The sequence below is a fragment of the Cupriavidus sp. 01L45 genome, assembly GCF_056399885.1.
Genome location: NZ_JBFTSG010000010.1, coordinates 57672 through 112312 on the forward strand (window position 1 = coordinate 57672; position 54641 = coordinate 112312).

The 54641-nt window shown below is 65.8% G+C and carries 52 protein-coding genes and 4 tRNA genes (1 of these 56 only partly in view); 29 read left to right on the top strand and 27 right to left on the bottom strand.

From position 1 onward, the window contains the following. The first annotated feature begins 72 nt into the window (after window positions 1–72). From pepN to AC1DT6_RS09050, 4 genes are all read left to right on the top strand, one after another. On the top strand, window positions 73–2772 hold the full coding sequence (pepN, locus tag AC1DT6_RS09035) for an aminopeptidase N (RefSeq protein ID WP_477114637.1): 2700 nt from the start codon (window positions 73–75) through the stop codon (window positions 2770–2772). A 127-nt stretch (window positions 2773–2899) separates the two neighbouring features. Beyond that, window positions 2900–3916, top strand: coding sequence for a class 1 fructose-bisphosphatase (locus AC1DT6_RS09040; RefSeq protein ID WP_045238606.1), 1017 nt, complete (start codon window positions 2900–2902; stop codon window positions 3914–3916). Window positions 3917–4261: 345 nt separating this feature from the next. Next, window positions 4262–4337, top strand: a tRNA-Thr gene (locus AC1DT6_RS09045). Between the two features lie 66 nt (window positions 4338–4403). Then, window positions 4404–4586 (top strand): GrpB family protein, encoded by a 183-nt coding sequence (locus AC1DT6_RS09050; RefSeq protein WP_441628160.1) that lies wholly within the window; start codon window positions 4404–4406, stop codon window positions 4584–4586. A 116-nt stretch (window positions 4587–4702) separates the two neighbouring features. Here the strand turns inward: AC1DT6_RS09050 and AC1DT6_RS09055 are convergent, their stop codons facing one another. Further along, window positions 4703–5389 carry an HAD family hydrolase gene (locus AC1DT6_RS09055; RefSeq protein WP_441628162.1) on the bottom strand — a complete coding sequence of 229 codons (687 nt, stop codon included), beginning with the start codon at window positions 5387–5389 and terminating at the stop codon, window positions 4703–4705. 549 nt (window positions 5390–5938) lie between these two features. Here AC1DT6_RS09055 and AC1DT6_RS09060 point away from each other — a divergent pair. Beyond that, on the top strand, window positions 5939–6478 hold the full coding sequence (locus tag AC1DT6_RS09060; protein WP_477102434.1) for a hypothetical protein: 540 nt from the start codon (window positions 5939–5941) through the stop codon (window positions 6476–6478). A 299-nt stretch (window positions 6479–6777) separates the two neighbouring features. Here AC1DT6_RS09060 and AC1DT6_RS09065 read toward each other — a convergent pair whose 3' ends face one another. Beyond that, window positions 6778–8433, bottom strand: a complete 1656-nt coding sequence (locus AC1DT6_RS09065) for a DUF342 domain-containing protein (protein WP_477102435.1) — start codon at window positions 8431–8433, stop codon at window positions 6778–6780. Window positions 8434–8830: 397 nt separating this feature from the next. On the opposite strand from AC1DT6_RS09065, the gene AC1DT6_RS09070 reads away from it, so the two are divergent. Together AC1DT6_RS09070 and AC1DT6_RS09075 are read left to right on the top strand one after the other, a co-directional pair. Further along, on the top strand, window positions 8831–9781 hold the full coding sequence (locus AC1DT6_RS09070; RefSeq protein ID WP_441628168.1) for a bestrophin family protein: 951 nt from the start codon (window positions 8831–8833) through the stop codon (window positions 9779–9781). Window positions 9782–9928: 147 nt separating this feature from the next. Next, window positions 9929–10816 (top strand): class I SAM-dependent methyltransferase, encoded by an 888-nt coding sequence (locus AC1DT6_RS09075; protein ID WP_477114638.1) that lies wholly within the window; start codon window positions 9929–9931, stop codon window positions 10814–10816. 67 nt (window positions 10817–10883) lie between these two features. On the opposite strand, the gene AC1DT6_RS09080 is transcribed toward AC1DT6_RS09075, so the two are convergent. Together AC1DT6_RS09080 and AC1DT6_RS09085 are read right to left on the bottom strand one after the other, a co-directional pair. Next, on the bottom strand, window positions 10884–11450 hold the full coding sequence (locus tag AC1DT6_RS09080) for a DUF1415 domain-containing protein (protein WP_035859476.1): 567 nt from the start codon (window positions 11448–11450) through the stop codon (window positions 10884–10886). 72 nt (window positions 11451–11522) lie between these two features. Further along, window positions 11523–11900 (bottom strand): hypothetical protein, encoded by a 378-nt coding sequence (locus AC1DT6_RS09085; RefSeq protein WP_441628172.1) that lies wholly within the window; start codon window positions 11898–11900, stop codon window positions 11523–11525. A gap of 170 nt (window positions 11901–12070) precedes the next feature. Here AC1DT6_RS09085 and AC1DT6_RS09090 point away from each other — a divergent pair, with 170 nt between their 5' ends. Continuing rightward, window positions 12071–13345, top strand: coding sequence for a TIGR03862 family flavoprotein (locus tag AC1DT6_RS09090; protein ID WP_477102437.1), 1275 nt, complete (start codon window positions 12071–12073; stop codon window positions 13343–13345). Between the two features lie 17 nt (window positions 13346–13362). Here AC1DT6_RS09090 and AC1DT6_RS09095 read toward each other — a convergent pair whose 3' ends face one another. Beyond that, window positions 13363–14985, bottom strand: a complete 1623-nt coding sequence (locus tag AC1DT6_RS09095; RefSeq protein ID WP_441632072.1) for an NAD(P)/FAD-dependent oxidoreductase — start codon at window positions 14983–14985, stop codon at window positions 13363–13365. Window positions 14986–15216: 231 nt separating this feature from the next. On the opposite strand from AC1DT6_RS09095, the gene AC1DT6_RS09100 reads away from it, so the two are divergent. Continuing rightward, on the top strand, window positions 15217–15522 hold the full coding sequence (locus tag AC1DT6_RS09100) for a single-stranded DNA-binding protein (protein WP_045238616.1): 306 nt from the start codon (window positions 15217–15219) through the stop codon (window positions 15520–15522). A 16-nt stretch (window positions 15523–15538) separates the two neighbouring features. On the opposite strand, the gene AC1DT6_RS09105 is transcribed toward AC1DT6_RS09100, so the two are convergent. Both AC1DT6_RS09105 and AC1DT6_RS09110 read right to left on the bottom strand, forming a co-directional pair. Further along, window positions 15539–16522, bottom strand: a complete 984-nt coding sequence (locus AC1DT6_RS09105) for a threo-3-hydroxy-L-aspartate ammonia-lyase (RefSeq protein WP_441632075.1) — start codon at window positions 16520–16522, stop codon at window positions 15539–15541. A gap of 60 nt (window positions 16523–16582) precedes the next feature. After that, window positions 16583–16939: a hypothetical protein gene (locus AC1DT6_RS09110; RefSeq protein ID WP_477102438.1), complete on the bottom strand. Its 357-nt coding sequence runs from the start codon at window positions 16937–16939 to the stop codon at window positions 16583–16585. 174 nt (window positions 16940–17113) lie between these two features. On the opposite strand from AC1DT6_RS09110, the gene AC1DT6_RS09115 reads away from it, so the two are divergent. From AC1DT6_RS09115 to AC1DT6_RS09125, 3 genes are all read left to right on the top strand, one after another. Then, complete coding sequence (locus AC1DT6_RS09115) at window positions 17114–18610, top strand: aminotransferase-like domain-containing protein (RefSeq protein ID WP_477102439.1); 1497 nt, start codon at window positions 17114–17116, stop codon at window positions 18608–18610. A 181-nt stretch (window positions 18611–18791) separates the two neighbouring features. Further along, entirely contained in the window at window positions 18792–19205 is a 414-nt protein-coding gene (locus tag AC1DT6_RS09120; RefSeq protein ID WP_477102440.1) for a hypothetical protein, read from the top strand. 247 nt (window positions 19206–19452) lie between these two features. Beyond that, a complete protein-coding gene (locus tag AC1DT6_RS09125) occupies window positions 19453–20883 on the top strand; it encodes a sensor domain-containing diguanylate cyclase (RefSeq protein ID WP_477102459.1) in 1431 nt (476 codons plus the stop codon). A 93-nt stretch (window positions 20884–20976) separates the two neighbouring features. Here AC1DT6_RS09125 and lpxO read toward each other — a convergent pair whose 3' ends face one another. Beyond that, window positions 20977–21879, bottom strand: a complete 903-nt coding sequence (gene lpxO, locus AC1DT6_RS09130; protein WP_035859469.1) for a lipid A hydroxylase LpxO — start codon at window positions 21877–21879, stop codon at window positions 20977–20979. Between the two features lie 176 nt (window positions 21880–22055). Next, on the bottom strand, window positions 22056–22367 hold the full coding sequence (locus AC1DT6_RS09135) for a hypothetical protein (protein WP_035859468.1): 312 nt from the start codon (window positions 22365–22367) through the stop codon (window positions 22056–22058). A 247-nt stretch (window positions 22368–22614) separates the two neighbouring features. Between AC1DT6_RS09135 and AC1DT6_RS09140 the strand changes: the two genes are divergently transcribed. Further along, window positions 22615–22920, top strand: a complete 306-nt coding sequence (locus AC1DT6_RS09140; RefSeq protein WP_035859467.1) for a hypothetical protein — start codon at window positions 22615–22617, stop codon at window positions 22918–22920. A gap of 178 nt (window positions 22921–23098) precedes the next feature. On the opposite strand, the gene AC1DT6_RS09145 is transcribed toward AC1DT6_RS09140, so the two are convergent. Then, on the bottom strand, window positions 23099–23782 hold the full coding sequence (locus tag AC1DT6_RS09145) for a Fe2+-dependent dioxygenase (protein ID WP_441632085.1): 684 nt from the start codon (window positions 23780–23782) through the stop codon (window positions 23099–23101). Window positions 23783–24048: 266 nt separating this feature from the next. On the opposite strand from AC1DT6_RS09145, the gene AC1DT6_RS09150 reads away from it, so the two are divergent. Next, window positions 24049–24336, top strand: a complete 288-nt coding sequence (locus AC1DT6_RS09150) for a hypothetical protein (protein ID WP_276287725.1) — start codon at window positions 24049–24051, stop codon at window positions 24334–24336. 124 nt (window positions 24337–24460) lie between these two features. Next, entirely contained in the window at window positions 24461–24907 is a 447-nt protein-coding gene (locus AC1DT6_RS09155; RefSeq protein WP_441632087.1) for a hypothetical protein, read from the top strand. A 144-nt stretch (window positions 24908–25051) separates the two neighbouring features. On the opposite strand, the gene AC1DT6_RS09160 is transcribed toward AC1DT6_RS09155, so the two are convergent. From AC1DT6_RS09160 to AC1DT6_RS09180, 5 genes are all read right to left on the bottom strand, one after another. After that, window positions 25052–25127: transfer RNA gene (locus tag AC1DT6_RS09160), tRNA-Met, on the bottom strand. A gap of 166 nt (window positions 25128–25293) precedes the next feature. Beyond that, on the bottom strand, window positions 25294–25533 hold the full coding sequence (locus AC1DT6_RS09165; protein WP_477102441.1) for a hypothetical protein: 240 nt from the start codon (window positions 25531–25533) through the stop codon (window positions 25294–25296). 273 nt (window positions 25534–25806) lie between these two features. After that, window positions 25807–26088 carry a hypothetical protein gene (locus tag AC1DT6_RS09170; protein ID WP_441632091.1) on the bottom strand — a complete coding sequence of 94 codons (282 nt, stop codon included), beginning with the start codon at window positions 26086–26088 and terminating at the stop codon, window positions 25807–25809. Between the two features lie 101 nt (window positions 26089–26189). After that, window positions 26190–26996 (bottom strand): DUF1266 domain-containing protein, encoded by an 807-nt coding sequence (locus AC1DT6_RS09175; RefSeq protein WP_477114639.1) that lies wholly within the window; start codon window positions 26994–26996, stop codon window positions 26190–26192. A 293-nt stretch (window positions 26997–27289) separates the two neighbouring features. Further along, window positions 27290–27366: transfer RNA gene (locus AC1DT6_RS09180), tRNA-Arg, on the bottom strand. Between the two features lie 124 nt (window positions 27367–27490). Here AC1DT6_RS09180 and greB point away from each other — a divergent pair. After that, window positions 27491–28087, top strand: coding sequence for a transcription elongation factor GreB (greB, locus tag AC1DT6_RS09185; protein ID WP_045238628.1), 597 nt, complete (start codon window positions 27491–27493; stop codon window positions 28085–28087). A 21-nt stretch (window positions 28088–28108) separates the two neighbouring features. On the opposite strand, the gene AC1DT6_RS09190 is transcribed toward greB, so the two are convergent. The 4 genes from AC1DT6_RS09190 to AC1DT6_RS09205 all read right to left on the bottom strand — a co-directional run bounded on the left by AC1DT6_RS09190 (window position 28109) and on the right by AC1DT6_RS09205 (window position 32673). Next, complete coding sequence (locus tag AC1DT6_RS09190; protein ID WP_441632135.1) at window positions 28109–30526, bottom strand: RelA/SpoT family protein; 2418 nt, start codon at window positions 30524–30526, stop codon at window positions 28109–28111. Window positions 30527–30784: 258 nt separating this feature from the next. After that, window positions 30785–30988 (bottom strand): DNA-directed RNA polymerase subunit omega, encoded by a 204-nt coding sequence (rpoZ, locus tag AC1DT6_RS09195; protein WP_006578656.1) that lies wholly within the window; start codon window positions 30986–30988, stop codon window positions 30785–30787. 84 nt (window positions 30989–31072) lie between these two features. After that, entirely contained in the window at window positions 31073–31726 is a 654-nt protein-coding gene (gene gmk / locus AC1DT6_RS09200) for a guanylate kinase (RefSeq protein ID WP_045238629.1), read from the bottom strand. Between the two features lie 5 nt (window positions 31727–31731). After that, on the bottom strand, window positions 31732–32673 hold the full coding sequence (locus AC1DT6_RS09205) for a YicC/YloC family endoribonuclease (RefSeq protein ID WP_441632096.1): 942 nt from the start codon (window positions 32671–32673) through the stop codon (window positions 31732–31734). Window positions 32674–32851: 178 nt separating this feature from the next. On the opposite strand from AC1DT6_RS09205, the gene AC1DT6_RS09210 reads away from it, so the two are divergent. The 5 genes from AC1DT6_RS09210 (at window position 32852) to hemW (ending at window position 37749) form a co-directional block, all read left to right on the top strand. Then, complete coding sequence (locus AC1DT6_RS09210) at window positions 32852–33904, top strand: serine/threonine protein kinase (protein WP_441632098.1); 1053 nt, start codon at window positions 32852–32854, stop codon at window positions 33902–33904. Between the two features lie 168 nt (window positions 33905–34072). Then, window positions 34073–34987 (top strand): PP2C family protein-serine/threonine phosphatase, encoded by a 915-nt coding sequence (locus tag AC1DT6_RS09215; protein ID WP_035859458.1) that lies wholly within the window; start codon window positions 34073–34075, stop codon window positions 34985–34987. 173 nt (window positions 34988–35160) lie between these two features. Further along, complete coding sequence (gene rph, locus AC1DT6_RS09220) at window positions 35161–35880, top strand: ribonuclease PH (RefSeq protein ID WP_477102442.1); 720 nt, start codon at window positions 35161–35163, stop codon at window positions 35878–35880. Window positions 35881–35893: 13 nt separating this feature from the next. Next, the gene (gene rdgB, locus AC1DT6_RS09225; protein WP_441632100.1) at window positions 35894–36511 is read left to right on the top strand and encodes an RdgB/HAM1 family non-canonical purine NTP pyrophosphatase; all 618 of its coding nucleotides are present in this window, start codon (window positions 35894–35896) and stop codon (window positions 36509–36511) included. Then, complete coding sequence (gene hemW / locus AC1DT6_RS09230) at window positions 36508–37749, top strand: radical SAM family heme chaperone HemW (RefSeq protein ID WP_477102443.1); 1242 nt, start codon at window positions 36508–36510, stop codon at window positions 37747–37749. The genes rdgB and hemW overlap by 4 nt, the downstream gene beginning before the upstream one ends. An 89-nt stretch (window positions 37750–37838) precedes the next feature. Here the strand turns inward: hemW and AC1DT6_RS09235 are convergent, their stop codons facing one another. After that, entirely contained in the window at window positions 37839–38354 is a 516-nt protein-coding gene (locus tag AC1DT6_RS09235) for an outer membrane lipoprotein (RefSeq protein WP_441632104.1), read from the bottom strand. A gap of 284 nt (window positions 38355–38638) precedes the next feature. Between AC1DT6_RS09235 and AC1DT6_RS09240 the strand changes: the two genes are divergently transcribed. After that, window positions 38639–38728, top strand: a tRNA-Ser gene (locus AC1DT6_RS09240). Window positions 38729–38779: 51 nt separating this feature from the next. Here the strand turns inward: AC1DT6_RS09240 and AC1DT6_RS09245 are convergent. The 3 genes from AC1DT6_RS09245 to gudD all read right to left on the bottom strand — a co-directional run bounded on the left by AC1DT6_RS09245 (window position 38780) and on the right by gudD (window position 41757). Further along, complete coding sequence (locus tag AC1DT6_RS09245; RefSeq protein ID WP_441632106.1) at window positions 38780–39154, bottom strand: hypothetical protein; 375 nt, start codon at window positions 39152–39154, stop codon at window positions 38780–38782. A gap of 146 nt (window positions 39155–39300) precedes the next feature. After that, a complete protein-coding gene (locus AC1DT6_RS09250) occupies window positions 39301–40254 on the bottom strand; it encodes a Bug family tripartite tricarboxylate transporter substrate binding protein (RefSeq protein ID WP_477102460.1) in 954 nt (317 codons plus the stop codon). A 135-nt stretch (window positions 40255–40389) separates the two neighbouring features. Then, window positions 40390–41757, bottom strand: coding sequence for a glucarate dehydratase (gene gudD, locus AC1DT6_RS09255; protein ID WP_477102444.1), 1368 nt, complete (start codon window positions 41755–41757; stop codon window positions 40390–40392). Between the two features lie 221 nt (window positions 41758–41978). Here gudD and AC1DT6_RS09260 point away from each other — a divergent pair, with 221 nt between their 5' ends. Continuing rightward, on the top strand, window positions 41979–42725 hold the full coding sequence (locus AC1DT6_RS09260) for a FadR/GntR family transcriptional regulator (protein ID WP_045238638.1): 747 nt from the start codon (window positions 41979–41981) through the stop codon (window positions 42723–42725). 292 nt (window positions 42726–43017) lie between these two features. Further along, window positions 43018–44595 carry an aldehyde dehydrogenase (NADP(+)) gene (locus AC1DT6_RS09265; protein ID WP_477102445.1) on the top strand — a complete coding sequence of 526 codons (1578 nt, stop codon included), beginning with the start codon at window positions 43018–43020 and terminating at the stop codon, window positions 44593–44595. Between the two features lie 68 nt (window positions 44596–44663). Here AC1DT6_RS09265 and AC1DT6_RS09270 read toward each other — a convergent pair whose 3' ends face one another. From AC1DT6_RS09270 to AC1DT6_RS09285, 4 genes are all read right to left on the bottom strand, one after another. Further along, the gene (locus tag AC1DT6_RS09270) at window positions 44664–45839 is read right to left on the bottom strand and encodes an osmoprotectant ABC transporter ATP-binding protein OsmV (RefSeq protein WP_477102446.1); all 1176 of its coding nucleotides are present in this window, start codon (window positions 45837–45839) and stop codon (window positions 44664–44666) included. Between the two features lie 2 nt (window positions 45840–45841). Then, window positions 45842–46489 (bottom strand): ABC transporter permease, encoded by a 648-nt coding sequence (locus tag AC1DT6_RS09275; protein ID WP_441632114.1) that lies wholly within the window; start codon window positions 46487–46489, stop codon window positions 45842–45844. Window positions 46490–46499: 10 nt separating this feature from the next. Next, complete coding sequence (locus AC1DT6_RS09280) at window positions 46500–47384, bottom strand: glycine betaine ABC transporter substrate-binding protein (protein WP_441632139.1); 885 nt, start codon at window positions 47382–47384, stop codon at window positions 46500–46502. Window positions 47385–47464: 80 nt separating this feature from the next. Further along, a complete protein-coding gene (locus AC1DT6_RS09285) occupies window positions 47465–48181 on the bottom strand; it encodes an ABC transporter permease (protein WP_477102447.1) in 717 nt (238 codons plus the stop codon). 680 nt (window positions 48182–48861) lie between these two features. On the opposite strand from AC1DT6_RS09285, the gene AC1DT6_RS09290 reads away from it, so the two are divergent. The 5 genes from AC1DT6_RS09290 to AC1DT6_RS09310 form a co-directional block, all read left to right on the top strand. Beyond that, on the top strand, window positions 48862–49791 hold the full coding sequence (locus AC1DT6_RS09290; protein ID WP_477102448.1) for a pirin family protein: 930 nt from the start codon (window positions 48862–48864) through the stop codon (window positions 49789–49791). A 408-nt stretch (window positions 49792–50199) separates the two neighbouring features. Next, on the top strand, window positions 50200–51774 hold the full coding sequence (locus AC1DT6_RS09295; protein ID WP_441632120.1) for an ABC transporter ATP-binding protein: 1575 nt from the start codon (window positions 50200–50202) through the stop codon (window positions 51772–51774). Beyond that, window positions 51767–52867: an ABC transporter permease gene (locus AC1DT6_RS09300; RefSeq protein WP_441632122.1), complete on the top strand. Its 1101-nt coding sequence runs from the start codon at window positions 51767–51769 to the stop codon at window positions 52865–52867. The genes AC1DT6_RS09295 and AC1DT6_RS09300 overlap by 8 nt, the downstream gene beginning before the upstream one ends. A 16-nt stretch (window positions 52868–52883) precedes the next feature. After that, window positions 52884–53804, top strand: coding sequence for an ABC transporter permease (locus tag AC1DT6_RS09305; protein ID WP_045238644.1), 921 nt, complete (start codon window positions 52884–52886; stop codon window positions 53802–53804). Window positions 53805–53960: 156 nt separating this feature from the next. Then, window positions 53961–54641 carry the 5' portion of a BMP family ABC transporter substrate-binding protein gene (locus AC1DT6_RS09310; RefSeq protein ID WP_441632125.1) on the top strand. The gene runs 465 nt beyond the window's last position, so only the first 681 of its 1146 coding nucleotides appear in the window; the start codon lies at window positions 53961–53963; the stop codon falls past the right edge of the window.

The window sequence follows — 54641 nt, forward strand, 5'->3', positions numbered from 1 at the left end:
TGCGCCCCTCCCTCCCCCGTGCCCATGGCGACCAAGCCGCCCAAAGTGGCCCACAGAGGACAGGATTCTTCCATGCTGCGCACCGACACGCCCGTTACCGTCCACCGCAAAGACTATACTCCGCCGGCCTTCGCATTTGAGCACGTCGACCTTGTGCTTGAACTCGATCCCGCCCGCACGGTGGTCACCAATACCTTGCGTTTCACCCGCCAGGGACCGGGCCCGCTGGTGCTGGCCGGCGAGGAACTGGAACTGGTCGGCGTCAGCCTCGACGGCAAGCCGCTGGATGGCGCGCGCCAGGAAGCGGACAGCCTGACCCTGCCCGAACTTCCCGCGCAAGGCACGCTGGAAATCGTCACCGCCTGCCAGCCGGCCGCCAATACGTCGCTGTCCGGGCTCTATGTGTCCAACGGCAACTTCTTCACCCAGTGCGAAGYCGAGGGCTTCCGCAAGATCACCTATTACCTGGATCGCCCCGACGTGATGTCGACCTTCCGGGTCACGCTGCGCGCGCAACGCGCGGCCTACCCCGTGCTGCTGTCCAACGGCAACCTGATCGGCGAGCGCGAGCTGCCGGACGGGCGCCACGAAGCCGTCTGGGAAGACCCGTTCAAGAAACCCGCCTACCTGTTCGCGCTGGTGGCCGGCAAACTGGAGTGCATCGAGGAACGCATCGCCTCCGCCTCCGGCAAGGAAAAGCTGCTGCAGGTCTGGGTGGAGCCGCAGGACCTGCCCAAGACGCGGCACGCCATGGATTCGCTGATCCACTCGATCCGCTGGGACGAGCGGCGCTTCGGCCTGGAGCTGGATCTCGACCGCTTCATGATCGTCGCGGTGGGCGACTTCAACATGGGCGCGATGGAGAACAAGGGCCTCAACATCTTCAACACCAAGTACGTGCTGGCCAACGCCCAGACCGCCACCGACACCGACTTCGGCAATATCGAATCGGTGGTCGGGCACGAGTATTTCCACAACTGGACCGGCAACCGCGTGACCTGCCGCGACTGGTTCCAGCTCTCGCTCAAGGAAGGCCTGACGGTATTCCGCGACCAGGAATTCTCGGCCGACATGATGGGCTCCGAATCCGGCCGCGCGGTCAAGCGCATCGAGGACGTGCGCATGCTGCGCCAGGTGCAGTTCCCCGAGGACGCCGGCCCCATGGCGCATCCGGTGCGTCCCGACAGCTACGAGGAAATCAACAACTTCTACACCGTGACGGTGTATGAAAAAGGCGCCGAAGTCGTGCGCATGTACCAGACCCTGCTGGGCCGCGATGGTTTCCGCAAGGGCATGGACCTGTACTTCCGGCGCCATGACGGACAGGCCGTGACCTGCGACGATTTCCGTGCGGCCATGGCCGACGCCAACGGGCGCGACCTGACCCAGTTCGGCCGCTGGTACAGCCAGGCCGGCACACCGGTGGTTGCCGTGCGCACCGCCTGGGATGGCGCCAACGGCAGCCTGACGCTAACGCTGTCGCAAAGCTGCCCCAAGGTGGGCATCGAAACGCATCCCGGCACGCCGGACAAACTGCCTTTCCACATCCCCTTTGCGCTGGGCCTGATCGACGCCGACGGGAAAGACCTGCCGCTGCAGCTCGAAGGCGAAAGCCAGCCCGGCGCCACCACGCGCGTGCTGGACTTCACCGAAGCCGAGCAAAGCTTCCGCTTTGTCAACCTGCCGCGCGGCGCCGAGCCCCCGCTGGCGTCGCTGCTGCGCGACTTCTCCGCGCCGGTCATCGTCGATGCCGACTACAGCGAGGCAGTGCTCACCTTCCTGCTGGCCCACGACAGCGACCCGTTCAACCGCTGGGAAGCGGGCCAGCGCCTGACCACGCGCGCCCTGTTGCAACTGGTGGCGCAGTCCCAGGCCGGCCACGAGCTCAACCTCGACCCGGCACTGGTGGCGGCACTGCGCACCGTGCTCAACGATGCGCAACTCAGCCCCGCCTTCCGCGAACAGACGCTGACGCTGCCGGCCGAGGCCTACCTCGCCGAGCGCATGGGCGTGGCCGATCCGGCCGCCATCCACCGCGCGCGCCAGTTCATGCGCGAAGCGCTGGCGCGTGCGCTGAAGGCCGACTGGCTGGCCGCCTTCGAAGCCAATGCCACGCCCGGCGCCTACAGCCCGGACGCCGTGTCCGCGGGCAAGCGCGCACTGCGCAACCTGGCACTGGGCTACCTGGCCGACAGCGGCGACGCCGCCATGCAGGCGCTGGCCGAGGCGCAGTACCAGGCCGCCGACAATATGACGGACCGCTTCGCCGCGCTGAGCGCGATGGTGAACACCTTCGCGCCGGGGCGCGAAGCCGCGCTGGCGGATTTCTACCAGCGCTTCGAGCAGGACGCGCTGGTGATCGACAAATGGTTCTCGCTGCAAGGCATGCAGCGCGGCACCGTCGGGCCGCAGGCCGCCGGCCACGCAGGCAAGCGCACCATCGAGACCGTGCGCGCGCTGATGCAGCACCCGGCCTTCAACCTGCGCAACCCCAACCGCGCGCGCTCGCTGATCTTCAGCTTCTGCGCGGCCAACCCGGCGCAGTTCCATGCCGAGGACGGCTCGGGCTATGCCTTCTGGGCCGAGCAGGTGCTGGCGCTGGACGCCATCAACCCGCAGGTGGCCTCGCGCCTGGCGCGGGTCATGGACCGCTGGCAGAAATATGCCCTGCCGCTGCGCGACCGCATGCGCGCGGCGCTGGAGCAGGTGGCCGCGGCCAGCGACCTGTCGCGCGACGTCCGCGAGATCGTCAGCAAGGCGCTGGCGGCGTAACGCAGCACAGCGGTTGGTGGCGGATGGCGGGCCCCCGCCCGCCCGCCACCGGCAGGCCGCGGGCCCGCCCCAGTGGCCGGCCGGGCTGGCGCCCATGTAGAATTGCCGCCATTCAAGGAGAATCCCCATGAGTCGCATCAGCCTCACCCGCTACCTGGTCGAGGAGCAGCGCAAGCACAACACGATCGAGCCCGAACTGCGGCTGCTGATCGAAGTGGTGGCGCGCGCCTGCAAGGCCATTTCGAATTCCGTCAGCAAGGGCGCCCTCGCCGGCATCCTCGGCTCCGCCGGCACCGGCAACGTGCAAGGCGAAACCCAGCAAAAGCTGGACGTGATCGCCAACGAAGTCCTGCTCGACGCCAATGAATGGGGCGGCCACCTCGCCGCCATGGCCTCGGAGGAAATGGACAGCTTCTACGAGATCCCGAACCGCTATCCCAAGGGCGAATACCTGCTGCTGTTCGATCCGCTCGACGGCTCGTCCAACATCGACGTGAACGTGTCGATCGGCACCATCTTCTCGGTACTGCACATGCCCAAGCCGGGCCAGACCGTAACCGAGACCGACTTCATGCAGGCCGGCAGCCGCCAGGTCGCCGCCGGCTACGCCGTGTACGGCCCGCAGACCACGCTGGTGCTGACCGTCGGCAACGGCGTGCACATGTTCACGCTGGACCGCGAAGCCGGCAGCTTCGTGCTGACGCAATCCGACGTGATGATCCCGGAAGACACCAAGGAATTCGCGATCAACATGTCCAACATGCGCCACTGGGCCCCGCCCGTGCGCCGCTATATCGACGAATGCCTGGCCGGCGACGAAGGCCCGCGCGGCAAGAACTTCAACATGCGCTGGATCGCCTCGATGGTGGCCGACGTACACCGCATCCTCACGCGCGGTGGCATCTTCATGTACCCGTGGGACAAGCGCGAACCGGAAAAACCCGGCAAGCTGCGCCTGATGTACGAAGCCAACCCCATGGCGATGCTGGTCGAGCAAGCCGGCGGCGCGGCCACCAACGGTGTCGAGCGCATCCTGGACATCCAGCCGGAGAAACTGCACCAGCGCGTGTCGGTGATCCTTGGGTCAAAGAACGAGGTGGAACGCGTCACGCGCTATCACCAGGAAGAGAAGACGGCGGGCTGATTGCCGCCAGCGAGCAGCACGCGTTGAAAGGAACGGGGCCAGTCGCTGGTCCCGTTTTTTTATGCTTTGTCCCTGTCCCGCACGCCAACGGACGACGCGCCCGCATGTGGCCGACATCGTCGCAGACGGTTGGTGCGGTCGGTCGCTGCATCGCGAATAACCTCCGCTGCATCCACCGCGGTGATCGTGCTGGCCTGAGCCAAGAACGCCACCCGAATGGCCGCGGCGCCACCCTGAGGCGGCAACCGCAGTTCGCTCCGAGGATTTTTTTGGCGCAGGGGTTCACAGGAAAAATAAACGCTGCTATTATTGCGGGCTCGTTCGGGTTGTCTTACGAACGATGTGGCCGAAGTAGCTCAGTCGGTAGAGCAGCTCATTCGTAATGAGAAGGTCGGGGGTTCGATTCCTCTCTTCGGCACCAACAGATTCAAGCACCTAGCCCAGCCATCGCGGTTGGGCTTTGTTGTTTCTGGGCTTCATGTAGCCAGTGGTACGGTCTTGGCCGCCATGCAACGATATCGTCCGGCACCTTGCGTTTCGGGATTGCCTTCGCCAGAACGCCGACGTCGCTCGGGCCTACGATCAGGAGAAGGCACGATGCCAGCGGCTGCACCCCAATGACTCGCACGCCTACGGCGATTGCAAGGATCGCCTGGATCAGAGAGGTTGAAACACGGGTGCTCGCGGCGCTGAAGAATCAGTAAAACCGAAGCGCTCACGCCGGCGCGACCAACATACGTACAGGCGCGGCGCCGGGAAGCCAGTGGGCTCGCCCGCGCCCGCCGCTCAGCCCGCCACCAACGCGAGGACCGGAGGCAAGTCGCCAAAGCGGGCTGCGGCTATTGTGGCTTCCTTGCCCGTATCGCGGTGCCCGTAACCCCACCCGGCGAACACCGACGGTATGCCGAGCGCCCTGGCGGCCAGCACATCTACGCGATTGTCGCCAATCATCACAGCACGCTGCTGAAGCAGGCCGGCACGCGCCAGGGCATGTTGAAGGTGCACCGGGCTCGGCTTGCAGCATGGGACTGTATCGGCGCCGCAGACTACGTCGAAGAATGAGAGAACGCCGAGTTCCTCAAGAATGTGGATAGCTGCGGCCTCGATCTTGTTGGTGCATACCACCAGGCGCCACCCCTCTCCAGTCAGTTCAGCCAGTACCTTCCTTACCTCCGGATATAGCCGTGTCTCCGCTACGGGTGCATCCAAATAGCCCTGGATGAACGACGAGGATTCGTCATCCCCGATCTCGGCGCCGCGCAGTTGAAACGCACGCGACGCAAAGACCCTGAGCCCGTCTCCGAGCAGCGTGGTCGCCTCGGCGACTGTCAAAGGCTGGAGGCGTCTTGCCTGCAGGAGCAGATTGATCTGCGCCGCAATATCCGCGGCGGCATCGATGATCGTCCCATCCAGGTCGAAGATCGCAACCCGCGCAGGCAGCTCGTGACGATAGCAGGCAGGCGATTCGGTCATGTGATTCCATTTCCACTCAGATTCCAGCTCCGGCGCGCTCTCGGAACGCCCGGTCTGCCTGGCGAGCCAATTGCACTATCAGGCAAAACATACACGTCGAAGAAAGATTGCGACCAGGCAAATCGATTGAAATTACCTTTGAAAATATTCATTTAATTTCAATCCCGATACTTGTTGCCACATCCTGGCCCATCCGGCGCGCGGAACGCTCCTGCCGGCCGCGACGTTGACAACCGCTTGCCCTCCAATCCCCTCCATAGGCTTAGAGCGTTCGACGGATTGAATCGACCGCGCCGGAGCACCAGACTGGTATCACGATAAGTACAACCACGGACCGCCCGACCGGGTGGCCGCGAAATATGACGAACCGGCCGGCAAGCACGCGGCACGAGTTCGCGTTTGCCACGCAACCGGGGGAACACCATGCATACCGCTGCCACCTAGGGCTACCGGCGCCATGCCGGACTCGCGCAGGATGGCTGGACCCACGCGTCGACTGATGCGCGCCCAGCCCGCCCACAGCCACGAAAAACAAGAAAGGAAGCGGCCATGGATGCCTATCCAGTCCCTGGCGCGGCGGGATATCGCCTTTTTCCGCGCGGACTGCTCATGGTGTTTGCCTTGTGCGCATCAATGTGGAACGTACCCGTGCGCGCGGACGATGCCACGCCGCCGGAGGCCCCGGCGCCCGCCTTCAGCCCGCAGGTCTGGCTGAACGCAGGGTTTCTCTCGTATCACTTCAATCACACGGCGCACTACAACGCGTACAACTGGGGAGTCGGCGCCGATTTCCGCGTGAGCGAGGATTTCACCTTATCCGCCGGCGAGTACCGCAACAGCATGCGCGAGCACTCTACTTACGCGAGTCTCTCCTGGCAGCCCTTGCACCTGGGCCCGCTCCGGATCGGCGCGATGGCCGGCGCGGTGCGCGGGTACCCGGACATCAATCATGGCGGCTGGTCCCCGATGGCCGCGCCGGTCATCAGCATCGAATACGGACGCCTGGGTGCGAACCTGATCTATGTCCCAACCATGCGGGGCAAGGTGGACGGCTGCATTTCGCTGCAGATCAAGATTCGGGTCTGGTAGCACTGTGGAGCCGAAGCCGCAAAAAAGAAGCGCCGCATACAAAAGTATGCAGCGCTATGGAAAGAGGGCCAAGGGGTCGGGCCCTCATCGGGGATACCACCCCGGGGAGGAGCGGTATGTGGCTACTTTAGCGAGTAGCCATGCCCCGACATGCCAGCCCTTTCCTAATCTACAAGGAGAAATTTCTGCAAAATGAGCCGGGAGACTTGCGCGCAACCTGACCAAGTGGTCATGCCCCTGGCGCGGCCAACCGGCTGCCAGCTGCCGGCGGAGCGCAAAACGCCGCCAGGCAGCGGGTTTCAGACCAGCGCGATGCGATCCTCCACCAGCCGGATCTGGCCGCCCGGCTTGTCCTCCATGATCTTCATCGACTTCTGCCCGATGTGCAGGCTGACCCCACCATGGATACGCCGGCTTACTTCGATCACGGCTTCGGGAGACGGGCGCAGCTTTTCGGCCAGTTTGGCCAGCCTGGAGTCGAGTTCGATCGAGTCGCGGGTGAGCTTGAACAGGGTGGCGCGCGCCTTCTCGCGCAGGTCGCCGACGGCTTTCTCGGGATGCTTGGCGAAGAAGCTGACCAGTTGCTGCACCTTGCCCTGCTCGGCTTCCAGCTTCTGGCGCTGGGCCTCGGCCTCGGCCTTCTCGGCTTCGGCATAGGGGTTGGTTCCGACCTGCACGATGGTGGCCGCGCCTGCGGCGCCACCGAGGATGGCGGTACGCACGGCCAGTTGCGCCCGGCAGCGTCCCCCGGTGATATTGCCCTGGCCGCCCTTGGGGCTGCCGGCGACGATGCTGGTCCCGGCCGCGACATCGCTTTGGCGAATGCCGCTTTCCACCTTGACCTCGGTGCCGGCCTCCACCACCGCGCTTTCGATAAAGCGCGCATGCAACGAGCCCTTGCAGCGTACCCGCGCCTCGGTGGCGGCGTTGTCGGCACTCTGGTGAGCGCCTTCGGCCTTGCCGATGATGCCGCCTTTCACCACCACGTTGCCGCCCGCCTCCACATGGGCGGCCTCGATGGTGCCGCTGACGATCACGTCGCCGGTCACGCGCACGGTCATGCCGGTCTTGATGTCGCCGTTGACACGCAGGGTGCCGTCGAACGTGACATTGCCTGAGTGCATGTCCACCGCCTCGACATCGACCACCGGGCTCACGCTGGCGCCTTGCGCCGACAACACCGGCGAGCCGGAAATAGCCGCCAGCAGGACCTCCGGATCCGCAGGATCGGGGGCCACCCCGGTCAGGCCTTCCGCGAACGGCGGATCGGCGGCGGGTACGGCTGCCACGGTCTTGCCGAAGACATCGACGCCATCGGTGCCCTGACGAGCCGGGATACGCCGCATCAGCGGCGTGCCTGGGTTGACCAGCATTAAGGATCCGAGGTCGCGCAGATCGATGCGGCCGCTTTCATCCTCTGCCACCAGCGGCTTGCGCGGCGCCAGCAGGCTCTCGAAGCGAGCCGGCGTGCCGGGCAGCGCGGCGCGTCCCGTGGCGATTTCCAGTCCGTCGCACAGGCCCGCTTCGACCGCGCCGCGCAGCACCTCCCGGTCCGGCTCCGCAACGACGCCGCGCTCGGCCAGCGCGGTGCGGATGTCGTCCCGCGTGACCGCGCGGCCGCCCTGCGGCGGCAGCAGGTTAAGCCGTACGCTCAGGTTGTCGCTGCTGACGCTGAGTTCGAAGTAGCCGTCCGTCAACTGGCCGATCAACGCTTCTACCGGCATGCCCTCCGTGGCACGCTGGCATTGCGCGAGAAAGGCGCCGATCGCGGCCGTGTCCATCCTGGCCTCGGCCCAGCCGCCACCGGCCAGTACCGCTTCCAGCCCCGCGCGGTCCGGCGGCAGCCGGCCCGGTGCAACGGCGAATATTGCGCGCAACTGTCGCGTGCCTTCATCCAGGCTGACCTGCAAGCCTGCGGCTACGCCGGCTACTGTGTCTTGTCCCCGGTTTTCCATTCAGTTCTTCCCTTGATGGATCGTGTCCGGGCGGCGCGRCCCCGTCTTCCGCGCCGCCCGCGGTCCCGGCCCGGGTATCGCCGCGCCCCTGCGCCGCATATCCGGCGCTGGTTATATGGCGAGGCGGCATGCTGCCGATGGCTGGCGCTGCGTACCTGGCGGCACGCCTGGGTTGGCTCGGCCACCGGATGCTCGGGCCTGCCGGGCAGGCCCCTGGGCCGGGTGTCATTTGCGCGCCGAAGGGTCTATGTCCTTTCTGGCGCACACAACACCAACGGCCGTTTCGCGGAAAACTTGAGCCGGGTGACTTGGCCGGCGGACGCTCCACCGCCAGCGGCGGAAAATGTACACTTCCGTCCATCGACGGAATGCCACACCGTAGCAAAGAGGATCACTGATGATCGTGCGAGAACGCCCCTCGGGACTGAAGCTGTTCCTGGTCCTGCGAGGCTCGGTCCTGCCCCGCATCTGGCGCGCGCTGCTGGTGAACTTGGTGGTGGCGGTAGGCGTCACGCTCAGCCACGGTGCGTTTTTCCAGCACAAGATCACCCTCACGGCCATTCCCTTCACGCTGATCGGCTTGCCGCTGGCCATCTTCCTGGGCTTTCGCAATACCGCCGCCTACGACCGTTTCTGGGAAGGCCGCAAGCTGTGGGGAGACCTGGTGGTACGCAGCCAGAACCTGGCTCGGCAATGCCTCGGCCTGATTGCCGAGGCGCCGGGTAGCGCCGCCGCTGCCCCGGCCGGGCTGGACGATGTGCGGGTTCGCATGATCTCGCGCGCCATGGCTTATGCCTACGCGCTGCGCAACCGCCTGCGCGGCAGCAGTGCGGATACCGGGCTGGAGCGATCCTGGCTGCGGCCCGCGGAGCTTGCTGCACTGCAGCGCAGCACCAACGCCCCAGCCGCGCTGATGATGGGCATGGGCGAGGATCTGGGCCTTTGCGTGCGGCAAGGCCGTGTCGATCCTTGCCTTGCCGCCGGCATCGACGACACTTTGTCGCACATGGTGGCCACGGCGGTGGCATGCGATCGCATCCGCAACACGCCCATCCCCTTCTCATACACGCTGCTGCTGCACCGCACCGCATACCTGTATTGCTTCCTGCTGCCGTTCGGGCTGGTCGATACCATCGGCTTTGTCACGCCCATCGTGGTGGCGATCGTGGCATATACCTTCTTCGGCCTCGATGCGCTGGGCGATGAACTGGAAGAGCCGTTCGGCACCAGCCCCAACGACCTGCCGCTCGACGCGCTGTGCCGCGCCATCGAGATCGGCATGAAGGAAGCACTGGGCGAAACCGAGTTGCCGCCGCCGCTCGCGCCGGTGGATTACTGCCTGCACTGACGCGCCATTGCCGGCCGGACCGGCATGCGCCGCTTCCATCACTCGCCCGGCCTGGCGCGACTTTCGGTAAACTCTCGCTGTGCCGGCGCAGCGTCGTCCGGCTTTGGCGCACGCCTCACCGCTTTTCCCAGGTTCGAAACATCCCAGATGGCCCAGAAGTCCCCGGCGTCCAAGACGCCCGCCGCACCGGCGTCCAGCCCCAACGAAATCCGTCCCGGCCAGTCCATCGAGCTGCTCAAGGCGCTGCATATCCTCACGCGCGACGGCAAGATGAACCAGGACAGCCGCCGCAAGCTCAAGCAGGTCTATCACCTGTTCCAGTTCATCGAGCCGCTGCTGCAGGATCTCAAACAGGATCACCCCGACGTGACGCTGGTCGACCACGGCGCCGGCAAGTCCTACCTGGGCTTTATCCTGTACGACCTGTTCTTCAAGGAGCAGCTCGACCAGTCGCACATCTACGGCATCGAGACGCGCGAGGAACTGGTGCGCAGTTCGCAGGAGCTTGCCAGCCGGCTGGGCTTCAAGGGCATGTCGTTCCTGAACCTGTCGGTGGCCGATTCGATCACCTCGCCGCAACTGCCGCCCACCATCGACATCGTCACCGCCCTGCACGCCTGCAATACGGCCACGGACGATGCGATCCGCTTCGCGCTGGAGAAGCGCGCCAAATACATCGTGGTGGTGCCKTGCTGCCAGGCCGAAGTGGCCRGCGTGCTGCGCAGGAACAAGGCAAAGCTGCTGGCCGGCAATCCGCTSACSGAGATCTGGCGCCATCCGCTGCATACGCGCGAGTTCGGCAGCCAGGTCACCAATGTGCTGCGCTGCCTGCAACTGGAGGCGCACGGCTACCAGGTCAGCGTGACCGAGCTGGTGGGCTGGGAGCACTCCATGAAGAACGAGCTGATCATCGCGCAGTACAAGGACCTGCCGCGCCGGCGCCCGGCCGAGCGGCTGCATGAAGTGCTGCGCACGCTGGGACTGGAGGAGATGGAAGAACGCTTTTATACGCAAGAGCCGGCCGCTGCCGGCTGATGCTGCCTTGCGTCATGGCCCCGGCGCTGCCGGGGCTGATCAACGCGCCGCCGCGACGGCGCGTTTTTTATTTCCCGCCGTCTTCGGCCATCAGCTTGCGCCAGCCCTCGTGGCCGAGCCGGCGCATGGTCTGCTCGTTGCGCTCGTAGATTTCCGCCGCATCGGGAAACGCCTCCACGGCCCGCGCGATGCTGTCCTCGCGCAGCAGGTGCAGGATGGGGTAAGGCGCGCGGTTGGTGTAGTTCTCGATGTCGTCCGGCTCGCTGCCGCCGAACACATAGTCCGGATGAAAGCTGGCGATCTGCAGGATGCCCGCCAGCCGCAGGCTCTTGAGCAGGCGCTCGGCGAAGTAGAGGAAATCGTTGTACTCGAGGAAATCGGCCAGCGCATGCGGCACGATCAGCAAGGTGGTGTCGATCTCGGCGGGATCGGCATCGGCGAGCGTGCGCATCTCGGTTTCGAGATCGGCCAGCACGCCCTCGGTATCGGTGGCCTCGCACACCGCATAGCGGATCTGCCGCTTCACGTGCACGGCCTTGGCGAAGGGACACAGGTTGAGGCCGATCACGGCGCGCTCCAGCCATTGCTGGGTGGCGTGCACGACGGACTGGCCGGATGGCGAAGCGAAAGACATGGCGATGACGGACGGCGCTAAACCGTTATTTTAGCGCCCGCTGCCCGCACCGCCGCTACGAGGCGGTGCCGCCTAGCGGCGCGGCGCGTAGATCTGGCGCGCCAGCGTCTCGGCCTGCCGCATGGCCGCATCGCGCTCGGCCGCGCTGAGCTTGCCGCAGACGTACTCCAGATTGGCGCTATCCAGGTCGGTGACATGGCGATCGCCCGACAGCAGGATGACCTTGCGCCACATGCAGGCCTTGACGCGGTCGCGCTCCAGACCGAGGCAACCCGACTGCAGGCAGTAGGACAGGTTGCGCTGGGCCAGGAAGTCGCCCTTCATCGCCTTGTCCTGCAGGCCTTGCGCTGTTTCCTGGGCCTGTGTCACCCCTGCCAGCAGACTCAGCAAGACCAGCACGACAGCCCGCGCGGCGGGAAGCGGGAACGACAGGCGAGACGGCAAGAGCATGGGGGAACGCAGGAAACCAGTAGCACGCGGGAAAGCGCGATCTTAGCAGTTGCACCTCGCAGGCGTTCCGGCACGGGCAAGCTGCCTCGCCCTGCCCTATATAATCCGATCCGCCGCACCATACCTTGCGCCGCATTCCGCGACCGACCGCTTTCCCCCGGATTCAAACCATGTCTGCACCCACCGCCCCCCTCCCAGCCGCCAGCATCGCCGTGATCGGCGGCGGACCCGCGGGCCTGATGGCGGCCGAGGCACTGGCTGGGCGCGGGTTTCGCGTGGACGTGTACGACGCCATGCCATCGGTCGGCCGCAAGTTCCTGATGGCCGGGCGCGGCGGCATGAACCTGACGCATTCCGAAGCCGCGCAGCCTTTCCTGGCGCGCTACGGCAGCCGCAGCGCGCAGATCGCGCCGCTGCTGGCGGGCTTCGATCCGCAAGCGCTGCGCGACTGGGTGCACGGCCTGGGCATCGGTACCTTCGTCGGCAGCTCGGGCCGTGTCTTTCCGACCGACATGAAGGCCGCGCCGATGCTGCGCGCATGGCTGCACCGCCTGCGTGAAGCCGGCGTGCAGTTCCATATGCGGCATCGCTGGCTGGGCTGGGCGGACGCCGGCGGCGACTTCCCCCGCAAGCTGTGCTTCGCCACGCCGGAAGGCGAGCGCGTGGTGCAGGCCAGCGCGGTGGTGCTGGCAATGGGCGGCGGCAGTTGGGCGCGACTGGGATCGGACGGCGCCTGGGTGCCGCTGCTGGCCGCGCGCGGCGTCGGGGTAGCGCCGCTGCGCCCGGCCAACTGCGGTTTCGACGTAGCGTGGAGCGAGCACTTCCACACGCGTTTTGCCGGGCAGCCGGTGAAAGCGGTGGCAATCGGCCTGCGCGACCGGGATGGCATTGAACACTATCGCCAAGGCGAATTCGTCATCACCGCGGGTGGCATCGAGGGCAGCCTGGTGTATGCGCTAAGCGCGCCGATGCGCGACCTGCTCGAAGCCACGGGGGAAGCCGTGATCCACCTCGACCTGGCGCCGGGCCTGAGTGCCGAACGCGTAGCCGACGCGGTACAGCGCCCGCGCGGCGCGCGCTCGCTGTCGAGCCATCTGCAAAGCAAGCTGGGCATCACCGGCGTAAAGGCCGGACTGCTGCGCGAATGCCTGTCGAAGGAAGCGTTTGCCGATCCCGCCCGGCTGGCGGTAGCGCTCAAGGCGCTACCCTTGCGCCTGCTGCGCGCGCGCCCGATCGACGAAGTGATCAGCAGCGCGGGCGGCGTCGAGTTCGAGGCGCTGGACGCCGGTCTGATGCTGCGTGCCATGCCGGGCGTGTTCTGCGCCGGCGAGATGCTGGACTGGGAAGCGCCCACCGGCGGCTACCTGCTGACCGCCTGCTTTGCCAGCGGGCTTGCCGCCGGCCTGGGCGCGGCGGCCTATCTGGAAGCCGCTGCCGCGGATTAAGGCCGCGCGGCAGGCGCTCAGGCCGCGTTGCCGTTGACGATGCTCAGTGCGACCGCCTCGGCCACCTCGATGCCATCGATGGCCGCCGAGTAGATGCCGCCCGCATAGCCTGCGCCTTCGCCGGCCGGGTACAGGCCTTCCACATTCATGCTCTGGTAGTCATCCTTGCGGCGGATGCGCAGCGGCGAAGACGTGCGCGTTTCCACACCGGTCAGCACGGCATCGTGCATGGCAAAACCAGCGATTTTCTTGTCGAGTTCGGGTAGTGCTTCGCGGATGGCCTCGATCACGTAGTCGGGCAGCGCGGTCGAGAGATCGGTCGGCGTAACGCCTGGTTTGTACGAAGGCTCGACCGAGCCCATCGCGGTGGAAGGCCGGCGCGCGATGAAGTCGCCAACCAGTTGCGCCGGCGCGTTGTAGTTGCGCCCGCCGAGTTCGAACGCACGCTCTTCCCAGTGGCGCTGGAAGGCAATGCCGGCCATCGGGCCGCCAGGGAAATCTTCCGGCGTGATGCCGACCACGATGCCGGCATTGGCATTGCGCTCGGCGCGGACGTACTGGCTCATGCCGTTGGTGACCACGCGGCCCGGCTCCGAAGCCGCGGCCACCACCGTGCCGCCGGGGCACATGCAGAAGCTGTAGACCGCGCGGCCGTTGCTGGCGTGGTGCACCACCTTGTAGTCGGCGGCGCCCAGCAGCTTGTTGCCGGCGAACTTGCCAAAGCGGCTGCTGTTGATCATGCCCTGCGGATGCTCGATGCGGAAGCCCAGCGAGAACGGCTTGGCCTCCATGAACACGCCGCGTTCAGACAGCATCTCAAAGGTGTCGCGCGCGCTGTGGCCCACCGCCAGGATGACGTGGTCGGCCTCCAGGTACTCGCCATTGGACAGCTTGAGGCCGCGCACCTTGCCGCGTTCGATGTCGATATCCTCGACCCGGGTCTCGAAACGGATCTCGCCGCCGAGCGAGAAAATCTCGGCGCGCATCTTCTCCACCATGCTGACCAGGCGGAAGGTACCGATGTGCGGACGCGCGAGATAGAGGATGTCTTCCGGCGCGCCGGCCTTGACGAACTCGTCGAGCACCTTGCGGCCGTAGTGCTTCGGATCCTTGATCTGGCTGTACAGCTTGCCGTCRGAGAAGGTGCCGGCGCCGCCTTCGCCGAACTGCACGTTCGACTCGGGATTGAGCACGCTCTTGCGCCACAGGCCGAAGGTGTCCTTGGTGCGCTCGCGCACTTCCTTGCCGCGCTCCAGGATGATGGGCTTGAAGCCCATCTGCGCCAGGATCAGGCCAGCCAGCAATCCGCACGGCCCCATGCCGATCACCACCGGGCGCAAGGCCGTGCCCGGCGCCGGTGCCTGCGCGACGAAGCGGTAGGCCATGTCCGGCGTCACGCTCCAGTTCGGCTTGCCGGCCATGCGCTTGATCGCCGCCGCTTCGTCCGTGACTTCGATATCGATGATGTAGGTGAGCTTGATATCGGAGCGCTTGCGGGCATCGTGCGCGCGTCGGAACACGGTGAATCCGGTCAGGCCGTCGGCCTTGACGCCGATTTCGGCGAGGCGCGCGAGGACGGCGGCCTTCAGATCGCTCTCGGCATGATCGAGCGGGAGTTTGACTTCACTTAGACGTAGCATGGGAACCTGGAATTCTGCGGCCGGTGGGTCGGCCCTGGAAGGGGCGCTGACTGCACTCTGGTTGAGCGTCGGGCTGGCCGGACCGCAATTTTATCGTTTTTAGGGCCAAGGTCCGCATTCTCCGCCACGAGGCCACGAAATTGTGAGATCTTCCGCACCCCGGCAAGGTGGAAACGTGTCCCGGCACGCGTTGCCCGCAGCCCAACCAGACAATCCCAGGAAGGAAGAAAAATGATCGACGCACTAGTCAGCGGCCGGCTCCACGGCCATGCGAGCGAGCGTACCGGCCAGGGCGGCAGCCTATACGTCACCGCCAAGCTCAAGGCCGCGGTCAACGACGGCGATACCGTCATCGTCAACGTGATCGCCTTTGCCGACAAGGTGCGCGCCGCGCTGCTGGCGCTGGAGGATGGCGAGTCGGTGGCGCTGTCGGGCAGCCTGACGCCCAAGGTCTGGACCGACAAGAACGGCGACACCCGGCCCGCGCTGGACCTGGTGGCGCATGCCATGCTGAGCGCCCACGACCGCCAGGACTGAGCGGCGCGCCAGCCCTTCAGTCCTGCGCCGGCTGTGCCGTCTGCACCAGGGCGGCAAAGCGGGCCAGGTCCACATTGCCGCCGGACAGCAGCACGCCCACGCGCTTGCCGGTCACGGCAACCCGCTTGGCGAACACGGCTGCGGCCGCCAGGCAGCCGGTCGGCTCGACGATCATCTTCATGCGGCTGGCGAAGAAAGCCATGGCCTCGACCAGTTCCGCGTCGCTGACCGTCACCACATCGTCCACCAGGCTGCGCAGCACCGGGAAGGTGAGCTGGCCGAGATGCTGCGTCTGGGCACCATCGGCGAGCGTGGCGGGGGTATCGATGTGGACGATCTTGCCGGTGCGCAAGCTGCGCTGGCCGTCGTTGCCAGCCTCGGGCTCCACGCCGATCACCAGGCAGTCCGGGTTGAGCGCGCGCGCGGCCACGGCGCAGCCCGACAACAGGCCGCCGCCGCCCAGCGGGGTCAGCAGCACATCCAGCGGCCCGGCCTGCTCGAACAGTTCCTTGGCGGCCGTGCCCTGCCCGGCCATCACATGCGGATGATCGTAAGGCGGGATCAGCGTCAGGCCTTGCTCCTGCGCCAGACGGCGCCCGATGGCTTCGCGATCCTCGGTATAGCGGTCGTACAGCACCACTTCGCCGCCATAGCCGCGGGTGGCGGCGATCTTGATCGCGGGCGCATCGCGCGGCATCACGATCACCGCGCGCACGCCGAACAGGCGCGCCGACAGGGCGATCGCCTGCGCATGGTTGCCCGAGGAAAACGCGATCACCCCGCCCGCCCGCTGCTCGGGCGTGAACTGCGCGATGGCGTTATAGGCGCCGCGAAACTTGAACGCGCCCATGCGCTGGAAATTCTCGCACTTGAAAAACAGTTGCGCGCCGCTTGCCGCATCGGCGGTAGTGGAAGTCATCACCGGCGTGCGGTGCGCCACGCCCTCCAGGCGGCGGTGGGCCTGGACCACGTCGTCGTAGGAAATTGCCAGTTCGGTCATCGTGTTGCTCTCCATGTATGCATTGCCTGCATTGCCGCGCCACCAATGGCGCTCCCGGCGTTACCTCGCCAGCCAGCGGGCCCACCAGGCCCGCGCCGGCGGTGGCTGAAGCCGCAGCGTGGCCGCTCGCCGCGCCAGCACTTCCACCCAGCCCGCCGGCAGTTCCGCCGCGCTGCCAGCCGGCAGGCGCCGCGGCAGGCGCCACACCGTGCCGGACAGCCAGCGCGGCGCCTCGACCATGTCCACTTCGCCCTCCAGCACATAAAGCGTGGTGCCGGCCTGGGCATGGAACCGTAGCACACGGCTGGTTTCGAGGTCGAGCGTCTGCGCTTGCGGCACGCTCGCCGCCGGCGTGGCGTGGGCAACCTGCACCGGCTCGACAGCGACGATGATTGGTTCTGAACGATAGCTTTGCATGATGCCTGTTCCCTGGCTTTGACAGGGTTCCAGACTACCGGGCAGTACCGGACCAAAACAGGCACACGCCAGCGGCTTGTGAACCATAACAGAGGCGCCTCAATCCATCTGTTACGATACAGAAGCCATACATCTGTATCTGTTGTGCCGGCTCCCGCCGCGCCACCATGCCGCATGGAATCCGCCCCGCTCTATCGCCAGCTCGCCCAGCACTACCTGCATGCCATCGAAACCGGCGCACTGAAGCCGGGAGATCGCATCCCCTCCGTGCGCACCCTGATGGAGCTGCATGGCGTGAGTTTGTCCACCGCACTGCAAGCCTGCCGGCAGATGGAGAGCGATGGCCTGCTCGAAGCCAGGCCGCGCTCGGGCTATTTCGTGCGGCATACCCGCCACAAGCCGCTGGCACCGATCGAGGAACCCGCCGCCACGCTGCCGGACCCCGCGCAGTACGTCGGCATCCATGAGCGCATTTCCGCCATCACCGCACGCGGACGCCAGCTTCCGGTCGAGGTGAGCTTCGCCGGCGCCTGCGGCGCGCCGGCACTCTACCCGGCGGAGGCCCTGCGCAATGCCGCGGCGCGCGCGCTGCGGCGCCACCCGTATCTGTTCGGCAGCGCCGCCGACGCCGAAGGGCACCCGGCTTTTCGCGCCGTGCTGGCGCGGCACGCACTGCTTTCGCGCATCACCGTGGCGCCCGAAGACATCATGGTCACCCATGGCTGCACGGAAGCCCTCAACCTTGCCCTGCGCGCGGTGGCGCGCCCGGGCGACGTGATTGCCGTGGAGTCGCCCACCTACTACGGCCTGCTGCAGATACTGGAAAGCCTGGGCATGCGGGCGCTGGAGATTCCCAGCAGCCCGCAGACCGGCATCTCGCTCGAAGCGCTGGAACTGGCGGCACAAACCTACGACAACATCCGCGCCGTGGTGGTGGTGCCGAACCTGCAGAATCCGCTGGGCAGCATCATGCCGGACGCCAACAAGGCGCAACTGGTGGCATGGTGCGAGCAGCGCGCCATCGCGCTGATCGAGGACGACTGCTTCTCCGCGCTGGCGGACAGCGACGCGCCACTGGCCGCGCTCAAGGCCTGGGACCGCGGCGGCGGCGTGATCCATTGCGCCTCGTTGCACAAGATACTGGCCCCTGGCATGCGGCTGGGCTGGATTGCCGCGGGCAGATGGCAGGCGCGCGTGGAGATGCTCAAGTACAGCCAGTCGCGGCCCAACGAACTGCTGGCGCAGATCGCTGCCGCCGAGTACATGGGGTCGGGCGCCTTCGAGCGTCACCTGCGGCGCCTGCGCGAGCAACTGCGCAGCCAGCGCGGGCAGGTGGCGCAAGCGATTGCAGCCGAGTTCCCCGCGGGCACGCGCGCCTCCAACCCGAACGGCGGCCTGCACCTGTGGGTGGAGTTGCCGGGATCGGTATCGTCCGAGACGGTGTTCGACAAGGCCATGGAGGCCGGCATCCGCGTGGTCCCCGGCGTGATGTTCTCCAACTCCAACCGCTTCGACCATTTCCTGCGGCTCAACTGCGGCACGCCGTATTCGCCTGCCATCGAGCGCGCGCTGCGCACGCTTGCTGGCGTGGTGGCGCGCGTGGCCGACAAGCCAGGGCCAGGGCCAGGGCCAGGGCCACAGGGCGGCGCGGGAGCCAGGCGCGGCGGCTGAGGGCCGCTAGCCACGGCCGGCGCCGGGCAAAGCGGCCTGGAGCGCAGCATCCGTCGCCCAGCGCCACCATTCACTCCTCCCATCGCGCCGTTCATCGCAGCCCCCTAGGCACCCTCGGGGGCTGCCGGCATCCTTGCGAACATTGCCGAAACCGGCAGCCCACGCTCACAAGGAGAACCAGATGCCGCACCCCTCCCTCCCCCTTGCCGTCGAGACCGTGGGTTCCGCCTTGCGCCTTTGCACGGCTCGCCGCGCCGACCAGGCGCATCGCCTGGCGCCGCGCGCGGACATCCGCGAGACCAAGGCTAGCCATGACGCCAAGGACGGCGCCAGACACACGAAGCATGATCAAGGACAAAGCGGACATGGCTTGCTTGCCGATACCATCCGCCATGTTCCTGTCCAGACAGTCACCGACATGACTTACGCCCAAACCGCAGCCGGCGGCAAGCTCGACGAGCTGCGCACGCTGGCCGCCCATCTGACCGCCGGCTCGCTGCTGCAGGCGGCCACGCTGCAACTGATTGCCGAGCAAGAAAAATCGCCGCACGGGCACGCGCCCGCGCGCATTGCCGAGCTTTCCCGCCAGGCCTGAGCGGCGGGCCAGCGGCTGCGGCAACCCGCCAGGCGTGTTTTTACGCCACACACCACCCATTTCTTCCTCTGCTGCCATATGCTATCGCCCGTAGCGAGCATGGCGGCAACCTTCCCGGCAGATTCCGGATGGCCCGATCAGCCGTGCCGCCTGCGCTCCGGCCCGGCTGGCGCGCTTATCGGGAAAGGGAGAAAAGAGATTGGTAGCCACGACTGAGACGTCGCGTATCGACGCCGAATACAAAACCATGTTCCAGCTCGCGCCGGTCTCGCTGTGGCTTGAAGACTTCAGCGCGGTGCGCGAGTACTTCCAGGTCCTGCGCGCGCAGGGCGTCAGCGACCTGCGCAGCTACCTGCGCACCCATCCGCAGGAAGTCGCCCGTTGTTCGGCACGGATCCGGGTGCTGGATGTGAACCAGCGCACACTGGACCTCTTTCGCGCCTCGGACCTTTCCGATCTCGTCAGCAATCTAGATACCGTCTTTCGCGACGATATGTTCGACCAGCACGTCGAGGAGCTCGCCCAGCTATGGGACGGCGGGTTGCGTTTTTCCAGCCAGACCGTCAACTACACGCTGGAAGGCAAGCGGCTGGACATCCGGCTGGAGGCAACGGTCATGCCCGGCCACGAGGCGACCTGGGAACGCGTGCTGCTGTCGATCGAGGACATCACCGCGCGCGTCGCCACCGAGCACGAGCTGCGCCGCAGCGAGCAATACGCGATGGGCTTGTTCGAGCATTCGCCGGTCTCGCTATGGGTCGAGGATTTCAGCGCGGTCAAGCTGCTGCTGGACGAAGTGCGCGGCGCGGGCATCACGGATTTCCGCACTTTCCTCAACGTGCACCCGGATTTTATTTCGCGCTGCATGCAGGAGATCCGCGTACTCGACGTCAACCAGCAAACCCTGCTGATGTTCAGCGCGTCGTCCAAGCGGGAACTGCTGTCACGCCTGGGCGATGTGTTCCGCGACAATATGCGCATCCAGTTCGCCGAGCAGCTGATCGACCTCTGGAACGAAAAGCTCTGGCAGCAGCGCGAGGTGGTCAACTACGCGCTGGATGGCCGGCCGGTGGATGTGTTCATGCAGTGGTCGGTCTTTCCCGGCCACGAGGCGGACTGGGACCAGGTGCTGGTCTCCCTGACCGATATCACCGCGCGCAAGAAGGCCGAGGCCTATGTTGAGTTCCTGGGCAAGCACGACGTGCTGACCAAGCTCTACAACCGCGCGTACTACGAAGACGAACTCGCGCGCCTGGGCCGCAAGGGCCCGTGGCCGGTCAGCGTGATCGCGGTGGACCTCAACGGGCTGAAGCAGGTCAACGACCAGCTCGGCCACGGCGACGGAGATGCCTTGCTGCGCCGTACCGGCGAGGCGCTGAAGAAGGCCGTTGGCGAGCAGGCTTGCGTGGCCCGGGTGGGAGGCGATGAATTCATGATTTTGCTGCCGGCGCGCGACGAACGCGGCGCGGCCACGGTGGTCGAGCAGATCCATCAGGTGGTCGAGCTCAACAACCAGTTCTATCCGGGCACCGCGCTCAGCCTGTCGATCGGCACGGCAAGCTGCAGTGCCGGCGATCGCCTGAGCGACACCGTCAAGCTGGCCGACTCGCGCATGTACCAGGCCAAGCGCGCCCATTACGAAGCGCTCGACGACGAGCGCGAACGCCGCCGCCGATAGCGCACCGCAAACAGAAAGGGCCGGCATCAGCCGGCCCTTTCTGTTTTTGCGCGCCGCGGTCCGCCAGGGACCGCGCTGCGTTTGAAGCTCGCGTTACAGGTACACGATCAATGCCACGCCCGCGGCGATCAGGCCGAACTTCACCACGTAGTACGCCGGCCGGCTCCATGCCTTAAAGCGGCGGCGATACTGCCCGCCCAGCCAGACAACACGGAACAGGCGATTGATCACGCCGGTCTGGTCGGATTCCTCGTTGGGCGAACTCGCCGCGGTCATGACCTTGCGGCCCAGCCAGCGGTTGACCTTGCCGGCCCAGCCGAAGCGCATCGGACGCTCGATATCGCAGAACAGGATCAGCCGGTTGCTGTCGCTCTTGTTCTCCGCCCAGTGCAGGTAGGTCTCGTCGAACACCACGCCTTCCCCGTCGCGCCAGCTATGGCGCTCGCCATCGACCTCGATAAAGCAGCGGTCGTCGTTAGGCGTGGCCAGACCCAGGTGGTAACGCAGCGAACCCGCGAACGGATCGCGGTGCGGGTTCAGCTTGCCGCCGGGGGGCAGTTCGGCAAACATCGCCGCCTTCACGCTCGGCAGGCCACGCAGCAGCTCGACAGTGCGCGGGCACAGAACCTCGGCCGAAGGATGGCGGGCTTCATACCACTTCAGGTAGAAACGCTTCCAGCCGTATTTGAAAAACGAGTTGAAACCCGCGTCATCGTTCTTGTCGGCGGCCTTGATCTTGCGCATGGCGGCCAGGGCCAGGCCCTCATCGCGGATCTCCGGCCACGCGGCACGGATCTTCTCGAGTTCCGGAAAGCGCTCGACGGGGATGTAGGGCGTGCGCGGCACGCCCGAAAAAACATACATGAAGCAGTTGACCGGCGCCACCAGTGCCGAATGATCCAGCAACTGGCGCCAGATGCGCAGCCTCACCTTGCCGCGAAAATGCACGTACAGGATCGCTCCCAGGTACGTCGCGACGATTATCCACTTGATCACCCGAAATCCTCCATTCCATGTCAACAGCACCGCGCAGTTGCATACGCGGCAACAGGACGGTGTCGGGGGGCGAAAACCCGTAGTTTATCGAAATGGCGGGCGCCGCGCTCAATGAGATTGATGCACCACACACCAATTCGTCACATGAGACGGATGGGGAAACCGGCCGGTCCGGTTCAAGGCGTGCCGCGCGATTGCCGGGCGATGCGCTCGATCAGCGCATTGGCGTCATCCGGCAAGCCCTGCAGCGTCAGCAGCCGCGCGTTGAGCACCATATTCTCCAGCACCAGCTTGGCGGTGGAGGCCCACATGGTGGCCAGCAGCGCATCCACCGGCATGCCCGCCGATTCCATCGCGCTGGAACGCTGCGCTACCAGATGGCACACCAACGCGCGCAACGTCGCATCGTCGAAGGGCAGGTCGGCATAGTCGATCGGGTCCTCCTTCTCGACTTCGACCATCAGTTGCATGAGCATGTCTTCGGTCATCGGCAAGCTCCCACCGGATCGGATGTTCCTGACGATGACGCTAACCCTCGTCCATCGCGTTGTCAATGCGGCGGACGATCGACCTCAAGCGAACAACAACAGATACGATACGCCGCGCGCGCTTGCCAGATCCGGGTTGCCAGATCCGATGACTCAGGGTAATCGATAGATAGGACGCATCATTTAAGACTGAACAAAGCGTGTAAGCTCCGGTCTCATTCCCATCACTAACTAAACAGTAGCGTTCATGACCAAGCGTTTGTTGTCGGCCATGCGTCAGTACGCATGGTTCGGTGGTGTCAAGCACCACGTGGTCCAAGGCGTGGAAGCGCTGGCCACCTTGCTCAAGTCTCCCGCAGTCGCGGCCCGCGCAGTGGCCGCAATCGTTGCCGAAACCGAACAGGGCGTGCAGGTGTGGGTGTCCTATTTTGGCAAGCCGATGGACCCGCATACCACGTACGTTTTCTGGCCCATGCAGCGCGCGCTCAAACCCGCGCGACGACGCGTCGCCGTTCCCTTGCCCCGGCAACACTGGGATCGCGATCGTCATTAGAGGCGCTGCACCCTCGTTACACCATCACGCGCCGGCCGATCGAGGCCGGTGACGAGAGGCGCCGGCCCCAGCGGTTCATGACGCCTCGCTTCCCCCATCTCCCTCCCGTTCCCCTCACTGCCAGCCGCCATTGCGGCAACCGCCTGATCCCGCCTCGCAGCGGATCGCTGCGCCGCCCTCAGGCGTCGGCCCAGCGCCGCAGCAGGTTGTGATAGACACCGGTAAGCCCCACCACGGCCGGCTCTTTTTGTCCAAGCGCCTGGCCTACCCGCTGGATCTGCGTATCGAGATCAAACAGGACCGAACGCTGGCCTTCGTCGCGCACCATACTCTGAATCCAGAAAAATGACGACACGCGCGCGCCGCGCGTGACCGGGCTGACGTGATGCAGGCTGGTGGCGGGATACAGCACCATATGTCCCGCCGGCAGCTTTACGCGCTGTTGGCCGTAGGTGTCCTCCACCACCAGTTCACCGCCGTCGTAATCCTCCGGCGCCGTCAGGAACAGCGTGGCCGACAGGTCGCTGCGAATGCGGAAGCTGGTGCCGCGCAGGTGGCGGATGGCGTTGTCGATGTGATTATCGAATGCATGCCCACCCTCGTAGCGATTGAACAAGGGCGGGTAGACCTTGAGCGGCAGCGCGGCCGAAATGAACAGCGGGTTGGCCCCCAGCGCATCCTGGATCAGGTCGCCGACCTGGCGCGCCACGGGCGAGCCTTCCGGCAACTGCAGGTTGCGCTTCGCCAGCGCCGATTGATGGCCGGAAGTGGCGTTGCCGTCGGTCCATTCCGCCGCGTCCATCCACGCGCGGCATTGGGCTACCTGAGCCTGTGTCAGCACATCGGGGATTTGCAGCATCATGATTTCGATTACCTCGGCGAGACGGTTAGCGGGCGGCACCTGCAGGCCAGTTGAGCCAGCAGCCTGATGGCGCTCCGGGGAGCGCCGATTGTAAGAGAAAGCGACTCGCCACACAAATAGGAATCATTACCATTTGCCGATGACTTGACCTGACGCAAGTCAACCGGCGTGCAGGAAACCGGTACTGTCAGCCGCGTGCCGACAGCCGCCGCGCATGCCGCCCACTACAATGAAATGCACCCAGCCACTCTGCCCAGGAGACGGAAATGCCCGAACCGGTACATGACGAAGCGTTGGTCAATCTTTACCTTGAGCAGATTTCCGCCCTGTCGATCAGTGCCTTCGATGGTGCCGATGTCGGCCAGGAACTCAGCCAGATCGTGCGCGAGGCCGTCGACCAGTGCGGCGCCAGCAAGGCCACGCCCGCGGGCAATAACCTGAGTGTGCTGATCGAGCGGCTGACCGCGCGCGCCGAGTCCGCGGCCCGCGAGGGTCAGCCGCAGGTGCGCGACACCTTTGCACGCGCCGCCGAACTGGCCCGGACGCCAGCCTGAGATTCAAGCGGGCGGCGGCCCGCGTGCGCGCTCGCGGGGTAATGAACCTCCCGGCGGATCGCGATCTCTAATTGGTATCGTCCGGCAACCGCCGGATGCGATCCATTGCCGGACTCAACGCATCATGCCCCGCGCCATGCTTCGGCTGCTGTTCACAGTATCACTGCTGTCGGTTGGCGCATGCGTGGGCTACCCCTATGACGCCGGCTACGCTTCCTACAACCCTTACGATCCCTATGGGTTCTATGATGGCGGCGTGGTCTATCCGGCTGGCGCGTACGGCTATGGATACGGCTACAACTACGGCTATCCGCTGCCGCTCTATAGCGGGTCCTACGGCGCCTCCTTCTATTACGGCTACGGCGGCTACGGCTATCGAGGCCCGGTCTACCGCGGAGGCTGGCGATACTACGGCGGCTATCCGTATGGCTATCCCTATCGTTCCGGCATGGGACGACCCTATTACCACGGCGGCTGGGGTGCCCATGGCAGTTGGGGAGGACATGGCGGCTGGGGAACCTCCGGGCAACGCGGCAGCGGCCGGAGCGGAGGTGGTCGTGGGCGGCATTGAGAGCGCATTAGCGAACTGCGTCTGCAGTGCGATGGTGCGACCAGCGCGGTTCGGCGCAAACAGCCCCGGGCAATGCGGATTTCGATCGTAGGAATTTACAGAGCTTGGCCAGGACGGCCGGGAGGCAAGACCGGAAAAGATCTTTGGTTGCGGGGGCAGGACTTGAACCTGCGACCTTCGGGTTATGAGCCCGACGAGCTGCCAACTGCTCCACCCCGCGTCCGAGAGGCCGGATTATGGTGGATCGCGCCGCGCATTGCAATCGCTTTGTGACGTCATCGTGAAAAAACCGCTTCCAGGCACTCTAGCCCTCCCTCTCCGCGTTGGATGGCCTGCGCCGCAGCGCAGGCACACCGCATCCCGGATCGCAGGTCCATGCGCTCCCATCAGGCGCGCCGCGCCGCACGCGGCTCCTCATCCTCGGACTCCAGCGTGCTCTTCAGGTACCGGTTGACCTGGTCCAGCGCTTCGAGCTTGGTATCGAAGGACTGGTGCGGAAACGGGTTGTGGCGCTTCTCAATGATCTCGCCATCCTTCTTGCGAATGACCTCGACAACGATTGCCCATTTACCCCTGGGCAGGGACAGGACCTCGTAAACGATCTTGTAGCCATTGAACTCCAACATGATGTACCCCCTTGCTGCTTGCGCGCCTGACAGGCTGCGCGCTTCAGCACCAGGATAGGCCGGGAGGACAATCGTCGCCGTGATCGCGATCAAAGACGAATAAAGAATGCATATCACGGCATAATATGCGATGTTGCGCATTTCGCAATAGCTACCCGAGGGCATCCCGAAGGGCGGCAGGCAGCATGTGCTGTACGCACTCCCCCAACCCCCGACGGAGCGCCGCGAGCCGTATTTCCGCCTGCAGCAAGCCCGCGACAAACGGACGGGCGGCTAATCCCCCCTGGGCCCCACCAGTTTGTCGACGAGTTGGTAGGCCGCGCCAAAGGCCGCCACTTCGGCAGCGTGCCGGGTAGCAAAATGCGCGGCACCGCTCGACAAGCGCTCCGTATCGCCGGCGTCGGACGGGTCCGCACCCTCCTGGCAGACCCGGACTTCGTATCCCCACTGAGCAACTTCGCCCAGCGCCGCGACGCCACCCGCCCGCGGCGATGAAACCAGGACATAGACGTCCATGCCCCGATAAGCCTCCACCCGCCAGTCCGCGTTGCTCATGAGATCTCCTGGGTTGTCCACGGCAAGCACGACTCGAGGAGTCATGCGCACACCTGAACCAGCCTAGCCCGCCGGCACGCGGCTCGCAAGACGGCATGCGCCTACGCGCCACAGGCCGCAGCACGATAAGGCGCAGCGCGCCAGGGACTGGCCGAGTCCTCAAGACAAAGACGAGCGAACGACAACTGCCGCAAGAGGCCGGCGCCGGGTCCGCCCCACATCGCGCGGCCCAGCAGATAGCTCACCGCAACCTCCTCCCAGGACTCAAGCTGCGCGAAGACCTGGGACGCCGCGCGCTCGATCACCGCCCAGGCCTGCGCCTCGGTCTGCATGCCGCAATCGTAGGCCGCCCGCGCGACATGGATCGCGCGGCTCATGTCCCAGGCCAGCACGCCACGCGCGAGATCGACCCGCGAACCAACCACGCGGCTCGCCCTGAGGTCCGGCATGGCGCGCTCGAGGTTGTCAACGCAGAGCGCGAGGCGCACCGGATCAAACAATTCATCGAGCAGCACGATCTCGCGCTCGCGGGCCGCACGCGGCACCGCAAACAGGATCCGGCAAACCTGAGGGTACAGTGCGCGATGCCCCTCCTCCAGCAACCACGCCAGCGTGCCTCGCGCTTCGCCGGCCGTATGGATATGCCAGGCGTTCGCCAGCAAGTCCGCCTGCGTGCGCGCATCGGCGCCGGTAGCCAGTGTGCGGGCATTCAGGGTGAAGCGCTCGTCATGCAAAAGACTCACCAGCAGGCAGCGCTCGCGGCCACCGGAGGTGGGCATCGCGCTACCATCGAGCACCACGGCGCAAGTGCCGCCGCGCAAGTCCAGCTTGCCGCGCGCATCAGGCGGCAACGATACCGGCGGTAAGCGCCGGCGGCGCGCCGCATCGGCCAGCAGGGCGAGCAGCACAGCGGAGACAAACCATGGCAGAGGTCGCATCGCAGGATTCCCCAAGGGAGAGTGCGATCGCTCGGCATGGCAGATCGGGAACAACCAGCACCAGAGCGATCCGGCTACAGAAGCGCATGTGATGCGCGCCGGAACAAAGACTAGCGGCGGGAAGAGCCGTACACGATGAGAAGAATCTCAATCGCTCGCACGCCCGTCATGCGCACACGTCGTGGGCACGGGCAGAACGCCGTAGAATGAACGGGATCCGGAAATGAAAAAGGGCTTCCATTTCTGGAAGCCCTTTTAATCGGTGGTGCGGCTGGCAGGATTCGAACCMACGACCCCTTGGTTCGTAGCCAAGTACTCTATCCAACTGAGCTACAGCCGCACTCGAGAAAAGAGATTATAGCGAACTTTCAGCGTTTGTGAACCCCCTACGCACATTTTTTTGCTTTTTCTTCTGACCGCGCGCGCCTTCCTATAATGACAGCCCCGCAGATGTGATTCCAACCATGAACAAGGCATTTGTCAAAGAGTCTTCCGGCGACGAGGATGACGACCTTCCCGAAGGCGCCACCCCGCTGCCGCCTGGCACCAAGAACTATATCTCCGCCCAAGGCTACCAACGCTTGCGCGATGAACTGATGCATCTGATCGACGTGGCACGCCCGGAGGTGGTCCAGATCGTTTCGTGGGCGGCGTCCAACGGCGACCGCTCCGAGAACGGCGACTATCACTACGGCAAGAAGCGCCTGCGCGAGATCGATCGACGCATCCGCTTCCTGACCAAGCGCCTGGAAAAAGCCGAGGTGGTGGACCCTTCCCTGCAGGGCGACAACGACCAGATCTTTTTCGGCGCCACCGTCACCTACGCCAGCCAGACTGGCGAGGAAACCACTGTCACGATCGTCGGCACCGACGAGGTCGACCTGGACAGCAACCATGTGAGCTGGATTTCGCCGATCGCACGCGCGCTGCTCAAGGCGCGCGAAGGCGATACCGTGCCGCTGCGCACGCCGGCCGGGGTCGAGCAGATCGATATCCTGGAGGTTCGCTATCCCGAAAAGCAGGCGGAGCAGAGCACCGCCGCGCAAACGGGAGAGCACTGAGCCGGACACGCCGGCCGACGGTCAGCCGTCGTTGCGGTCGCGGAAGATGCGGATGACGTCGGGGTTGCGCCTGAGCGCCCGCATCACATTGGCGAGGTGCAGGCGGTTCTGCACCTGGATGATGAACTGCATGTAGGTGGCCTCCTGCTGGCCACCCTCCTGCTGCTCCATCGACACGTGCGCGACGTTAGCGTCGGCCGAGGTCAGGTCGGCCGCGACGCGGGCGACGATACCCTTGACGTTGCGCACCATCACCTTAATCGACACATCGAAGGCGCGCGTGGTCTTGCGCGCCCACATCACGTCGATCCAGTGCTCAGGATCCTTGCTGTGCAGGCGCTTGGCCACCTTGCAGTCCTGCACGTGGATCTGCAAACCCTCGCCCTTGCCCAGGTAGCCGACGATGGAATCGCCGGGAATCGGACGGCAGCATGCCGAGAAGATGATCGACATGCCTTCGTCGCCGGTGATCGGCACCGCTGGCGCTTCTTCGCCGGCGAAGGTCTGCACGGCCGCCAGCAGCGCGCTGTCGACGTCGCCGGACAACTCTTGCAGCAGGATCTCCATGCGCTTGGCCACCACGGCGGGCACGCGCCGCCCCAGTGCCAGGTCGGCGAAGATGTCTTCCTTGTGCTTGTTGCCGGTCCACTGCACCATGCGATCCCACACCGACTGCGGCAGTGCCTTCAGCTCGATCCCGAGCTGGCGCGCCGACTGCTCCAGCAGGCGCTCGCCAAGCTGGATGGCTTCGTCGAGCCGCGTGGTCTTGAGATAGTGGCGGATGGCCGCGCGCGCCTTGCCGGTGCGCACAAAGGCCAGCCAGGCCGGATTCGGCTTGGAGTACGGCGCCGTCACCACCTCGACGATGTCGCCGCTCTTGAGCTCGGTGCGCAGCGGCAGCAGCTCGTTGTTGATCTTGACCGCCACGCACTGGTTGCCGAGATCGCTGTGCACGGCATATGCGAAATCGAGTGCGGTGGCGCCGCGCGGCAGCGCGCGGATATGCCCCTTGGGCGTGAACACGTAGACCGCATCCGGGAACAGGTCGATCTTGACGTGTTCGAGGAATTCCTGCGAATCGCCGGTCTGGCTCTGGATATCGAGCAGCGACTGCAGCCACTGGTGGGCCTGCTGCTGGATATCGTTGGCCTGGTCGGCCTGGTGCTTGTACATCCAGTGCGCGGCCACGCCGGCTTCCGCGATCTGGTGCATGTCGCGGGTGCGGATCTGGAATTCCACCGGCGTGCCGAACGGGCCCACCAGCGTGGTGTGCAAGGACTGGTAGCCGTTGATCTTCGGAATGGCGATGTAGTCCTTGAACTTGCCGGGCATGGGCTTGTACAGCCCGTGCAGCGCACCCATCGCCATATAGCAGTGCATCTGGGTTTCCACCACGACGCGGAACCCGTATACGTCGAGCACCTGCGAGAACGACAGCTGCTTGTCGTGCATCTTGCGGTAGATGCTGTAGAGCGTCTTCTCACGCCCCGACAGCTCGGCCACGATGCCGGCATCCCCCAGCGCCTTCTGCGCGGTCTCGAGGATGCGCCTGACCACCTCGCGCCGGTTGCCCCGGGCGGCCTTGACCGCTTTTTCCAGCGTGGCGTAGCGGAACGGCGAGCCGACCTTGAAGGACAGTTCCTGCAGTTCGCGGTAGGTGGTGTTGAGACCGAGCCGATGAGCGATCGGCGCGTAGATCTCCATCGTTTCGAGCGCGATCCGGCGCCGCTTTTCCGGCGGCACGAAATCGAGCGTGCGCATGTTGTGGGTGCGGTCGGCCAGCTTGACCAGGATCACCCGCACGTCGCGCGCCATCGCCAGCAGCATCTTGCGGAAACTCTCCGCCTGCGCCTGCTCGCGGCTCTGGAATTCGAGCTTGTCCAGCTTGGTCAGGCCATCGACCAGCTCCGACACCTTGGGACCGAATTTTTCCGCCAGCTCGCTCTTGGTGATGCCCTGGTCTTCCATCACGTCGTGCAGCAGCGCCGCCATGATGGATTGCACATCGAGCTTCCAGTCGGCGCACAGTTCCGCCACCGCTACCGGATGCGTGATGTAAGGCTCGCCGCTCTGGCGGTACTGACCGAGGTGGGCCTCGTCCGAGAACTGGAAGGCCTCGCGCACGTGCGCCTGGTCGGCCGGCTTGAGGTAGGCCAGCTTTTCCATCAGCCTGGTGATCGAGATCACCTGCTGGCGCGGCGGCACCGCCGGCTGCGAGGTCGGCCCGAAGAAGTGACGGTAGGACTGCGCCAGCACAGCGTCGATAAACAGCGCGTCGCCCGGGCCGGCTGCCACCGGGGCTCCGCTCAGCTCACTTTCGGCGGCGGCCTGCACGGCCCTGCCCTTGCCCGCGCCCATCGCGGGCGCGACGGCACGTTCCCCGACAACATCGTTGCCGAGCGGATCGGGAAGATTGGGAGCGCCCGTACGCGCCGTCACGGTCGACTGACCGGGCCCGGCGCGCTTGCGCTGAACGGGAGGCACTGCTTCGCCCCCCGCGTCACCAGGCGCTTCTCCGCGCGGGCGCGCCGGCGTCGCCGTGGGGCTGGCCGTCGCGACAGGAGAGGAAGGCTGGGAGGAAGACATGTGGGCGGCTTTCCGAAATCTGGCTGGTTAAGCAAGTACGCGAACCGGTACGTTAGCAGAGTCTCAATGCAAAGGTACGCGTTGCGAGGACTGGCCACCGCCGCCCGAAAATCAGGTCGGTACCTTCTTGAGCATCTCGATGCCGACCTGGCCCGAAGCGATCTCGCGCAGCGCCACCACGGTGGGCTTGTCCTTGGCCTCGACCTTGGGGGTGTGACCCTGCACCAGCTGACGGGCCCGGTAGGTCGCCGCGAGCGCGAGCTCGAAACGATTCGGGATGTGTTTCAGACAATCTTCGACGGTAATACGCGCCATATCAAATCCACCTCGGGACAAAACCTTATGCGATGCCGGCTATTTTACAGCACGCGGCAAGAAACGTTCCCGCCGCGCTCCGGATCAGTGAATACCGAGCTCGATGAAGAGGTCGGCGTGACGCGCCTTTTGCGACGAAAAACGCAGACGGGTAGCACGTATCACGCTGCGCAGTTGTTCGAGCGCCTGCTCGAAAACCTCGTTGATGATGACATAGTCCGACTCGGAAGCGTGGGCCATTTCGCTGCCGGCCGCCAGCAGGCGGCGCGTGATCACGTTGGGCTCGTCCTGGCCGCGCTTGTTCAGGCGCTCTTCCAGCGCTTGCAGCGACGGCGGCAGGATGAAGATCTCCATGGCGTTGGAAAAGCGCTGGTGCACCTGCTGCGCGCCCTGCCAGTCGATTTCCAGCAGCACATCGTTGCCCTGGGCCATCTGCTGCTCGATCCAGACCCGGGAAGTGGCGTAGTAATTGCCGTGCACCTCGGCCCACTCGAGAAATTCGCCGCGATCGCGCGCGGCGCGGAAGGCGTCCACCGTGGTGAAGTGGTATTCGCGGCCATCCTGCTCGCCCGGCCGTGGCGCGCGCGTGGTGTGCGAGATAGACAGGCGGATGGCCTGGTCCTGCGCCAGCAGCGCGTTGACCAGCGTGGACTTGCCGGCACCGGAGGGCGCCACCACCATGAACAGGTTGCCGGGATAGGCTGTATCGATTGCGACGTGGGACGACGTTTCACTCATGATGATTATTCTAGGTTCTGAATCTGTTCTCGCATCTGCTCGATCAGCAGCTTGAGTTCCATGGCGGCATCGGCCAGCTCCTTGGCCGCGGCCTTGGAGCCCAGCGTGTTGGCTTCGCGATTGAGCTCCTGCATCATGAAATCGAGCCGCTTGCCGGCCTGCCCGCCCTTCTTGAGGATATGGCGGGTTTCGTTCAGGTGCGCCTGCAGGCGCGACAGCTCTTCGGCGATGTCGATGCGGATGCCGTAGACCGTGGCTTCCTGGCGGATGCGCTCGCCGATTTCATCGCGGCTCATCGATGGCATGCCGTTCGATGCCACCAGGTTGAACGCCTCCTGCAGGCGCTCAGTCAGCTTTTCCTGTTGGCAGGCGATCAGCTGCGGGATCGTCGGCGTCAGGCGCGCGACGATGGCCAGCATGGCCTCGATCCGTTCGTCCAGCGTGGCCTTGAGCGCATCGCCTTCGCGGCGGCGCGCTTCGAGCAACTGGGCCAGCGCTTCCTTGGCCGCGCCCGTCACCGCCTCGCGCAACGCGTCCTGCGACAGTTCGGGCTCGACCAGCACGCCCGGCCAGCGCAGGATCTCGCCCATGCGCAGCGAGCCAGCCTCGGAAAAGGTGGCGGCCACGGTGGTTTCGATCGAGCGGATCTGCGCCAGCAGGGCGTCGTTGAGCGCCAGCGTGGTGCCACCGGCACCGGCATCGGCGCGCTGCAGGTTGATGCGGCACTCCAGCTTGCCGCGCGACAGCTTCGCCATGAGCATTTCCCGCAGGGCCGGCTCGAAGGCGCGGCACTCTTCGGGAGCCCGGAAAAACAGGTCGAGGAAGCGCGAGTTGACGGTGCGGAACTCCACCGAGACGGAAGCCGTCCTGCCGGTGGGCACGCCATGCGCGTCGGTCAGCGGCGCCTGGCGGGTCGCCAGGCCGTAGCCGGTCATGCTGTGAATCATTGAGTAGTCTCGCGAAATGGCCATCCGGCCGCATGCGTTCAGACGGCGCGGGGAGCTGGCAGCCCCGCATCCGCGCCGGCCGAACGCCGAAAAGAGAGCCAAAAATGGCCGCTATTGTGTTCTTTACAAGTCATCGATTAGTCAGGACAATCCGGAGGCAATCAAGGTCCCGAATCCTATGACAGAGTCCAAGGGCGCATCACCTCCGAAGAGCGCACCGCTGCCCATCGGCACGCTGCTGTCCAACTACCGTATTGTAAAGAAGTTGGCCAGCGGGGGGTTCAGTTTCGTCTACCTTGCCACCGACGAGACCGGCTCTCCCGTTGCGATCAAGGAGTACCTCCCGTCGTCCCTGGCTCGCCGCAAACCCGGCGAACTGATCCCCGTGGTGCCGGAAGAAAGCGCCGCTTCATTCCGCCTGGGGCTCAAGTATTTCTTCGAGGAAGGCCGCTCGCTGGCCCGCATTTCCCATCCCAGCGTGGTGCGCGTGGTGAATTTCTTCCGCGAGAATTCCACCGTCTACATGGTGATGAACTACGAGCTGGGCAAGACGCTGCAGGAACACATCCTGCACGCCCGCCAGCAAGGCCGCGCCAAGGTATTGCGCGAACACTTCATCCGCAAGGTCTTCCACGACCTGATGAGCGGTCTGCGCGAAGTGCATATCCACAAGCTGCTGCACCTCGATATCAAGCCCGGCAACATCTATCTGCGCGAGGACGAGTCGCCCATCCTGCTGGATTTCGGCGCTGCGCGCCAGATCCTGACGATGGAAGCGTCGCGCTTCCAGCCCATGTACACGCCAGGCTTTGCCGCGCCCGAACTCTACGGCAAGCATTCCGAACTGGGGCCGTGGACCGACATCTACAGCCTCGGGGCCACGCTCTATGCCTGCATGGCCGGCATGCCGCCGCAGGAGGCGAACCAGCGCGAAAAAGATGATCGCATGGCGGACTCCATCACCCGGCTGCGCACCAGCTACACCAATGGCCTGGTGGACCTGGTCGAATGGTGCCTGCGCCTGACGCCATCCGAACGGCCGCAGAGCGTGTTCCGGCTGCAGAAGGAGTTGCGCGAACAGACCAATGCGCTGGGCGAACAGGCGGCCGCACCGGCCACCTCCGCGGCCGCCGAGCGTCCCCTTGCCAGCCGGTTCCTCACCCTGCTGCGCAAGCGCGAAGAACCCGCCGCGGGCATCCATGCCAAAGAGGCCGGCACAGGCGCCGAATGATGCACACGATACATCTACCCGCGTCTGACGCGTGCTCTGCGCTCCGGCCTGCTCCGCCATCCCCTACCATCATGGGAGCCGTCGCCCCGCTGCCCTGCCACACCCAGCGCCGATCGGGCACAAAAGCGGCGCCGCCGTCTCCCGAAAACTGATTTCCCTACAGCCACCATGCGATTCTCCGTCTATCAGGAAAGCAGAAAAGGCGGCCGCCGCATCAACCAGGACCGCATGGGCTATTGCTTCACGCGGGATGCCCTGTTGATGGTCCTGGCCGATGGCCTGGGCGGCCACGCTTTAGGCGAAGTCGCCGCGCAGCAAGCCTTGCAGACCCTGGCGCGCCAGTTCCAGGCCCAGGCCCGGCCCTCGATCCGCAATCCTGCCGATTTCCTGCAGGACACCATCATGCTGGCCCACCGGGAAATCCACCGCTATGCCGAAGCCAACCGGCTGGCCGATGTCCCCCGCACCACCGTGGTCTGCTGCCTGGTCCAGAATGGCCAGATCCACTGGGCCCACGCCGGCGACTCACGGCTGTACCTGGTGCGCAAGGGCGCCCTGCTGACCCGCACGCGCGACCACTCCAAGATCGAAAACCTGCTGCAGCAGGAACGCGTGCTGCCGATGCAGGTGGCAAACCACCCCGAGCGCAACAAGCTGTACAACTGCCTCGGCTCCCCCAACCTGCCGCTGATCGACATCGGCGGCCCGCTGCGGCTGGAGCCCGGCGACGTCGCGCTGCTATGCTCGGACGGGCTCTGGGGCAGCATTGAAGAACAGCTCCTGGTTGACAAAGTGACCCACCTGTCGGTGGTGCACGCCATCCCCGACCTGATCGAACAAGCGCTGCACAATGCGGGCGACGGCGCCGACAACACCACCGCGATCGCCATGATGTGGGAACTCGACGCACACCTTTCCAACGAGGACTCGGTCGCCACCGAGACCCTGCCGCTCAACACCTTTACCACCTCCATCCTCGAGAACAACGGCGGCGACACCGACCTGCTGTCAGAGGAGGAAATCGAACGCTCCATCGCCGAGATCCGCGCGGCGATCGACAAGACGAGCAACTTCATGCGTTAAGCGTTCCGGGCGGCCTGCGAAACCTGCCGCCCATACCGGACGGAAGTACCGCCCGCGCCGCAATGGCGCGGGAATTTGCGGTTCGCCGAGGGCCGAATCGAAGCCGGATGGGCACGCGCAGCCCCGCGGCGTTAAAATCCGTGTCCTGAACCGATTCCCGAGAAAACCCACACATGCGACCGAGCGGACGCGCAGCCGATGCGCTGCGCCCTATCACCCTGACCCGACACTACACCCGCCACGCCGAAGGCTCCGTCCTGAGTGCCTTTGGCGATACCAAGGTGCTGTGCACCGCCAGCGTGCTGGCCAAGGTGCCGCCGCACAAGAAGGGCAGTGGCGAAGGCTGGGTCACCGCCGAGTACGGCATGCTGCCGCGCGCCACCCATACGCGCTCCGACCGTGAGGCCGCCCGCGGCAAGCAGACCGGGCGCACCCAGGAAATCCAGCGCCTGATCGGCCGCGCCATGCGCTCGGTGTTCGACCTGTCCGCGCTGGGCGAGTACACCATCCAACTGGACTGCGACGTGCTGCAGGCCGACGGCGGCACCCGCACCGCAGCCATCACCGGCGCCTTCGTGGCCGCCCATGACGCCATTTCCGCGATGCTGCGGGACGGCCAGCTCAAGACCAGCCCGATCCGCGATTTCGTCGCCGCCGTCTCGGTAGGCATGGTGGACGGCGTGGCCGTGCTCGACCTGGACTATGCCGAAGACAGCAACTGCGACACCGACATGAACGTGGTGATGACCGGCAGCGGCGGCTTCGTCGAAGTGCAAGGCACGGCCGAAGGCGTGCCGTTCAGCCGCGCCGACCTCGATGCGATGACCCGTATTGCCGAGCAGGGCATCGCTGAACTGGTGGCGCACCAGCGCCGTGCGCTCGGCCTGGCCTGATACGGTGAACGCCATGCAACGCCTGGTCCTCGCCTCCAACAACCCCGGCAAGCTCGGCGAGTTTGGCGCGCTGCTGGCGCCGCTCGGCTTCGAGGTGATACCGCAGGGACAACTCGGCATCGACGAGGCCGAGGAACCCTTCGCCACCTTCGTCGAAAACGCCCTTACCAAAGCGCGCCACGCCAGCCGCCTGTCCAGCCTGCCCGCGCTGGCCGATGATTCCGGCATCTGCGTCGACGCGTTGGATGGCGCGCCGGGCGTCTACTCCGCGCGTTATGCGCAACTGGTAGGCAAGCCGAAATCCGACGCCGCCAACAATGCGCACCTCATCTCGCAACTCGCCGGCAAGCTGAACCGCCGTGCCTACTACTACTGCGTGCTGGTGCTGGTGCGCCATGCCGAGGATCCGCGCCCCGTCATCGCCGAAGGCGTATGGTCCGGCGAGGTGGTCGACGCACCGCGCGGCAACGCCGGCTTTGGCTACGATCCGCACTTCATGCTGCCCCAGCTGGGCAAGACAGCGGCCGAACTGAGCCCCGCGGAAAAGAATGCGATCAGCCATCGCGCGCTGGCGCTCAAGGCGCTGACCGAACGCCTGCAGGCGGACGGCATCACGCCCGGCTGCCCATGATCCCGATCGTTCCCATCGCGTCGACCGGCACCCCCCCTGCCGATACCAAGTCGCTGTGGCTGCAGCCTGGCCAGATCTCCCTGCCCGCCTCGCCGCCGCTGTCGCTCTATGTGCATATCCCCTGGTGCGTGCGCAAGTGTCCGTACTGCGACTTCAACTCGCATGCGGTGCCCGGCGCGGCGGACAGCCACGACATTCCGGAAGATGCCTACCTGGATGCGCTGCGCGCCGACCTGGAGCAATCGCTGCCCTTGGTATGGGGCCGCCCCGTGCACACGGTCTTTATCGGCGGTGGCACGCCCAGCCTGCTGTCGGCCGCCGGCATGGACCGGCTGCTCTCGGACATTCGCGCGCTCTTGCCGCTCGACGCCGACGCCGAGATCACCATGGAGGCCAACCCCGGCACCTTCGAGGCGGAGCGTTTCGCCAGCTATCGGGCCAGCGGCATCAACCGCCTGTCGATCGGCATCCAGAGCTTCAACGACCGCCATCTCGCCGCGCTCGGCCGCATCCACGGTGGCGACGAAGCGCGCGCCGCGATCGGCATCGCGCTGGACAATTTCGACAACGTCAATCTCGACCTGATGTACGCGCTGCCAGGCCAGACCCTGGCGGATTGCGCGCAGGACCTGGAAACGGCGCTGTCGTTCAACACCACGCACCTGTCGCTCTACCATCTGACRCTGGAGCCSAACACGCTGTTCGCCAAATTCCCCCCGGCCCTGCCCGACGACGACAGCGCCTACGAAATGCAGGACCTGGTCGAAGCGCGCACCGCCCAGGCCGGCTACCGGCACTATGAAACCTCGGCCTACGGCAAGCCGCATCGCGAAGCGCGCCACAACCTGAACTACTGGCGCTTCGGCGACTACCTCGGCATCGGGGCCGGCGCGCACGGCAAGCTCTCCTTCCCGCACCGGGTACTGCGCCAGATGCGCCACAAGCATCCGGCCACCTATATGGCACAGTCCATGGCCGGCAATGCCGTGCAAGAGCAGCACGACGTCGGCGCGTCCGACCTGCCCTTCGAGTTCATGCTGAACGCGCTGCGCCTTACCGACGGCGTGCCGGCCAGCACGTTCTTCGACCACACCGGGCTGCCGCTGCACACCATCAGCCGCGAACTGGCCGCGGCCGAGAAAAAGGGCCTGCTCGAAGCCGATCTCGCCACCATCAAGCCCACCGAACTCGGCCGGCGTTTCCTGAACGACCTGCAGGAGATGTTCCTGAAGGGGTGACGCCAGACGCCTTGCAGCAGACAGGAAAACGGCCACCCGAGGGTGGCCGTTTTCCTGTCGAAATGCTTGACGCGATACCCGCGTCCCGGTCAATACGGCATCGCCATGTCGTTGGCGACCTGCGCACGGGAACCGATGCGCAAGCTACTGACATCGCGCTGCGTCACCGTGGCCAGACGGCCATCGTCTAACCGCACATTGACGCGATAGACGGTCTCGGTGCTGCTGCCGGCGCGCTTCTCGATCTGGTTGCCCGCCAAGCCACCCGCTACCGCACCGCCGATGGTCGCAATGGTATTGCCGGTACCCCCGCCGACCTGGTGCCCCAGCAGGCCACCGGCGACGCCGCCGATGACCGTGCCGAGCACGCCCGAACTGTTCTTCTGGGTGGTCACCGGCTCGATCGACTCGACCCGGCCATGAAACACCGAACCCGCCGGCGCCTGGTAGGTATTCGTGGCCGGCGCCGGGGGCGGCGTCTGGTACCCAGCCTGCGGCGGCGGAGCGCCATAGCCGCCGCCATAGCCGCCGCCCGGCGCCGCGCAACCCGCCAACCCGGTCAACGCGGCGGCCGCCGCTACGCCCAACAGAATCTTGCCCTTCATCAGTTATCCTCTTCGATTGCCTGCAAATGCATGGAACAGGGGGACGCGCCACCCCGGCGCGCGCCCTCATGAATGATAGGAGCGCCGAGCCTGAAAGAAGGTTCCGCCGCGTCCGACAGACACCGACAAGACACCGACAAGACAACATTGCACAACATGCGCAACCAAGCGTCCCCGCCCTTGCTATAATGCGCGGCGCTGGCCGTTGCGCCTGCGTCAATGCAGCATGAAGCACGAGCGGGAACCTCCCCCTGTTCGCGCTACAATGCCTGCACTTTCTTACCGGAAGCGTGGCCGAGTGGTTTAAGGCAGCAGTCTTGAAAACTGCCGATGGGGTGACCCATCCGTGAGTTCGAATCTCACCGCTTCCGCCAGATTTTCCGCTCGCGAATGCAGCCATCCCGATTGAGCGAAACGGCAAACGGTCACTCCGGTTCGCCGGGCTCCGTCAACAAGCGGTACGCCTCCTCCTGCGATATATCCAGCCGATAGTGCCGCGCCAGCATCCGCGCGAAATAATGCGCGGCGCCGGGCTCGCAGTGCCTGAGCTGCTCGCGATAGGCCTCCAGCTCGAAACGCAGGCGCCAGCGCGGGCTGAGCAGGTAGAACACGCCCATCAGTCCCCCCGAGCGCCAGAACTGCCGCACGTGCACCTTCTCATGCTCGATCAGCGCATGGCTGACGCCAGGCCGCACCAGGATCAGCGGCCCCGGCGCGAAGCCGTCGAACCCACGCGGAATCAGCCACCGGGACTCTGTCTCGATCAGCAGGCAGGGCGGCGATTTGCAGAACCGGATCATGGGGGGCGCCAGCGGCGGGGCAGCGCAAAGCGCGCGTGGCCCAAGCCTATCAGGTTGCGCGCGCCCGCGTCCGAATCCGCTCCGCAAATGAAAACACCCCGCAGACAGGCGGGGCAAAGAGCAACGCTTGCGCCGATACCGCGAACCTAGTCGATGCTGATCTTGCCGGCTTCGATCACGGCCTTCCAGCGCTGGAGTTCCTGCTTCTCGAATTGTTCGAACTGCTCGGGCGTGTTGGCGACCACCTCGAAACCGTTCTCGGCCAGTTTCTGCCGCATCTGGGGCTCATTGAGCGCGCCGACCAGGGCGGCATGCAGCTTGGCCTTGATGTCCTTCGGCAGCCCCCGCGGCGCCGCCACGCCTTGCCACGAATACACATCGACGTCCTTCACGCCACTCTCCGCCATGGTGGGCACGTTCGGCAACACGGACGAGCGCTTGTCGCCAGTTACCGCCAGCGCCTTCAGCTTGCCGCTGCGAATATGCTGGAGCACCGCGTTCACGTTCTGGAACGAGACATCCACCTGTCCGGCAAGCAGGTCGGAGATGGCCGGCGCCCCGCCCTTATAGGGAACATGGAGTCCGTCGGTACCGGATTTCTGCCAGAACAACGCGGCCGTCAGGTGGTCGGACGAGCCGGCTCCGGAACTGGCAAATGCGACCTTGCCAGGATTCTTCTTCATGTACGCAACCAGTTCCTGCAGGTTCTTCGCCGGGAAATCGGGCTTGGTGACCAGCACATTGGGCGCACGCACGGCAACCGTCAACAGGTCGAAGTCCTTGGCCGGGTCGTAGCCAAGATTCTTCTGCAGGAAGGGGTTCACCGCGTAGACGCCGATCGACGCTACCAGCAAGGTGTAGCCATCCGCGGGCGCGCGCTTGACCATGGTCGCGCCGATGGCCCCGGTGGCGCCCGGGCGGTTGTCCACCACGAAGGGCTGGCCCAGCTTCTCATTGAGCGGCACCGCCAGCATGCGCGCGATGGTGTCGGTGGAGCCCCCGGCCGGGAACGGCACCACGACCGAGACGGCCTTCTGGGGCCATGCCGTCGATGCGACGGCGGTGCCGGCGGCCGCCAGCACCGTCACGGCTGCGATCATGGCGGTGGTCAACCGGCGCAGCACGCGGTACGTGGGCGCAGCTGTGGTGCCGGTCATGCGGGACCGGTCGTCAGTCTTGAACATCGTTGTCTCCTCGCTTTTGAGTGGTATTTCTTGTGTCCGGATGGTGCGCGCTCACCGGACCATGCACGGCGCCTTATTGTTGAAGGTCCAACCCGGGATCAGGAATTGCATGGCAGCCGCATCGTCGCGCGCGCCCAGTCCCATGTTCTTGTAGCGCTCGTGCGCCAGCGCCACCTGCTCCATATCGAGTTCGACGCCGAGGCCCGGCTGGCTCGGCACGGCTACCTTGCCGTTCTCGATCTTCAGCGGCGCTTTGGTCAGGCGCTCGCCGTCCTGCCAGATCCAGTGCGTATCGATCGCGGTGACGCGGCCCGGCGCGGCAGCGGCCACATGGGTGAACATGGCCAGCGAAATATCGAAATGGTTGTTGGAGTGCGAGCCCCAGGTCAGGCCCCATTCGGCGCACATCTGCGCAACCCGCACCGAGCCTTGCATGGTCCAGAAATGCGGATCGGCCAACGGGATATCGACCGACTGCAGGCGCACTGCGTGGCCCATCTGGCGCCAGTCGGTCGCAACCATGTTTGTGGCGGTGGGCAGGCCGGTGGCGGTGCGGAACTCGGCCATGACCTCGCGGCCCGAAAAACCATCCTCCGCGCCGCACGGATCTTCGGCATAGGCCAGTACGCCATGCTTGTCGCGGCACAGGCGCACGGCTTCGGCCAGCGACCACGCGCCGTTGGGGTCCAGCGTGATACGCGCCCTGGGGAAGCGTTCGGCGAGCGCCAGGATGGCTTCCATCTCTTCATCGCCGCGCAGCACGCCGCCCTTGAGCTTGAAGTCGTTGAAGCCGTAGCGCGCATAGGCGGCCTCAGCCAGTCGTACCACGCCTTCGGCGCTCATAGCCGCCTCGTTGCGCAAGCGGAACCACTCGTTGTCCGCCTCCGGTTCGCTGCGATAGCCGAGCGTGGTGCAGTTGCGGTCGCCGATATAGAACAGGTAGCCCAACATCTCCACCGCATCGCGTTGCTGGCCCTCGCCAAGCAGGGCCGCTACCGGCACGCCGAGGTGCTTGCCGAGCAGGTCCAGCAGGGCCGCTTCCAGCGCGGTGACGGCATGGATGGTGATGCGCAGGTCGAAGGTCTGCAGGCCGCGCCCGCCCGCATCGCGGCTGGCAAAGGCGCTGCGTACGCGATTGAGCAAGGCCTGGTGATTGCCGATCGATTGCCCCACGATGAGTTCCCGCGCATCCTCCAGGGTCTGGCGGATCGCTTCGCCGCCCGGCACTTCGCCAACGCCGGTATTCCCCGCGCTGTCTTTGAGGATGACGATATTGCGGGTGAAGAACGGACCGTGGGCACCCGACAGGTTCATCAGCATGCTGTCGTGGCCGGCTACCGGCACCACGGTGAGTTCGGTGACGACGGGCGTGCCTGCGACTGGCGCGGCGCGGGTAGCGGAGATGGATGTCTGGATCATGTGGAATTCCGGCGGAAAGAGCAGGCACGGCCCCTGGCGGCTGCGGCTCTTACGGGTTGTCTCGGTCTGGCTGCCCGGTTGCTGCCGGGTACCAGTTCGTCAGTGCTGGCCGGGCCTGGAATTGAATTAGAGGCACGAGACACCTGTTATCGGTCGTCATATAACTTACGACGCAGTATAATGAGCCCATCGAGATCCGGTCAAGCCCCCTGCCCACTATCATGTCAAACCCGATGTTTGCCTCCACCACCCCGCTGCGGCGCCGCGGCCGCACGCTTGCCGAAGAGGCGGTGAGCAACCTGAGCGAGCGCATCCAGCAAGGCCTGCTCAAGCCGGGCGACAAGCTGCCGACCGAATCCGAGATCATGGCCGCGCTCGGCGTCAGCCGCACCGTGGTGCGCGAAGCGCTGTCGCGGCTGCAAGCCAGCGGCCTGGTCGAGACCCGCCACGGCATCGGCACCTTCGTGCTGGCGCGCAGTACCGAGAACGGCTCGCCCTTCCGCATCGACCCCGCCACCATGGGGACCGCCATGGACGTGCTGGCCATGCTGGAATTCCGCGTCAGCCTGGAAGCCGAGGCCGCCAGCCTGGCGGCGTCCCGGCGCAGCGACGAGCAGCTGGCGGCAATGCGCCGTGCGCTCGACGAACTCAAGCGCACGGCGGCTGGCGGCGAGGATTCGGTGGGGGCTGACTTCGAGTTTCACCTCGTCATTGCGCGCGCTACCGGCAATCGCTACTTCACCGACATCATGGGGCATCTCGGCACCATGGTGATCCCGCGCAGCCGGCTGCACGTCAGCGCGCAGGAGCGCGAGCAATATCTCGAGCGCGTCAATATCGAGCACGAGAATATCTACGATGCCATCGAGCGGCGCGACCCCGAAGGCGCCAAGGCCGCCATGCGCATGCACCTGACCAACAGCCGCGAGCGGCTGCGCAAGGCGTCGGCGGCGGTGGAAGCAAGCTAAAGACTGGTGGTCTGGAGAACCCCGACGGAATCGGGGTTTTCCTGCTTGCTATTAACGCATTGTATGTTGTAGGATGTCTTACAATAAAACCGATGAGATCCTGGCGCTGCTCGCTGGCCCCGCAGTGTTCGCACAGAGCCACATGGGCGCGCCCGCGCAACTACCGTCTGTCGCGCCAGCCAGTGCCTCGAATCGATGCGAGCCACTCGCAAGACAACCCGGAAGTCCCGCTCGCGCTGCCGCGCGGGCACCCTCTTGATCCTTGATCGCAGTTGAAAAGCAGGAAACGCTCATGACCATCACCGGCGAAATGCTGATCGGCGCCAGCGCAGTGCGCGGCACCACCAAGATCCTCCATGCCACCAACCCGGCCACGGGGGAAACGCTCGCACCGGAATTCCATGGCGGCGGYGCCGCCGAGGCCGAGCGCGCCTGCGTGCTGGCCGAAGCCGCGTTCGACACTTACCGGAACACCTCGCCGGAAACCCGCGCGCGGTTCCTGGAGTCCATCGCCAACGGCCTGGAAGCCCTGGGCGACACGCTGATCGAGCGCGCCCACGCCGAAAGCGCGCTGCCGATCGCGCGCCTGCAGGGCGAACGCGCACGCACCGCCGGCCAGTTGCGCCTGTTCGCGAGCGTGCTGCGCGATGGCCGCTGGCAATCCGCCACGCTCGACTCCGCCCTGCCGGAGCGCACGCCGCCGCGCCCCGACCTGCGCCTGCAGAAGATCGCTATCGGGCCGGTAGCCGTATTCGGCGCCAGCAACTTCCCGCTGGCGTTCTCGGTGGCGGGCGGCGATACCGCGTCGGCGCTGGCTGCGGGCTGCCCGGTCATCGTGAAAGCGCATTCGGCCCACCTCGGCACCTCCGAGCTGGTCGGCCGCGTGATCCAGAAGGCCGTGGCGGACGCCGGGCTGCCCGAAGGCGTGTTCTCGCTGCTGGTCGGCGCGGGCGTTGCCGTGGGCACGGCCCTGGTGGCGCATCCTTCGATCCAGGCAGTGGGCTTTACCGGCTCGCGCAGCGGCGGCCTGGCGCTGGTGCAGACGGCCAACAGCCGGCCCCAGCCGATCCCCGTCTATGCGGAGATGAGCAGCATCAACCCGGTGTTCCTGCTGCCGGCGGCGCTGGCCGCCCGCGGCGCGGAGATCGCGCGCAACCTGGTGGATTCGCTGGTGATGGGCGTGGGCCAGTTCTGCACCAACCCCGGCCTGTTGCTGGCCGTGGAAAGCCCGGCGCTGGATGGGTTCCGCCAGGGCGCGATTGCGGCGCTGGCGGAGAAAGCCGCCGCCACCATGCTGACGCCCGGCATCTGCCAGGCTTACGACAACGGCGTGGCCCAGCTCGGCGACATCGAAGGACTGCGCCGCATCGGCAGCGGCAAGCCAGCGAGCGGCCCCAACCAGGCCCGCCCTGCGCTGTTCGAAACCACGGCTGAACGCTTCCTCGCAGACCATCGCATGGAAGCCGAAGTATTTGGCCCGTCCTCGGTACTGGTCGTGTGCCGCGACCACGAGGAAATGCTGGCGGTGGCACGCCGGCTCGAAGGCCAGCTTACCGCCACCGTGCAAGCGGATGCGGGTGACCGCGCCGACGCCGGCAGCCTGCTGACGGTGCTGGAGCGCAAGGCTGGGCGCGTGCTGTTCAATGGCTATCCGACCGGGGTGGAAGTGTCCTATGCGATGGTCCATGGCGGCCCCTTCCCCGCCACGTCGGATACGCGCGCCACCTCGGTCGGCGCTTCCTCGATCGAGCGCTTCCTGCGCCCCGTGTGCTATCAGAACGTGCCTGCGGAACTGCTGCCGCCGGCGCTGCAGGACGGCAACCCGTTGAAGGCGTGGCGTCTCACTGACGGACAACTGGCGCGCGACTGACATTACGCACAGCCGTAAAAAAGGGCCGGTAATCCCGGCCCGTTTCCATTTCGCGCGGCACGCGTTGCCTACGCTGCAATACGCTCGATCGCGGCCGGCGCCTGCGGCGGCTGGATCACCGGCGCGTTACCGCGAGAGCGGCCCGAGCTGAGATAGTCGGCAATCGATTCCTGCGTGACTTCGCCAAGATAGACACCATCGGCATCCACCACCGGCAGCCAGCTCGTGTTGTGCTGGTACATGCGCGAAAGCACGATGCGCAGGTGCTCGTCGAACGCGGCGGTCGCCATGAACGGCCGCATCGCATTCGCGCACACCCCTTGCCCCGTGCGCGCGTCGCGCCGCGTGACGTAGCCCAGCGCGCGCTGCGTCTCGTCCACCACCGGCAGGTGGCGCACATCGGCGTCGTCCATGATGCCGAAAGCCTGCGCCAGCGGCATGTCCGGGCTGCAGGTCTGCGCCATGGTGGCGGCATCGCCGGCGCGCACCAGCAGCAGGCGCTTGAGCGTATTGTCGTGGCCGATGAAGGCCTGCACGAAATCGTCGGCCGGACGCGCCAGCAGTGCGTCGGGATGGTCGAATTGCACCAGCTTGCCGCCGCGGAATACGGCCACGCGGTCGCCCAGCTTGATGGCCTCGTCGATGTCGTGCGAAACCATGATCACGGTCTTGCCGAGCTGGCGCTGCATCTGGAAGAACTCGTTCTGGATGCTCTCGCGATTGATCGGGTCGACGGCGCCGAAGGGTTCGTCCATCAGCAACACGGGCGCATCCGCCGCGAGCGCGCGGATCACGCCGATGCGCTGCTGCTGGCCGCCCGACAATTCCCGCGGATAGCGCGTGAGCATCTTGTCGGGATCGAGTTGCACCATCGACATCAGTTCGCGCGCGCGCTCGCGGCAGCGCTTCTTGTCCCAGCCCAGCAGGCGCGGCACGACCATGATGTTCTCCTCGATGGTCATGTTCGGGAACAGGCCGATCTGCTGGATCACGTAGCCGATCTTGCGGCGCAGCGTGACTTCGTCCACGCGGGTGGTGTCCTCGCCGTCGATCAGGACGCGGCCGGAGCTGGGCTGGATCAGGCGGTTGATCATCTTGAGCGTGGTGGTCTTGCCGCAGCCAGAGGGGCCGAGGAAGACGCAGATCTCGCCCTTGGGCACCGTGAGCGAAACGGCATCGACGGCGCGTACTTCCGCGCCATCCTTTTGCCTGAAGGTCTTGGTGAGTTGTTCGAGTTCAATCATGTTCAGCGAATTCCTTTCGGTGTCAGCGCCCGCTGCAACCACTGCAGGCAGGCATCGGCCACGATGGCGAGCACGCTGACCAGCACCGCGCCGATCGCCAGCTTGCTCATGTTGCTCTGGCTGATCGCTTGCAGGATCAGCACCCCAAGGCCACCCGCGCCGATGATGGCGGCGATGGTGGCCACGCCGATGTTCATCACCACGGCGGTACGCACGCCGCCGAGGATGACGGGCACGGCCAGCGGCAGGTCCACCAGCCGCATGCGCTGCCAGGTGGTCATGCCGATGCCGCGGCCGGCTTCCTGGATGCCGTCGTCGACGTTGGCAAGCGCCACGCAGGTATTGCGCATGATCGGCAGCAGCGAATAGAGAAACACCGCGGTCACCGCCGGCACATAGCCGAGCGCGTGGCCGAAGCGGGCGAAGATCGGGATCATCAGGCCGAACAGCGCGATCGACGGCAGGGTCAGCACGATGGTGGCCAGCGTCAGCAGCGGCGTGGCGAGGAAGCGGAAGCGCGCGCACAGGATGCCCAGCGGCACGCCCACCACGATGGCCAGCCCCACCGCGGAGCCCACCAGCGCCAGATGCTGTCCGGTTAGCTTGAGCAATGTTGGCCAGCTATGTTGAAGGTAAGTCAGCAATTCCATGCGCCCCTCCTCAGATCAGGCCGTGGCCGCGCAGGAATTCCTGCGCCACCTTGTCGACCGGCTGCTGGCCGATATCGACCTTGTAGTTCATCTCGGTCATGGCCTCGTTGTCGAGCTTGGCCGACAGCGCATTGAGCAGGCCCGCGATCTCGGGATGCTTGTCCAGCGTCGCCTTGCGCACAACGGGCACGGCGTTGTATGCGGGGAAGAAGTGCTGGTCGTCCTCCAGCAGCACGAGGTCGAAGCCCTTGACGCGGCCATCGGTGGTGTACACCAGGCCGAGCTCCACCTGGTCGTTCTTCAGCGCCGTATAGACCAGGCCGGGATCGAGCTGGATCACGTCACGCCGCGAGAACGGCAGCTTGTAGAGCGTCTTGAGCGGCTCCAGGCCGTCGGGGCGCGCGGCGAATTCCATGTCGACCGCGAACGGATGCGCGGTGCCTTCCGCGGCGGCCTGCATCTTCCCGGCGAAGGCCGACAGCGTGGTCACGCCGGCGGCTTCGGCGCGCTTGCGCGGCATCGCCAGTGCATAGGTGTTGTTGATGCCCGAGGCGTCGAGCCACATCAGGCCGCGGGCGGCGTCCAGCGTCCTGACGCGCTCGTAGCTTTCCCTGGCTTCGAGCTTTTCCTCGACCTTGTTGAACACGATCAGCGCCGTGCCGGTGTAATCCCACACCACGTCGAGCTGGCCGCTTTCCATGGCCTGGCGCATCAGCGTGCTGCCCAGGCCGGAAGTCAGCTCGGTGGCAAGGCCTTTGGCCTGCAGGTACTGGGACGTCATCGACGACAGGATCAGCTGCTCGGTGAAGTTCTTGCCGCCTACACGAACGGGATCGGCATGCGCCGGCAGCGCCAGGGCTGCCAGTGCGGCGAGCACGGCGAGACTTGCCAGCATGCGTGCCTGGCCGCGGGCCGCGCGGGCCAGCGCGCTTGTGATGAAATGCATCGGGTTTTCCTTCATGTTCGGTGCGCGCATCAGCGCGCCAGCCCGCGGCGGCGCAGGTAGCAGTAGCCGGCGGCGGCGAACAGGCCGTCGAGGGCAAGCGCCAGCAGCGCGGTGGCCGCGGCGCCCAGCAGCAGCAAAGGCTGATTGTTCAGGTAGATGCCGGGGAAGATCAGTTCGCCCAGGCTGTTGGCGCCGATCAGGAAGGACAGCGGCACCGTCCCGACATTGATCACCAGGCTGATACGCACGCCCGCCAGGATCACCGGCAGCGCATTGGGCAATTCGACCCGGAACAGGCGCTGCATCGAGGTCATGCCAAGGCCGCGCGCGGCCTCGGTCAACGCCGGCGATACGCCGCGCAGACCCTCGCAGGTATTGCGCACGATCGGCAGCAGCGAGGCCAGCCAGAGCGCCAGGATGGCGGGCCGCTCGCCAATGCCGAGCACAGCCAGGGCAAGCGCCAGCACTGCCAGCGACGGCACGGTGTTGCCGATATTGAAGACTTGCATCAGGCGATCGGCCCAGCGGCGCATGCAGGGCCGGCTCAGGCCGATGCCGGCCGGAATTCCGGTGGCCAGGGCCAGCGCCATCGACCACGCCACTAGGCGCAGGTGGTCGGCCGCGTCGTACCACAGGCGGTCCTGGTACTGCCGGATGACGTCGACACCGATCCACGCGACCAGACCGGCCAGCGCGGCGAGCGCAAAACATCCCCAGGCCAGTGCCTGTTTGGATTGCTTGGACATATTCCCCTCTCTCCGCATGCCGCATGTGGGCATGAAGAGCCACATCCGGATTGACGGACGAACAAATGGGCACGGGCGGGTGCAATGGGGGCCGCCGGCCCTGACTAGATTGCCTTGCCCGCCATGACCGGCAGATGAGCCGGTGGACGGGCGCCGGGTTCCACGCGCGGAGGCGGGAAACCCAATTGACGGGACGCCATGCCGGTGAAGGCTGGGATCCCTGGAGCGGCGCAACCCGCTGCAAGGTGCAGAAACGGGAGGCCAGTGGCGGCGCAAATTTGGTGGTTCCGACGCGCCGCCGGATCAATCGGCCGGTGCCGCACACGGGTGGCTTGGGCGGGATGCAAGCTGGTTAAGACGCTTGCCCGGACCCTGCCAACCCGAGATGACTACGCAACATCGGATGACAACGAGATCGCTATTATACCCATTTACACCGATCTTGTCATCATCTCGTTTCCACACCGCTTTCTGCCCGCGTTTATCAGCCTTCGTCCGATACCTCCGCGAGGCTCGCGCTGTTCCAGAATTGATCTACCTATGACCTCCGATCGTGCCATTGGCAGAACAATCTGTTGTCCGGATGCCCTCTACCGGTTTTGGCCCAAACCCTTAAATTGGGAGGGTAGCCAACGGGCTCGGGCGCCATTGCCGCCAGCCCCGCCAACAGGAGATTCATCATGGAACAACGCACTACCGCCCCCATCGTCCCGGCCACCGCCGTGGAGACCGTGCAGCGCTCGCGCGCGGTCGACCGCGTGGTGCGGGGCATCGCCACCTCGGATGGCGCCGGCGTCAAACTCACGCGCGTGCTCACGCAGAACCTGCAGCGCCGGCTGGACCCGTTCCTGATGCTGGACGCCTTCGGCACCGATAGCCGCGACGACTACATCGGCGGCTTCCCCGATCACCCGCATCGCGGCTTCGAAACCATCACCTATATGCTGGCCGGCCGCATGCGCCATCGCGACAGCGCCGGCAACGAGGGCCTGCTGGAAAATGGCGGTGCCCAGTGGATGGTGGCCGGCGCCGGCGTGGTGCATTCGGAGATGCCCGAGCAGGAGGACGGCCGCATGGAAGGCTTCCAGCTGTGGCTGAACCTGCCCGCCGCCGACAAGATGACAGCGCCGTGGTACCGCGATCTGCCAGCCGCCGCCGTGCCCACCGTGGCACTGCCGGATGGCGCCATGGTACGGGTGCTGGCAGGGGCTTCGCACGGCGTGGCAGGTGCGGTGACGCGTCCGGTCACGGAACCGCTCTACCTGGACGTGACGCTGCCCGCCGGGCAGCGCTTCTCCCAGGTGCTGCCGGCCAGGCATAACGCCTTCCTGTACGTCTACCGCGGCGAGATCGCGGTCGGCGCGGGAGACAACGCGGCCGTGCTGGAAGCGCAGCGCATGGGCGTGCTGGACAACCCGGCAGGCGCGGACGGCGTGACGGTCAGCGCCAGCGCCGATGCGCGCTTCCTGCTGATCGCGGGCCGGCCGCTGGGCGAGCCGATCGTGCAATATGGGCCGTTCGTGATGAACACCCAGGAGCAGATCTACCAGACGCTGGCGGATTTCCGCGAAGGCCGCTTCAACCAGATCGCGGTCGGCAAAGGCGCCTGACGCGCCAGTTACCGCCGGGGCCGCCCCCGGCGGACCATGCGCCGGAGCGCCCTGCTCCGGCCGCTGCCGCGCCTCCCCGCTTCCCTCGTCTTCCCCCCAGCCTCTCCCGATTGCGCCGCTTGCGGGCCATGTTGTCCACCTTACGCCCCAGAGGCGGCAGCCCGGCCGCGCCATGTGCCCGGCATGCGACTTGCAACCTGCCTGTATCCATTGCGGGGCCGAGAAAACTGTCCTGGACAGGCCGTCCGAACCCCGCACACTTATATAATCCACGGTTAATAAACGGCATCACCAGCCAGTGATGGTTGCTGCAATGCGTAACGGCGATCCTGCCCCACGCACTGCAGGAGGTGCTGCCCGATACGAACATTGATCCACGTTGCTGCCATAACAACTCGAGCCGCCTCAGTGACCTTAAGTACAACCCCAAGGCTGGCGCTTGCCCATATCAGCAAGCGCTACCCCGGCGTGACCGCCAACGACGATGTGTCCCTCGTCGTCGCCCCCGGCGAAATCCACGCCGTGCTCGGCGAGAACGGCGCCGGCAAGTCCACCCTGATGAAGATCATCTTTGGCGCGGTCAAACCCGACGCCGGCGATATGCACTTCAACGGTGCGCCCGCCGCCATCCACAATCCGCACGACGCCCGCAACCTGGGCATCGCCATGGTGTTCCAGCACTTCTCGCTGTTCGATACGCTGACCGTCACCGAGAACATCGCGCTCGGCCTGCCCAGGGCAAGCAAGGCCGCCGGCGCCACCAACATGAAGCAGCTGGCCGAGCAGATCCGCGAAACGGCGGAGCGTTACGGCCTGCCGCTGGAGCCCAACCGCCATGTGCACACCTTGTCGGTGGGCGAGCGCCAGCGCGTGGAGATCGTGCGCGCGCTGCTGGCAAAACCGCAGCTGCTGATCCTGGACGAGCCCACTTCCGTGCTGACGCCGCAGGCGGTGCAGACGCTGTTCGTCACGCTGCGCCAGCTCGCCGCGGAAGGCACCAGCATCCTCTACATCAGCCACAAGCTCGACGAGATCCGCGAGCTTTGCCATAGCGCCACCGTGATGCGCATGGGCCGTGTCACCGGCGTGTGCGATCCGCGCCAGGAGAGCGCGGCTTCGCTGTCGCGCCTGATGATCGGCGGCGAGCCGCCGCGCGAAGCGCGCGTGCAGACGGAACCCGGCGCGTGCCGGCTCGCGGTGCGCGAACTGTCCCTGCCGCGCGCGCATGCCTTCGCCACGGAGCTGTCCGGCATCTCGCTGGATCTGCATGCCGGCGAAATCGTCGGCATCGCCGGTGTGTCCGGCAACGGCCAGCAGGAATTGCTGGCGGCGCTGTCGGGCGAGGACGTCCGCGCGGAACGCAACGCCATCGCGCTGGACGGCAAGCCGGTGGGCAGGCTGGACGCTCGCCAGCGCCGCCGCGCCGGCCTGGCCTTCGTGCCGGAAGAGCGCCTGGGCCGCGGCGCCGTCCCGGGCATGAGCCTGGCGGCCAATATCCTGCTCTCGCACCAGTCCGCGCCCTATGTGCTGCGCGGCATGATATCGCCCAGGGCGGCGGCCGGGCTGGCGCAAGCCGTGATCGGCCGCTTTCGCGTCAAGGCAAGCGGGCCGGACGCGCTGGCCAAGAGCCTGTCGGGCGGCAACCTGCAGAAATTCATCGTTGGCCGCGAGATAGAGAGCGGCCCCAAGGTGTTGATCGTGGCCCAGCCGACCTGGGGCGTGGACGTTGGCGCCGCGGCGCAGATCCACAACGAGTTGCTGGCGCTCAAGGCCACCGGCTGCGCCTTGCTGGTGGTGTCCGAGGAACTGGACGAACTGTTCGCCATCTGCGATCGCCTGCACGTGATCGCCAAGGGCCGGCTATCGCCGTCGATCCCCACCCAGGACGCCACGCGCGAACAGGTCGGGCTGTGGATGAGCGGCTTGTGGGAAGGCGGGCCAGGCGGCCGTCGCGAACAACAGGAGGCCGCGCTCCATGGCTGATTTCCTGTTTCGCTCGCCCGTGTCGCTGGCGCCGCGCGGGCTGCCCTCGCGGCGCATGGCCTACGCTTCCCCTTTCATTGCGCTGGCGCTGACGCTCGCCTTCGGCGCCCTGCTCTTCCTGCTGCTCGGCAAGGATCCGGTGGCCGCGCTCAAGGTCTTCCTGGTCGATCCGCTCAAGGACCGCCGCGCCATCGGCGAGGTGCTGCTCAAGACCGTACCGCTGGTGCTTTGCGCGCTCGGCCTTTCCGTGTGCTACCGCGCCAATATCTGGAACATCGGCGCCGACGGCCAGTTGATCCTCGGCGGCATTTTCGCCGGCGCCACGGTGCTGTACTTCGACGTGCCCGGCAATGGCGTCAACGGCTCCGTGGTGCTGGTGCTGGCTTCGCTGGCCGGCGTGGTCGGCGGCATGTTCTGGGCATCGATCACCGCGGCGCTCAAGGACAAGTTCAACGCCAACGAGATCCTGGTGTCGCTGATGCTGACCTATATCGCGCAGCAGCTGATGCTGTACGTGGTCAATGGTCCGCTGAAGGATCCCAACGGCATGAACTTCCCGCAGTCCAAGGTGTTCTCCAGCGAATTCCTGCTGCCCAACCTGCTGTCGGGCTCGCGCCTGCACGCGGGCTTTGCGGTGATGCTGGTGCTGGTGGCGGTGATGACCGTCTTCATCTTCCGCAGCTTCGCGGGCTACCGGCTGCAGGTGGGCGGCACCGCGCCGGCGGCGGCGCGCTATGCGGGCTTCTCGGCGCGCCGTTCGCTGTGGAGCGCGCTGATGATCTCGGGCGGCACCGCCGGCCTGGCGGGCGCCTTCGAAGTGACCGGCCCGATCGGGCAGTTGCTGCCGTCGATCTCGCCCGGCTACGGCTTCACCGCGATCATCGTCGCCTTCGTCGGCCGCCTGCATCCGGTGGGCACCGTATTCGGGGGCATCGTCATGTCGCTGTTCTATATCGGCGGCGAAATGGCCCAGTCCCGGCTGGGCCTGCCTTCGGCGATCGGCTCGGTGTTCCAGGGCATGCTGCTGTTCTTCCTGCTGGCCAGCGATACGCTGATCGACAACCGCCTGCGCTGGCGCGCCAAGGCCGCCTGAGCGGAGCCCACACGATATGGAACAATTCGCCCCTCTTATCGCCACGGCGATCAACGCCGGCACACCCCTGCTGCTGGCCGCGCTCGGCCTGCTGATCAACGAACGCTCCGGCGTGCTCAACCTGGGCGCCGAAGGCATGATGCTGGTGGCCGCCGCATTCGGCTTCATGGTCGGCTACCAGACGCAGTCGCCGATGCTCGGCTTTGCCGCCGGCGCGCTCGCCGGCATGCTGATGGCCACGCTGTTCTCGTGGCTGGCGCTGGTGCTGGCCACCAACCAAGTGGCCACCGGCCTGGCGCTGTCGATCTTCGGCACCGGGCTGTCGGCCTTCATGGGCCAGCGCTTCGTCGGCTTCGCCATGCCGTCGCAGGCCAGGTCGATTCCTTTCCTGGCTGATATCCCGTTCTTCGGCCCGGCCTTCTTCCAGCAGCACTGGATGGTGTATTTCAGCCTGTTCCTGTGCGGCGCCATCATGTGGTTCCTGTTCCGCACGCGCGCCGGGCTGACCCTGCGCGCGATCGGCGAGTCGCCGGAATCGGCGCACGCGCTGGGCTATCCCGTGCGGCTGATCCGCTTTGGCGCGCTGCTGTTCGGCGGTGCCTGCTGCGGGCTGGCCGGAGCCTACCTGTCTCTGGTGTACACGCCGATGTGGGTGGAGAACCTGGTGGCAGGGCGCGGCTGGATCGCGCTGGCGCTGACCACCTTCGCCACCTGGCGACCCGGCCGCGTATGGGCCGGGGCGTGGCTGTTCGGCGGCGTCACCATCCTGCAGTTCTACCTGCAAGGGATCGGTGTGTCGATGCCGTCGCAGATACTGTCGATGCTGCCCTATGCGGCCACCATCGTCGTGCTGGCGCTGATCTCGCGCAATCCGGCGTGGATCCGCCTGAACATGCCGGCCTCGCTGGGCAAACCCTTCCGCCCGGGTGTTGCCTGACCGTTGCGATTGCGGCCCGGCGCCTTGCCGGGCCGCGCCGCATTGCCCGATTTTCAGAAGTCCGCCAGAGACCTCACGCTGAAAACCCTCGTTACCAGAGCCACAGTTGCAACCTTAATCAAAGAATCAGTACCCAGGTCATCACAAGGAGAAATCATGATCGTCACGCGCAGGAAAACCCTCGCCGCACTGGCCGCCACCGCCGTGCTGGCTATCGCGGGCTGCGGCAAGAAGGAAGCCGAAAAGCCTGCGGAAAGCGCCGCCCCGGCTTCGGCCCCCGCCGCCGAGCAGAAGGCCGAACCGCTGAAGGTTGCCTTCGTCTACATCGGACCGGTCGGCGACGCGGGCTGGACCTACGCCCATGACGCAGGACGCAAGGCCGTCGAAGAAAAGTACGGCGACAAGGTGAAGACCACCTTCGTCGAGAACGTGCCGGAATCCGCCGCCGATGCGGAACGCGTGTTCCGCGACCTCGCCGCGCAAGGCAACAAGCTCATCTTCGGCACGACCTTCGGCTACATGGAGTCGATGCTCAAGGTGGCCAAGGAATTCCCGGACGTGAAGTTCGAGCACGCCACCGGCTTCAAGACCGCGGACAACCTGGCGCAGTACGACGTACGCACCTATGAAGGCGCTTACCTGGCCGGCGTGGTAGCCGGCAAGATGAGCAAGACCGGCAAGATGGGCGTGGTGGCATCGGTGCCCATCCCCGAGGTGATCCGCAATATCGACTCGTTCACCCTGGGCGCGCGCAGCGTGAATCCCAAGGCGACCGTCAAGGTGGTGTGGGTGAACAAGTGGTTCGATCCGGGCAAGGAGCGCGAAGCCGCCACCACG

What these genes read in the sequence shown, in the direction of transcription:
- AC1DT6_RS09040 (WP_045238606.1), top strand. Translation starts at nt 2,900, where the DNA reads ATGAGTCGCATCAGCCTCACCCGCTACCTGGTCGAGGAGCAGCGCAAG.
- AC1DT6_RS09055 (WP_441628162.1), bottom strand. Translation starts at nt 5,389, where the DNA reads ATGACCGAATCGCCTGCCTGCTATCGTCACGAGCTGCCTGCGCGGGTT.
- AC1DT6_RS09060 (WP_477102434.1), top strand. Translation starts at nt 5,939, where the DNA reads ATGGATGCCTATCCAGTCCCTGGCGCGGCGGGATATCGCCTTTTTCCG.
- AC1DT6_RS09065 (WP_477102435.1), bottom strand. Translation starts at nt 8,433, where the DNA reads ATGGAAAACCGGGGACAAGACACAGTAGCCGGCGTAGCCGCAGGCTTG.
- AC1DT6_RS09070 (WP_441628168.1), top strand. Translation starts at nt 8,831, where the DNA reads ATGATCGTGCGAGAACGCCCCTCGGGACTGAAGCTGTTCCTGGTCCTG.
- AC1DT6_RS09080 (WP_035859476.1), bottom strand. Translation starts at nt 11,450, where the DNA reads ATGTCTTTCGCTTCGCCATCCGGCCAGTCCGTCGTGCACGCCACCCAG.
- AC1DT6_RS09085 (WP_441628172.1), bottom strand. Translation starts at nt 11,900, where the DNA reads ATGCTCTTGCCGTCTCGCCTGTCGTTCCCGCTTCCCGCCGCGCGGGCT.
- AC1DT6_RS09090 (WP_477102437.1), top strand. Translation starts at nt 12,071, where the DNA reads ATGTCTGCACCCACCGCCCCCCTCCCAGCCGCCAGCATCGCCGTGATC.
- AC1DT6_RS09100 (WP_045238616.1), top strand. Translation starts at nt 15,217, where the DNA reads ATGATCGACGCACTAGTCAGCGGCCGGCTCCACGGCCATGCGAGCGAG.
- AC1DT6_RS09105 (WP_441632075.1), bottom strand. Translation starts at nt 16,522, where the DNA reads ATGACCGAACTGGCAATTTCCTACGACGACGTGGTCCAGGCCCACCGC.
- AC1DT6_RS09110 (WP_477102438.1), bottom strand. Translation starts at nt 16,939, where the DNA reads ATGCAAAGCTATCGTTCAGAACCAATCATCGTCGCTGTCGAGCCGGTG.
- AC1DT6_RS09115 (WP_477102439.1), top strand. Translation starts at nt 17,114, where the DNA reads ATGGAATCCGCCCCGCTCTATCGCCAGCTCGCCCAGCACTACCTGCAT.
- AC1DT6_RS09120 (WP_477102440.1), top strand. Translation starts at nt 18,792, where the DNA reads ATGCCGCACCCCTCCCTCCCCCTTGCCGTCGAGACCGTGGGTTCCGCC.
- AC1DT6_RS09125 (WP_477102459.1), top strand. Translation starts at nt 19,453, where the DNA reads ATGTTCCAGCTCGCGCCGGTCTCGCTGTGGCTTGAAGACTTCAGCGCG.
- AC1DT6_RS09135 (WP_035859468.1), bottom strand. Translation starts at nt 22,367, where the DNA reads ATGACCGAAGACATGCTCATGCAACTGATGGTCGAAGTCGAGAAGGAG.
- AC1DT6_RS09140 (WP_035859467.1), top strand. Translation starts at nt 22,615, where the DNA reads ATGACCAAGCGTTTGTTGTCGGCCATGCGTCAGTACGCATGGTTCGGT.
- AC1DT6_RS09145 (WP_441632085.1), bottom strand. Translation starts at nt 23,782, where the DNA reads ATGATGCTGCAAATCCCCGATGTGCTGACACAGGCTCAGGTAGCCCAA.
- AC1DT6_RS09150 (WP_276287725.1), top strand. Translation starts at nt 24,049, where the DNA reads ATGCCCGAACCGGTACATGACGAAGCGTTGGTCAATCTTTACCTTGAG.
- AC1DT6_RS09155 (WP_441632087.1), top strand. Translation starts at nt 24,461, where the DNA reads ATGCCCCGCGCCATGCTTCGGCTGCTGTTCACAGTATCACTGCTGTCG.
- AC1DT6_RS09165 (WP_477102441.1), bottom strand. Translation starts at nt 25,533, where the DNA reads ATGTTGGAGTTCAATGGCTACAAGATCGTTTACGAGGTCCTGTCCCTG.
- AC1DT6_RS09170 (WP_441632091.1), bottom strand. Translation starts at nt 26,088, where the DNA reads ATGAGCAACGCGGACTGGCGGGTGGAGGCTTATCGGGGCATGGACGTC.
- greB (WP_045238628.1), top strand. Translation starts at nt 27,491, where the DNA reads ATGAACAAGGCATTTGTCAAAGAGTCTTCCGGCGACGAGGATGACGAC.
- rpoZ (WP_006578656.1), bottom strand. Translation starts at nt 30,988, where the DNA reads ATGGCGCGTATTACCGTCGAAGATTGTCTGAAACACATCCCGAATCGT.
- gmk (WP_045238629.1), bottom strand. Translation starts at nt 31,726, where the DNA reads ATGAGTGAAACGTCGTCCCACGTCGCAATCGATACAGCCTATCCCGGC.
- AC1DT6_RS09205 (WP_441632096.1), bottom strand. Translation starts at nt 32,673, where the DNA reads ATGATTCACAGCATGACCGGCTACGGCCTGGCGACCCGCCAGGCGCCG.
- AC1DT6_RS09210 (WP_441632098.1), top strand. Translation starts at nt 32,852, where the DNA reads ATGACAGAGTCCAAGGGCGCATCACCTCCGAAGAGCGCACCGCTGCCC.
- AC1DT6_RS09215 (WP_035859458.1), top strand. Translation starts at nt 34,073, where the DNA reads ATGCGATTCTCCGTCTATCAGGAAAGCAGAAAAGGCGGCCGCCGCATC.
- rph (WP_477102442.1), top strand. Translation starts at nt 35,161, where the DNA reads ATGCGACCGAGCGGACGCGCAGCCGATGCGCTGCGCCCTATCACCCTG.
- rdgB (WP_441632100.1), top strand. Translation starts at nt 35,894, where the DNA reads ATGCAACGCCTGGTCCTCGCCTCCAACAACCCCGGCAAGCTCGGCGAG.
- AC1DT6_RS09235 (WP_441632104.1), bottom strand. Translation starts at nt 38,354, where the DNA reads ATGAAGGGCAAGATTCTGTTGGGCGTAGCGGCGGCCGCCGCGTTGACC.
- AC1DT6_RS09245 (WP_441632106.1), bottom strand. Translation starts at nt 39,154, where the DNA reads ATGATCCGGTTCTGCAAATCGCCGCCCTGCCTGCTGATCGAGACAGAG.
- AC1DT6_RS09250 (WP_477102460.1), bottom strand. Translation starts at nt 40,254, where the DNA reads ATGATCGCAGCCGTGACGGTGCTGGCGGCCGCCGGCACCGCCGTCGCA.
- gudD (WP_477102444.1), bottom strand. Translation starts at nt 41,757, where the DNA reads ATGATCCAGACATCCATCTCCGCTACCCGCGCCGCGCCAGTCGCAGGC.
- AC1DT6_RS09260 (WP_045238638.1), top strand. Translation starts at nt 41,979, where the DNA reads ATGTCAAACCCGATGTTTGCCTCCACCACCCCGCTGCGGCGCCGCGGC.
- AC1DT6_RS09270 (WP_477102446.1), bottom strand. Translation starts at nt 45,839, where the DNA reads ATGATTGAACTCGAACAACTCACCAAGACCTTCAGGCAAAAGGATGGC.
- AC1DT6_RS09275 (WP_441632114.1), bottom strand. Translation starts at nt 46,489, where the DNA reads ATGGAATTGCTGACTTACCTTCAACATAGCTGGCCAACATTGCTCAAG.
- AC1DT6_RS09280 (WP_441632139.1), bottom strand. Translation starts at nt 47,384, where the DNA reads ATGCTGGCAAGTCTCGCCGTGCTCGCCGCACTGGCAGCCCTGGCGCTG.
- AC1DT6_RS09285 (WP_477102447.1), bottom strand. Translation starts at nt 48,181, where the DNA reads ATGTCCAAGCAATCCAAACAGGCACTGGCCTGGGGATGTTTTGCGCTC.
- AC1DT6_RS09290 (WP_477102448.1), top strand. Translation starts at nt 48,862, where the DNA reads ATGGAACAACGCACTACCGCCCCCATCGTCCCGGCCACCGCCGTGGAG.
- AC1DT6_RS09300 (WP_441632122.1), top strand. Translation starts at nt 51,767, where the DNA reads ATGGCTGATTTCCTGTTTCGCTCGCCCGTGTCGCTGGCGCCGCGCGGG.
- AC1DT6_RS09305 (WP_045238644.1), top strand. Translation starts at nt 52,884, where the DNA reads ATGGAACAATTCGCCCCTCTTATCGCCACGGCGATCAACGCCGGCACA.